Source organism: Sphingomonas sp., from assembly GCF_036388435.1.
GTDB lineage: Bacteria > Pseudomonadota > Alphaproteobacteria > Sphingomonadales > Sphingomonadaceae > Sphingomonas.
In genome coordinates, this window is the sequence record NZ_DASVRV010000043.1 from 1 (window position 1) to 47,770 (window position 47,770).

Sequence of the window (47,770 nt, forward strand, 5' to 3'; positions counted from 1 at the left end):
ATTTACTCCCGTGTCGGCCCTCCGGCGCCGAGAAGAAGGACAGAAGGAACAAGAAACGCGGGAGTAAATCCCGTGTCGTCGGCCGCGGCCGGGGGCCGCGCCGGCCGGATGGGCGGCGCGGGGCATTTGTGTGATTTTCGGCTAGCTCTCCACGCTCACCAGCAGCTTGTCGATCCGCCGCCCATCTAGGTCCACCACTTCGAACCGCCACCCCTGCTCGACGAAACTCTCCCCCTCGCCCGGCAGGTGCTTGAACACCGCCAGCGCCAGCCCCGCTACCGTGGCGTAGTCGCGGTCCTCGGGCAGGTCGATCCCCAGCCGGTCCGCCAGCGAATCGGCCGCCGCCGTTCCCGCCACCAGCAGCGACCCGTCGTCGCGCTCGACGATGGCGGGCGCCTCGTCGGGGTCGGTGTCCGACGCGAACTCGCCCGCGATCGCGGCGAGCAGGTCGGCGGGGGTCACGATCCCCTCGAAATGCCCATATTCGTCATGGATCATCGCCATGGGCACCTCCGCCTCGCGCAGCGCGACCAATGCGTCCATCGCGTCGATCTGGTCGATGACGACGGGCGCCTTGCGGAGCAGGCGGTGAAGGTCGAGCGTCTCGCCCCGGAACAGCGCGCCCGCGATGTCGCGCGCCTGGACCACGCCCACCACCGTGTCGATCGATCCCGACACCACGGGCAGGCGGGTGTGCGGCGTGGCGAGCAGGATCTCGCGGATCCGGTCGGGGGTGGCGTCGACATCGACCCAGTCGACCTCGGTGCGCGGCGTCATCACCTCGCGCACCGGCCGGTCGGCGAGCCTGACCACGCCCGAGATGATCGAGCGTTCATGCTCCTCGATCACCCCCGACTTCGACGCCTCCGCGACGACCAGGTGCAATTCCTCGGCGGTCACCTGGTCCTCGGTCTCGCGCTCCAGCCGCATCAGGCGGAACAGCAGCGCGCTGGTCTTGTCGAGCAGCCATACCAAAGGCGCGGTCGCCACCGCCAGCCAGCGCATCGGCAGCGCCATGATCGCGGCGATCGCCTCGGGCCGGCGCAGCGCGAACTGCTTGGGCACCAGCTCGCCGATAATCAGCGACGCATAGGTGGTCAGCGCGATCACCAGCGCATAGCCGACCGTCTCCGCCGTTTCCGCCGCCATGCCCAGCAGCTCCAGCCGCGCCGCCGTCGGCCCGCCCAGGCTGGCACCCGAATAGGCACCGGCGACGATACCGATCAGCGTGATGCCGATCTGCACGGTGGACAGGAATTTGGACGGATCGGACGCCAGCTCGATCGCCGCGCGGGGCCCGCGCCTGCCGGTGCGCGCCATTGCCTCCAGCCGGGCCTTGCGCGCGGAAACGATCGCCAGCTCGCTCATCGCGAACACGCCGTTCAACGCGACCAGCGCCGCGATGATCAGAACGTCGATCCAGGGGAAAGGAGGAAGCGGTGCCATTGGCGGGGTCCGCTCCATTTGACGGCATCCGCGCCCCCGCGCAACCGTCCTCGACGATGCGCACCCGGAACGATCGCCGGTGCGCGTGTGTTGTGGACGGATCAGTATTCAAGGAGCGTATCCGATGACCCTGTTCGCCAAATCGCTTGCCGGCCTGTCCGCGCTCGCGCTGCTCGCCACCACCGCGTGCACCACCGACCCGGAAACGGGTCAGCGCGGCATCTCCAAGGCGGCGATCGGCGGCATCGGCGGCGCGCTGGGCGGTTATCTGTTGGGCGATCTCGTGGGCGGGCGGCGCGACCGGACGGAGAAGATCCTGGGCGCCGGGATCGGCGGTCTCGCCGGGGCCGGGATCGGCGCCTATATGGACCGTCAGGAGCGCGACCTGCGCGCGCGCACCGCGGGCACCGACGTTCAGGTCATCCGCCAGGGCGACGACCTGATCCTCAACATCCCGTCGGGCATCAACTTCGCCTATAATTCGGCGGAGGTGCAGCCGCAGTTCCAGCGCACGCTCGATCAGGTGGCGGGCACGCTGGCCGAATATAACCAGACCTATCTGGACGTGTACGGCCATACCGACGCGACCGGCTCGGACGCGTACAACCAGTCGCTTTCGGAACGACGCGCCACCTCGGTCGCCGACTATCTCGCGTCGCGCGGCGTCCAGCCCGTGCGGCTGGGCACACGCGGCTTCGGCGAGAGGCAGCACATCGCGTCCAACGACACGGAGGAAGGCCGCGCCGCCAATCGCCGGGTCGAGATCAAGATCGTACCGATCAGCCAGAACGACGCGCGCGGCTGATCGACCGTCCCGGCCCTCTCCCGCCGCGGCGGGAGAGGCGCTATCGCCGTTCCGCAAAGAAGTCCCGCAACAGGTTTCCAGCCGCGCCCGCGCCCAGTCCCGCATAAACCTCCGGGCGATGGTGGCAGGTCGGATGCGCGAACACGCGCGCGCCATGGTCCACGCCACCGCCCTTGGGGTCGCTCGCGCCGTAATAAAGCCGTCCGATCCGCGCATGGGCGATCGCCCCCGCGCACATCGCGCAGGGCTCCAGCGTCACCCACAGATCGCAGCCGTCCAGTCGCTCAATGCCCAGCAGCGCCGCGCCCTCGCGGATCACGCGTATCTCGGCATGGGCGGTGGGATCGCGCAGGCGGCGCGGCGCGTTGCCCGCCGCCGCGATCACCGCATCGCCGCGCATCAGCACCGCCCCGACCGGCACCTCGCCCAGCCCGGCGGCGGCGCGCGCTTCGGCCAGGGCGCGACGCATCGGTTCGGGAAGTGGGAACATCGGGGCTGGGTGGGCCGGAGCGGGCCGACACGTCAAGCGCGGTCGCCTCCCTGTTGACCTTGCCGTCGGCCGCCGCTATCCGCCCACCCTTTCCGAACGCCCGTATTTCCAGGACCAACGACATGTCGCGCATCTGCGAACTGACCGGCAAGGGCCGGATGGTGGGAAACAATGTTTCCCACGCCAACAACAAGACCAAGCGCACCTTCCTGCCCAATCTGCAGAACGTGACCTTGCTGTCCGATTCGCTCGATCGCCCGGTCCGCCTGCGCGTTTCGGCGCACGGCCTGCGCTCGGTCGAGCATAATGGTGGCCTCGACAATTGGCTGGTCAAGACCTCCAACGAGAAGCTGTCGCTGCGCGCGCGTCGCCTGAAGCGCGACATCGTGAAGAAATTGGGCCAAGCCCAAGCCGCGTAAGCCCGCTTACGCGGCGGTGCGCGCCAAGGCGCGCATGGGCCGGGCCGGCGAGCGAGCGAGCGGCCAAGCCGCTTCGCTCGTCCGACGTGAAGCGGTTCCGTCGTCGCTCCCTCACCCCAGCCGGAATTTCAGCAGCAGCGTCCGCTGAAGCCGAAACTGGTTGTCGTCCGACACCAGCCAGACGATCGTCGCGTCCCCCTCGCGCGTGACCGCCAGCCCCTCGAAATTGTCGCGCGGCAGAGGCACCCGCAACCGCGCCACCGTCCGCCCCCCGACCACGGCGCCGGGCCGCACCGCGCCGCGCTCGACCAGCGCCAGCCTCGTGCTCCACCGGAATGGCAGGTCGAACCCGCGCTCCAGCACCAGCAGCCGGCCGTCGGGCAGCTCGGCCACGTCCACGGGGTCATGCCCGCGCTCGGGCCGATAGGCGAACCGCGCGATTCGCGTTTTCGGGTCGGTCGGGTCGCGGGCGAAGATCAGTCCCACGCGCGCCTCGGCACGCCGACCGTCCGCGCCCCTTGGCGGGCGACGGGCTTCGGCGATCACCAGAAAGCGTCCGTCGCGCAGCCGCGTCATGCTTTCGGACCCGCCCCCGCCAGGCCAGCGCGCCATGGCCCGCGGCGCGCGCCATCGCTCGCCCCGTGCAAAGCCGGGTGCGTAACGCCAGATCGCATTGGCGTTCTCGAACGCCACCCAGATCCGGCCATCGCGGGGGTCGGTCGTCATCGCCTCCGCGTCCCGCTCGGCCTTGGTCCATCCGGTCCCGGGTCCGGCCGGCAGCGGATCGAGACGGTGGCCGTGGACCTGCCAGTTCCCATCCATCCGGAACCGAAGAAGGACACCCCCGTCGCTTAGCAAGGTGAACCGATCGCCCGCGACCGCGAGCGCCGAATAGCCGCCGAATGCCGGGTCGGCGCTTGCCAGCGCCACCCCGCCCAGAAAGGTGAGCGCCCCCACGCGCCGCTCGACCGGACCGGTCACCCGCTCGACGCTCAGGCGCGGCGCGGCGCCGGGCAGCTCCAGCCGCTTCTCCCCCGCCCAGCCGGGAACGATCAGCAGAACAAGCAACAGGGTCGGCAGGACGCGCACCCAGCGGGTCATAGCCGCCGCATGGAGCCAGCATAGCCTGAACCGCGGATAACGAGCGCATTCAGGATCGGCTCAACGCGACTCGCTTAGAAAGCTGACATCGACGGAGGGGACCTCCCCAGCCGCCAGGATCAAGCCAAGGAGTATCGGCCATGTTCAAGAAGCTGTCGCTCGCCGCTGCCGCGCTCACCATGACCGCCGGCGCGCTCGTCCCCGCCACCGCCGCCGATGCGCAGGGCCGCAGCCGATACGAGCGCGGATACGGCAACTACGACCGGGGTTATGACGATCGCTATGAGCGTCGCCAGTATCGCGACCGCCGCGGCTACAACAATGCGCGTCGGTGCCGCTCGGGCGACACCGGTACGCTGGTCGGCGCGATCGCGGGCGGGCTTCTGGGCCGCACGATCGATACGCGGGGCGACCGGCTGCTCGGAACCGTGCTGGGCGCCGGTGGCGGCGCGCTCGCAGGGCGGGCGATCGAGCGGAGTTCGGATTGCGGTCGGCGGTACCGCTGACCGCGATCCGAACCGGACGGCGGGTCGTCGGCTAAGCCGATGAACCCGTCCGACGGCGGCTTTGCCGTCGTCCCCTTCTTAACTTCTTCACAAGTTACCGCCCGTAGGCGGTGCGTAGAGCTCCCGCGTAGCGTATCGGGAGCGAGGGGCCGGCTCGGCGTATTGAGCCGGCCCCTTTGTTTTGCGCAGCGTAGGCGCGGCTACGCCCGCGCCGCTGCAAGCCGCGAAGCGGCGAGCAACGCAAGCACGGCCGGCGGGCGCGAAGCGACCGGTTCGACGTCGAGCACGCGGCTTCGCCGCGGGCGGGGGTGAAGTTTTGAGGTTGGTTGTCCGCTGTGGGTGGAAAGCCGACATTCGTCAGAACATCACGTGCCCCGTTTCCGCCGTGACGATTGCGCCGCTCTCATACCCGTTCAGGTCGGATAAAATCGCAAGTGACGACCCATCTTCGAACGTGAATGTAAGCCTGAGGTCCTCCCGCTCGACGCTGTGGATATTTCGACCGAGCAGACGGTGCAGGATCACTGGCGGACGGTGTTCGGCTTGGCAATCATACGACCAAGCTGTGCCATCCGGCTCTATGTGAATGATCGCATTCTCTACATTGATAAGTCGCTCGCTTTCGAAGCTGAACTGCAATCCGAAAGGATCGAACCGCACTTGGGCGAGTGCGTCGCCGACGAACATCTGAAGTGTCTTGGCGGGCGGAAATGGTCGCATTGCCGATGCGTACCATCGTCACCGGCGAGCGTCACGGCATGTCAGCTAAGGGTCGGAAGCAGATTGTCTGCTTTGACAGGTGACTCAGGGGCGTGACAGGACGGCCGCGCCAGCGTGGCAGAATTAGACGCACCGGGCGAAACCAGGAGGTTGCAGGTGAAAACCCTGTTGCTGGTAAATTCGCGAGCTATTCGGGCAAGCCGCCACGTCTGCTATTGGGCGGTAGCGGTCGTTCGCCGATGGGCGCTGAACGTCCGCCATGGGTCGAAACGCGACGTCCACGCACCCCGCCACCCACGCCCATGATGAAATGGAGCAAGAAGCGACGGCGAAGCCGCCGCCGTGACGTCGAACGGGCTTGCCCGCTTGCGCGGCCAACCCGTCGGCCGTGTCGGGCGCCGCGCTCGGCTCCCGCCTCGCGCATCGGCGCGGGCGTGGCCGCGCCTGCGCCCGTCAGTACATATGCTGCCCGCCATTGATGCTCAGCGTCGACCCCGTCACGAACCCCGCATCCTCGCCGCACAGAAACACCACGCCCCGCGCGATCTCCGCCGCCGCGCCCAGCCGGCCGACGGGTATGCGCGCCACGATCTTCTCCAGCACGTCGCCCGGCACCGCCGCCACCATGTCCGTGTCGATGTAACCCGGCGCGATCGCGTTCACCGTCACCCCGAATTTCGCGCCCTCCTGCGCCAGCGCCTTGGTGAAGCCGTGGATACCCGATTTCGCGGCGGCGTAATTGACCTGGCCGTACTGACCGGCCTGCCCGTTGATCGAGCCGATATTGACGATCCGTCCCCATTTGCGTGTCCGCATTCCCGGAAACACCGCCTTCGCCATGTTGAAGCAGCCGCCCAGATTCGTGTCGATCACCTCGCGCCACGCCTGATAATCCATCTTCAGGATGGTGCCGTCGCGCGTGATGCCGGCATTGTTGACGACCACGTCGACCGGCCCCAGTTCCTCGGCCACCCTGGCGCACCCTGCCTGGCAGGCATCGTAATCGGCGACGTCCCACCTGTACGCCTTGATCCCGGTCCGCTTGCTGAACTCGGCCGCGCGCGCCTCGTTGCCCGCAAAGGTCGCCGCGACCGTCATGCCGCTCTCCTGGAGCGCGAGGCTGATCGCCTCGCCGATCCCGCGCGTTCCGCCCGTGACGATCGCTATCCGTGCCATCCGCTCTCTCCTGCTATTATCTCGTTCAGGCTATTCAACGGCCACCCAGCCCGCAAGCTCCCGCGTCAGGATGCTGCGCAGCATTTCCATGCCCGGCGGGCTGTCGTTGAGGCAGGGCAGATAGGCGAAGCGCTCGCCGCCCGCGCCCTCGAAGCTCTCGCGCCCGCGGATCGCCAGCTCCTCCAGCGTCTCGATACAGTCGGCCGAGAACCCCGGCGCGAAGATCGCGACCTTCTTCACGCCCTTCGTGCCCAGCTCCTCCAGCACCGTGTCGGTCGCGGGCGTCAGCCATTTGGCGGGGCCGAAGCGCGACTGGAAGGCGACCACCAGTTCCCGGTTCATTGCCTCGGACAGCAGCCGCGCCGTCTTGCGGCAATGGCAGTGATAGGGATCGCCCAGCTCCAACGTCCGCTGCGGCATCCCGTGAAAGCTCGCTATCACCGCCTCGGGCTCGAAATCGAGCGCCGCGAGTTCCGCCTCGACCAGCGTCTTGAGCGCGCCGATATAGGCCGGATCGTCATGATAGGGCGGCAGGGTCCGGATCGCCGGCTGCCAGCGCTTGGCCGCGAAATGCGCGAACGCGCGGTCGTTCGCGGTCGCGGTCGTCGCCGCGCAATATTGCGGATAAAGCGGCGCCAGCAGGATACGCTCGCACCCCGCCTCCTTCATCGCGTCGATCCGCTCGGGGATGGACGGATTGCCGTAGCGCATCGCGTAATCGACGATCACACCCGGCCCGAACGCGCCCTGGAGCGCGGCGCACTGCGCACGCGTGATCGCCGCCAGCGGCGATCCGTCGTCGGTCCACACCAGCCCGTACGCATGGGCCGATTTCTTGGGCCGCGTCTGCAGGATGATCCCGCGCAGGATCGGCTGCCAGGCGAGCTTGGGGATCTCCACCACCCGCTTGTCCGACAGGAATTCGAGCAGATAGCGTTTGACCGCGCGGGGGGTCGGCTCGTCGGGGGTGCCCAGATTGGTGAGCAGCACGCCCACCTTGCGGGGTGGGATGGCGGGATGATCGGGCGGCGGGTTCATCCGCCCGATCTAAGGGGCATCGACCGGATGCGGTAGCCCGTCGCGGCCTGCAACGCATTGGCGATGGCGGGAGCGACCGGCGGCACCGCGAGTTCGCTCACCCCGCCGGGCTGCTCGGCGCTCGCGATCAGCTCGACGGTGATGTCGGGCGTGTCGGCCAGCCTGGGCAGCCACAGCGTGTCGAACCCCCGCGCGGTCGCCCGCCCGCCGGCATAGCCGGTCGTCGCGCCCAGCGCCTGACCCAGCCCGAAGATCAGCCCGCCCTCGATCTGCTGACGCACCAGGTCGGGGTTGATCACCGTTCCGCAATCCACCGCCGCCACCAGCCGCCGGACCTCCGGTCGGCCGTCGGCCCCCAACAGCGCTTCGGCGAGCACCGCGATCCGGCTGCCGCGAAAGCCGTGGCACGCGATTCCCTGCCCCGATCCCGCCACGCCGCCCTCCCAGCCGCCGAGCGAAGCCACCGTCGACAGGCATCGCGCCAGGCGGACATCGCCGGCCAGCATCCCGATCCGGAACGACACCGGCTCCGACGCGCCCGCATGGGCCAGCTCGTCGAGGAAACATTCGGTGAAGAAACAGCCATGGCCATGCGCTCCGCCGCGGACATGGCCGGTCGCCACCCCAATCTCGGCGGGATGATGATCGATCGCATAGGCCGGCAGGCGATAGGGCGGCACCGCTCCGGCCGTCGCGTACGGATCGCCCGGCCCCGCCGCGAACGCCGTGCCGGGCAGCAGCCGCTCCGCCAGTGCGCGGCCGGTCGAGGGAGCGGCGATCTTCGCGCTCCACCCTGATATCCCCCCGCCGGGCGCGAGCCGCGCCGCCATGCGCGCCATGGCGGGCGGACGGTGCCGCGCCCGCGCCAGCTCCTCGCCACGCGACCAGACCAGGTTGACCGGCCGCCTGAGCACGACGGCCAGCCGCGCCGCCTGCTCCACCACGTCCGCGTCGATCCGCGCGCCGAACCCGCCGCCGATCAGCATGGGATGGATGACCACCGCATCCTCGCCGACCCCCGCCCCGCGCGCCGCCATTGCGCGCGCGTGCACCGGCGCCTCGGTCTGGCACCAGATCTCCAGCCGTCCGTCGCGATAGGCGGCGACCGCGCTCGCCGTCTCGATCGCGGCGGCGACGCCGAAGCCGGTGCGGTAGGTCGCGGTGACCAAAGTCGCGCCCCGGAACACCGGCGCCAGATCCCCGCCGGCCGCGATCCGCGTTCCCGGCCCATCGAGCGCGGCGGTCAGCGCCGCCTCGATCGACGCGTCGTCCACCCCGGGCGCGCGCGATTCGAAGCGGGGCGCGAGCGCGTCGAGCCCCTGTCGCGCCGCCCAGCCCGTGGTGGCCACCGCCGCGACCCAATCGGGCGTCTCCACCACCTGGACCATGCCGCGCACCCGGTCCGCCGCCGCGCGGTCCACGCGCACCAGTCGCCCGCCCCTGGCCGGCGCGGCGCGGACCGCCGCATGGACCATGTCCGCCAGCCGGATGTCGCCCGCGAAATTGGCCGATCCGTCGGCCTTGGACGGCGCGTCGAGCCGGGGCAGCGATTCGCCCGTCAGCTTGCCCGCGCCCGCCTGGCCGATCGGCGCCGCGTCGGGCAGCGATTCTCCCGCCGCTTCGGCCGCGAGCTCGGCGAAGCGCGCCCGCCTGCCCTCATGCACCACGAAGCCCCGATCGACGGTGCACGCCTCCCACGCCACGCCCCAGCGCCGCGCGGCGGCGCGGCACAACAGCATCCGCGCCGCCGCGCCGGCCGTGCGCGCCGGCTCCTCGAACCGGCGCACCGAACTCGATCCGGCGGTCAGCATCAGCGGCAGCGCGGTCAGATAGCGCGCGCGCATCCCGGCCGGCACCCGCCCGAACAGGCCCGCGAACAGCTCCTGCGCCCCGATCGCATTGGCGTAAAGCGGGTTCACCGGTGCCGCCTCGACGCCCACCGTGCGCCAATCCGCGCCCAGCTCGTCCGCGACGATCTGGGGCAGCGCGGTATAGACGCCCTGCCCGCCCTCGGCCTGCGGCACCGCGACGATCACCCGCCCGTCCTCGCCGACCTTCAACCACGCCCCGAACCCATGCTCGCCGGGCCCCAGCGCCAGATTGGCCGGATAATCACGCGGCCAGAGCGCCCAGGCGACGAGCAATCCCACGCCCGCACCCCCGCTCACGAGCAGCCCCCGCCTGCTGATCCCCTCCGCCATCCCTGGGGCCCTAACGAAGCCTGTGCCCCGCCGAAAGGGCGACGGTCGGGCGACAATACGGTCCGGACCGGATCAGGCTCTTCGTACCGGCGTCGCGAACCTCGTCGCAACCCATGGCTTATAAGAGGCAGGAGGCCGAAATGCCGGCCTGTGAAGAGCATCTTCAGTCAATGCGGAAAACCGCCTGATGTACAAGGACAGCTCCGACATACTCTGGCCTGTCGCCTTCGCAGGACGGGCGAGCGGTCGTCGAGCGGTTCACGCTCCTGACTTGCCCGATCCCGCCCATCTCGGTCGAAACCGTCTAGGCCTGGACGGTCGGGCAGCGGGAACACCCGACCGAGCTTCGCCTTTAGACAAGGCCGTTCAGAACAACCCGGGCACCTCGCGCTGGGGAGCCGTCGGCGCGTTAGGGGTCAGCAATTCGCGCCGGCTCGCGGCGACAGGAGTCGGCGTCACGCTGGCCTGTCGCGTCACCGACGAGATGGTGGAACAGCTCCGCCCGGCCAGGAAGTCGAGCGCCGAGCGCACCGACGCCTCGCGCGGGTCGCCCAGCTGGAACGCCAGATCGTCCGGGGCGCTGCAGCTCGCCTGCACCACCGTTCGCAGCCCGTCGAAATAGTCGCCGCGCCGGTCGCGATTCTGCGTCGCGAACGCGACCACGCGCAGCCGGTCGTCGCACGCCTCGCGGTCGAGCGCGATCTGCCCCACCGGCTTGCCGAAGGTGTTGGTCCCGATCAGCGCGGCACGATTGCCCAGATACGGCACGAACGCATTGACCACGAGTTCGCTCGCCGACGCGGTCGCGCCCGTGCCGATAAACGCGATGCGCGTCGGCGCGATCGACTCGGCCTTGGGCGAGAAGGAACGCGTCTCGTTCTCCGCCGACTTTTCGGGGCGAAAGGTCGTGAAGCTGAACACGTCCGCGCCCGTCCGGTCACGGCCCAGCAGGTCGCCCATCAGTTCCGCGGTCGAGACCAGACCGCCGCCATTATAGCGGAAATCGATCACTATTTCGGTCACTCCCGCCGATCGGAAGGACGCAAAGGCCTGGCGCAGCGCAGGATCGGCGGTGGAGATGAAGGTACGCAGGTTGAGATAGCCCACCTGCCGCCCGCCATCGTTGATGATCCGCGCGCCATAGCGCGAGGACACGGGGGTTAGTTCGAAATCGGCCTTGATGACGCTCACCTCGCGGGTCCCGCCCGCCGGGTCCGACACGCGCAGCACCCGACCGGTTCCCGCCGTGTTCGGCCCGAGCGCGTTGTTCAGCCCCGTGCCGCCCTCACTCGCCAGGATCTCGCTTACCAGCCGCAAATTGCCGGCACTCGTGCCGATCGCCAGGATCTCGGTTCCCCGGTCGATCCCCGCCGCGAGCGCCGGGGCGCCCTCGAACGCCTCGGTCACCAGCAGCCGCCGGTTGGACGAGTCGAGCGCCAGCCGGACGCCGAACCCCGCGCTCGACCCGGAGCTGAAGAACGCGTTCTCCTCGCGGATCGAGGTCAGATAAGTGAAGAACCGGTCGCGCCGTTGCGCGCGGGCGGTCGCGGTCAGCCCGTCGATATAGTCGTCCACCGTCGTGAAGGCGGCAGGGTCGAGCGCGGGCGGCAATGTTTCGGGAAACAGATACCATTCGCGCAACTGCGCCGCGGCCCAGTCCTGCCGGCTCCGCAGCGAACAGGTGCCCGTCGCGGGGGGCGTAGGCGTGGGCGTCGGCGCGACGGCGACCGGCGTCGACGACTGCGAACCACCCCCGCCGCCACAAGACGACATCGTGGCGAGCAGCGCCCCCAACGCTCCGATACGCGACCGCTTCATGCCGAACTCCTAGCTTTTCCGATGCTTAGCGTGTGGAATTGACCATGTCAGGCCTTTATCGTTCGCTGCATGTACGCGCGCTCGCGCAACTCGGATGCAGGCGCTTGGAGCGGCCACGCACCCGACGGCCGAGCACGACCTGTCGCGCGATAGCGGAGCGGCTTTCCGGGCGACGTAGCGATCAGGAGGGAAATGGATGCCCCGTGAGGATTCGAACCTCAATTAACGGAGTCAGAGTCCGCAGTCTTACCATTAGACGACAGGGCAGCGCGGTCGGGCGTTTACGGCGCCGGCTCGGGGCTGTCAACGACGCCGGGCGGCCGTACGTCGCGTGGCGGGAGCGCTTGTGATCGCGGGTCCGACCCGCTAGCTATGGCTCAGGTACCGAGCGGCCGCGAATGGCGGCCGCGGCGGCAGAACATAAGAATGGAATGAACGGCATGGGGGATCGACCCGACCTGCCGTACCGGCAGGCCCCGCCCGGATCCGATGGGCCCGCCCGTCCGGCCCCTGCGCGGCCCGCCCCGTCCGGCGACGTCGCGGCACCCGGTCGCGGCCAGCCGCGCCACTTCGCGGCGCTCGACCTTGGCACCAACAATTGCCGGCTGCTGATCGCCCGCCCGCAAGGATCGGGGTTCACGGTGGTGGACGCCTTTTCGCGCATCGTGCGGTTGGGCGAGGGGCTCGCCGCGACCGGTCGGCTCAGCGACCACGCGGTCGAGCGCACCATCGCGGCGCTGCGCGTCTGCGCCGACAAGCTGCGCCGCCGCAACGTCCTGCTCGCCCGCTCGGTCGCGACGGAGGCGTGCCGGCGGGCGGTCAACGGCGCCGCCTTCATCGAGCGCGCCTATGCCGAAACCGGCATCCATCTCGACATCATCTCCGCCGAGGAGGAGGCGCGGCTGGCCGTGCTCGGCTGCCACGCGCTGCTCGAGCCCGGCGACGGACCCGCGCTCGTCTTCGACATCGGCGGCGGCTCGACCGAGCTGGTGCTGATCGACACGCGCCACTCCCCGCCGCGCATCGTCGACTGGCATTCGGCCCCCTGGGGCGTGGTGTCGCTGACCGAACATGCGGGCGGCGGCGAGGGAGCGGACGGGCGTGCGGCCGCCTATGCGCGGATGCGCGCGCTGGTCGCCGACAGCATGGCGGCCTTTGCGGCCCGGCTTCCCGTCGGTCCGGTGCGCCCGCGGCTGCTGGGCACCAGCGGCACGGTGACGACCTTGGCCTCGGTCCATCTCGGCCTCGACCGCTACGACCGGGCGGCGGTGGACGGCCTGATCGTCCCGGCCGAGGCGATGCGCGACATCAGCCTGCGCCTGTCCGACATGGCGATCGAGGACCGCGCCAAATTCCCGTGCATCGGCACCGAGCGCGCCGATCTGGTCGTTGCGGGCTGCGCCATCCTGGAGACGATCATGGACCTGTGGCCCGCCGAGCGGCTCGGCATCGCCGATCGCGGCATCCGCGAGGGCATATTGCGCCGCCTGATGGGGAACCCCCACCCGTGAGTTCCAACTCGTGAGCAGGGGTGGGTCGGGCGGGCGCACCCGCGTCAAGACGGCGCGCAGCCGCACCGCGCAGTCGACCCGCTGGCTCGAACGCCATCTGAACGATCCCTATGTCCGCCGCGCCAAGGCGGAGGGGTATCGCAGCCGCGCGGCCTACAAGCTGATCGAGCTCGACGAACGCTTCGCCTTTCTGAAGGGCACCCGCCGCGTCGTCGATCTGGGCATCGCACCCGGCGGATGGAGTCAGGTGGTGCGCAAGCTCGTGCCCCAGGCGACGCTGGTCGGCATCGACCTGCTGCCCGTCGATCCGATCGACGGGGTGACGATCCTCCATATGGACTTCATGGACGACGCGGCGCCGCGCCTGCTGACCGAGGCGCTGGGCGGCCAGGCCGACCTCGTCCTGTCCGACATGGCGGCCAACACCGTCGGCCACCCGCAGACCGACCACCTTCGCACCATGGCGCTGGTCGAGACGGGCATGGCCTTCGCCGCGGACATCCTGCGGCCCGGCGGCGCCTATGTCGCCAAGGTGCTGGCGGGGGGCGCGGACCATGATCTGGTCGCGGAGCTGAAGCGGCTGTTCACGACGGTCAAGCACGCCAAGCCGCCGGCGAGCCGGAAGGAGTCATCGGAATGGTACGTGGTCGCGCAGGGGTTCAAGGCCGAGGCGTAGGGAGGGCGCAGCGACGTCCGCACCGGTGCGCTGGCAAAGCCTGCGCAGCCCGAGCCCGGCCGACGGGCGCATAGCGACCCGTTCGATGTCGCAACGGCGGCTTTGCCGTCGTCGGATCAGAGGGAAAAAGCCTACAGATCAGGCTCCGCCGCGGCAAAGCCGCGCCGTCGGTCGCCGCCGCGCGACGCCGGCCGGACTTCGGCCGATCCTCGCCTGACGGCCTTGCCGTCAGGCTCGGGGCTCAGCCGTCATAATCCCCGCCCAGATTCTGATTCCGCGGCGGTGCCGCCGCCGTCAGCCGCAAGGCCTCCGCCGATGCCGACAGCGAGCCGACCGCGTCCGCCTCGTCGTCATCGTCGACCTGCACGCGCTGTAGCCCGTTGATCACGGCTTCCTGCAGATGATCCGGCCGCACCAGTTCCTCGGCGATCTCGCGGAGTGCCACGACCGGGTTCTTGTCGCGATCGCGGTCGATCAACAGCTCGGCCCCGCCGGATATCTGCCGCGCGCGCTGCGCCGCGAACAGCACCAGGTCGAACCGGTTGGGGATCTTGTCGACGCAATCCTCGACGGTGACGCGCGCCATGGACGATGTCCTTGCATGATAACGATGGAAGTGAACGCGGCGACCTAGCGGCCCTGGTCTCCGAAGTCAACGAAACGGCCCCGTCCCGTGCCGGACCACCAGCGCGACAACATGGGCGACCCCGCCGCGTTCTGCTAGGCGATGCAGGTGACCACCCCTTCGCCCCAGCCCGGCGCCGACGAAGAACCGCCCGCCCAGCCCCGCTTCACGGTCGGGGACGACCGGCTGACATTGCTCGACACGGGGCCGCGCCGGTTCGCGGCGATGCTCGACCTGATCGCCGGGGCGACGGCATCGCTGCGGCTGCTTTATTATATCTATGCCGACGACCTATCCGGCCGCCGGATCAACCAAGCGCTGATCGCCGCCGCCGGGCGCGGCGTCGCGGTCAACGTCATCGTGGACGGCTTCGGCTGCGACGTGCCGCCCGACTTCTTCAAACCGCTGCGCGCGGCGGGCGCGTCGGTATGCCGGTTCGAGCCGCGCTGGGGCCGACGCTTCCTGCTCCGCAACCACCAGAAGCTCGCGCTCGCCGACGCCGAGGGCGACGCGCGGATCATCATTGGCGGCTTCAACATCGAGGACGATTATTTCGGCACCGCGGCCGACGGGTCCTGGCGCGACCTGGGCCTGCTTGTCGAGGGACCGACGGCGGCGCGGCTGGCGGGCTATTTCGACGCGCTCGACCAATGGGTGCGGCGCCCCAAGCCGCTGCTCCGCCACCTCAACCGCGCGCTCCGCCGCTGGAGCGAGAAGGAGGGACAGACCCGTTGGCTGATCGGCGGCCCGACGCGGCGCCTGAGCCCCTGGGCGCGGGCGGTACGCGACGACATGCGGGGCGCCCGGCGGATCGACATGGTCGCGGGCTATTTCACGCCCAGCCCGACGATGCTCCGCCAGCTGGACCGCGCGGGGCGGCGGGGACGGGACGTGCGCATCGTCACCGCCGCCAAGTCCGACAACACCGCCACCGTCTCGGCGGCGCGCTTCACCTATGCCGGGCTGCTGCGCAAGGGCGTGCGCATCTTCGAGTATCAGCCCGCCAAGCTCCACACCAAACTCTACGCGATCGACGACATCGTCCATATCGGCTCGGCCAATTTCGACATGCGCAGCCTGTTCATCAACCTGGAACTCATGCTCCGCATCGACGATTCCGCCTTCGCCCGGCACGTCCACGCCTATGTCGACGGCGAGATCGCACGGTCGGAGGCGGTCACGATCGAGGCCTATCGCGCGCGCACGGGCCCCGTCACGCGGGTGCGGCAGTTCCTGGCCTATATGCTGGTGGGCGTCGTGGACCCGGGCGTGTCGCGGGGGGTAAATCTGGGGGTGGGTAGCTAAAGACCCCTCCCCGGCAGGCGATAGCGAAGCCGCCGCTTCAACGTCGAACGGCTCGCTTCGCGCGCGTCGGCCGTGGCGAACCGTACGCGTCGCGCACCGGCGCGGGCGTCGCCGCGCCTAGTCCCGCCAGCCCCAGTAAAGCTGCGCCGGCGGCACGTTCCACCATTCGATGTCATGGTCCAGCCGATCGAAATGCGGCGCCAGGAAATCGCGGACCTTGGGGCTGAACTGATACACCAGGAATGCGCCGCCGACCCGCAGCACGCGGTGCGTGGCCGCCGCGATCTCCGGCCCCACACCGGCGGGCAGGGTCGAGAAGGGCAGCCCCGACAGGACGTAATCGGCATGGTCGAAGCCGTGGTCGCGGACGATCTGCTCGACATCGGCGGCCGATCCATGAACCGCTGAGAAGCGGCTGTCGGGGATGGTGTGCCGCAGATAGCTGACGAAATCCTCGTTGGTGTCGATCGTCACCAGCATCGCATCGGGCGCCATCCGTTCCAGGATGGGGCGGCAGAAAGTGCCGACGCCCGGACCATATTCGACGAACAGCTTGCATGTCGCCCAGTCGACGGGCGCCAGCATCCGCGCGATCGTCCGGTCGGACGAGGGGATGATCGATCCCACCATGACGGGGTGCTTCAGGAACCCCTGAAAGAACATCTGCCAGGGCGAGGGCACACCGGCGGCCTTGCGCGCGCGGCGCGCGGTGGCGGTCGAACTGGGCATTGGGTTCCTATTCCCCTGAAGATCGGGCGATCCGCCCCGTCGCATGGAAAGTCACGACCGCGCAAGTTGCACGACCAACGCCGCGACCGCCCCACGGGTTGCGCGCCCGCCCCCAGGGCTTATGCGGCTCCCCATGCACGACGACCGGTGCGGCGCGATAGCCGTGATCTTCCTGTCGACCCGGAGCGGCGACGATCCGGGCGGCTATGCCGATGCCGCCGCGGCGATGGAGACGCTCGCGCGCCGCCAGCCCGGCTTCATCGGCGTCGACAGCGCGCGCGGAAGCGACGGCGTCGGCATCACGGTGAGCTACTGGACCGACGAGGCCGCGGCGGTCGCCTGGCGCGCGCATCCCGAACACGCCGCGATCCGCGATCGTGGCCGCGCCGCCTGGTACACCGACTACCGCGTCGAGGTCGCCCAGGTCACGCGCAGCTATGGCTGGACGCGCCCATGAGCGCGCGCGTCGACCGGCAGTTCCTGATCCTCTTTACGGTGATGCTCACCATCGCGGCCGGCAACACCGCGCTGCAATCGGTCCTTCCCGCGCTCGGCCGATCGCTGGGGGTTGCCGACGCCGCGGTCGCCGCGGCCTTTTCGGTGTCCGCCCTCCTATGGGTGATCGCCGCGCCCTTCTGGGCCAACCGTTCGGACCGGAGCGGGCGGCGCGCGATGATCCTGCTGGGCATGGCCGGGTTCACCATTTCGCTGCTGTTGTGCGGGGTGTTCCTGGCGGCGGGGATCAATGGCTGGATCGGCGGGACGATGGCGTTCGCGCTCTTCATCGCGGGGCGGCTGATCTACGGCGCGCTCGGCGCCGCCGCGCCCCCGGCCGTCCAGGCGCTGGTCGCCGGTTCCACCACGCCGGCGGAGCGGACCAAGGCGCTCACCCTGCTCGCCTCCGCCTTCGGACTGGGGACGATCATGGGCCCGGCGATCGCGCCCTATCTGATCCTGGGCCATGTCGGCACGGTCGAGATCGGGCTTGCGGGCCCCGCCTTTGCCGGGGCGATCTTCGGGATGTTCATGCTCGTCGCGGTCTGGCGCATCCTCCCCGACGACCGCCTCCCCGCCGCACGGGGCCACGGCACGATGAGCGCCTATCCCTCGATCGGCGGCGGGCCGACCGGCGCGACCGTCGCCGCCTCGATCGGCCGTGACGCGCTTGCCTCGGAGCCGGTCGGCTATCTCGACCCGCGCATCCGGGGCTGGATGATCGTCGGGCTGGTGATGGGCCATGCCCAGGCGATGACGGGCCAGGCGATCGGATTCCTGGTGATCGATCGGCTGGGCCTTCCCCCGGCGGAAGCGTTGCAGCCGACCGGGCTGGTGCTCATCATGGGGTCGGGCGCCGCGCTGCTGGCGCAGTGGGGGATCATCCCGCTCCTCGACCTCAAGCCGCGCCAGCTCGTGCTCAGCGGGCTCGCGCTGGCCGCGGTCGGCACGGTGCTGACGGGGTTCGCGACCTCGCTCTACGGCATCGCCACCGCCTTTGCGTTGGCCTGCCTGGGCTTCGGCTTCGTCCGCCCCGGCTTCACCGCGGGGGCCAGCCTGGCGGTCGGCCCGGAGGCGCAAGGACCGGTCGCGGGCAAGGTCACGAGCGTCAACGGCGCCAGCTTCGTGCTCGGCCCCTCGATCGGGGTCGGGCTCTACGCCGCGAACCATGCTTTGCCCTATGCCATCGCCGGCGCCGGCTGCGCGCTGCTGATCGCCTATGCGTGGCGGGTGCTGCGATAGCCCGGCCGGCGGGCGTCGCGGCAGAGCCGCGCCGTCGGTCGTAGTTGCACTACGCCGGCCGAGCTTGCGCGCGTCAGTCGGACTTGCTCGACTGCCGCGCTGCGCTGGGAAACGCGAATCCGATCGGTTGCACCGACGCCGCATCCTGCTTCAACCGGCTCGCCATCTGCTCGTAATCGCGTTCCATCTCGGGCGTCACGCTCGCACGCGACTCCAGCAAGGCCGCCTCGAAGTCCGCCATCGTCACCTGCTCCGACTGGAGCGACCGCCGCAGCGCCACCAGCCCCGCGCGGCGCACCACGTCCTCCAGGTCGGCGCCGGTGAAGCGGTCGGTCCGCCGCGCCACCTCGTTCAGGTCGACATTGTCCGCCAGCGGCATCTTGCCCGTCTGGATCGCCAGGATGCGTGCCCGCCCCTCCTCGGTCGGCACGCCCACATAGACGAGCTCGTCGAATCGCCCCGGCCGGAGCAGCGCCGGGTCGATGAGGTTGGGCCGGTTGGTCGCGCCGATGACGACCACCGCCTGCAGTTCCTCCAGCCCGTCCATCTCGGCCAGGATGGTGTTGACCACGCGCTCCGTCACCTGCGGCTCGCCCATGCCGCCGCCGCGCGCGGGGACCAGGCTGTCGAGCTCGTCGATGAAGATCACCGTCGGGGCGACCTGGCGCGCGCGCTGGAACAGCCGGGCGATCTGCTGCTCGCTTTCGCCATACCATTTCGACAACAGGTCGCTCGACTTGGTGGCGATGAAGTTCGCCTCCGCCTCGCGCGCGACCGCCTTGGCCAGCAGCGTCTTGCCGGTGCCGGGCGGGCCATAGAGCAGGAACCCCTTGGCCGGGCGGATGCCCAGCCGCCGGAACGCGTCGGGGTCCTTGAGCGGGAGCTCGACGCCTTCCTTCAGGCGCATCTGCGCGGCGTCGAGCCCGCCGACATCCTCCCAGCGGACGCGCGGCGCCTCCACCATCACCTCGCGCATCGCCGATGGCTGGACGCGCTTCAATGCCCCCAGGAAATCGTCGCGCGTGACCGACAGCTGATCGAGCACCTCGGGCGGGATCGTCCGATCCTCCAGGTTCAGTTTCGGCATGATCCGCCGCACCGCCTCGATCGCCGCCTCGCGGGTCAGCGCCGACAGGTCCGCGCCGACGAAGCCATAGGTGGTGCGCGACAATTCGGCCAAGTCGACATCGTCGGTCAGCGGCATGCCGCGCGTGTGGATGCCCAATATCTCGCGCCGGCCGCGCTCGTCGGGCACCCCGACCACGATCTCGCGGTCGAACCGGCCGGGCCGCCGCAACGCCTCGTCGATCGCCTCGGGCCGGTTGGTCGCCGCGATCACGACGAGGTTGGCGCGCGCCTCCAGCCCGTCCATCAGCGTCAGCAGCTGCGCGACGAGCCGTTTCTCCGCCTCGCCCGACACCTGGCCGCGCTTGGGCGCGATCGAGTCGATCTCGTCGATGAAGACGATCGACGGGGCGTTCTTGCTGGCGTTCTCGAACACTTCGCGCAAGCGCGCCTCGGACTCGCCGTACGCCGAGCCCATGATCTCCGGGCCGTTGATCAGGAAGAATTGCGCGTCCGACTCGTTCGCCACCGCCCGCGCCAGCCGGGTCTTGCCGGTGCCGGGCGGCCCGTGGAGCAGCACCCCCTTGGGCGGATCGACACCCAGCCGCTGGAACAATTCGGGATAGCGCAGCGGCAGCTCGACCATCTCGCGCAGCTGATCGATCGTCGGCCCCATGCCGCCGATATCGTCATAGGTGACATCGGCCCGCCGCGCGGCCTGCGGCTCCTCATATTCGGTGCGCAGCTCGACCTCGGTATGCTCGTCGATATGCACCACGCCCTTGGGGACGGCGGACACGACCAGCAGCCTGATCTCCTGCAACGCATAGGCGGGCGCGTTGACGAAGCGGCGGACGCTCGGGTCCATCTGGTCGACGCGCTGGTGCCCCGCGGTCGCGACGATGTCGCCGCCCACCAGCGGCCGGCCCAGAAAAGTGCGCTTCAAGGCGACGCTCGACCCCTGGAGCCGCAGATTCTGCTGGGCGGGGGCGAAGACGACGCGGGTGGCGGGTTTCGACTCGACCTTGCGGATCTCGACGAAATCGCCCGATCCGACCCCGGCATTGGCGCGCTGGAGCCCGTCGATGCGCAGCAGGTCGAGCCCCTCGTCCTCGGGATAGGGGTAGACGGCGCGCGCGGGCGTCAATTTCTTGCCGGCGATCTCGATCGTGTCGCCCTCCGCCAGCTGGAGCGCCGCCATCAGCGCGCGGGGCACATGGGCGAGGCCGCGCCCCGAGTCTTCCGGTCGCGCATTGGCGACCTGGATGCGCCGGGGTTCCTGATCCGCCATGATGTTCTCGCGCCTGTTTTCGGGTGGGTCAACGAAGCGCGCGAGATAGGAAGGCGGTTCCCCGACCGCGAGGCCTGCGCGCGAACGAAAAAAAGGCCGGTCCCCGAAGGAGCCGGCCTGGAAAGTTATTAGGAGAGGATGCCTGAAAGGCCTGAACTGAATGCCGCGCTGCGGAATATGTTGCAAGTGCGAAATGGCGTGAATACGATTGCAGCCGCTGCATTCGTCATATCATTGCGATAGGCACGATCAGAGGGAGAGGATCAGGATGCGCAGGCTGCCGCCGCTCGGCGCGATCGAGGCGTTCGTCGCGGTCGCGCGCTCGGGATCGGTCAAGGCGGCCGCGACCGAGCTCGCCCTCTCGCCCCCCGCGCTCAGCCGCCGTATCCAGACGCTGGAACGCTTCGTCGGCCGCCCTCTGTTCGACCGGCGGCACCAAGCGACGATCCCCAATGGCGACGGCGAGCGCCTGCTCGCCCAGATCGCGCCCGTGCTGGACCAATTGTCCGACGCGGTCGAGGCGATGACGACGGGCACCGAGGTGCTGCGCGTCCGCCTGGGCGTGCTGCCGCTCTTCGCATCGCAGCGGCTCTTTCCCCGGCTGGGCGAACTGCGCCGCGAGCATCCCGAGCTCCACCTCGACATCGACACCGCCGGCCATCCGATGGCGCGGCTGGGCGAAGGCCTGGACGCCGCCATCGCCCTGGCGCGCGAGATCGACCCCACCCTCTATGCCCGCCGGCTCGACCGCAACCGCGTGTTCGTGATCGGCGGCCGCGCGCTGGTCGACGGGACGGATCCGATCACCGATCCGTCGCAGCTGTCGAAACTGACGGCGCTCATCCACCGCGACATGCCCGATACCTTCGCCGCGTGGCGCCACGCCGCCGCGATCGACGATCTCGAACCGCTGGCGGTGGACCAATTCGATTCGGGCGCATTGATGCTGGAGGCGGCGGCGCAGGGGCTGGGCGTCGCCTTCATGCACGAAAGCCATTATCAGGACGCGCACGATCCGCGCCTCGTTCAGCTGTTCGGGATCGAGGTGGAAAGCCCCTACAGCTATTGGTTCGTGTGCCGCCCCCGCGCGCTCCGCACCCAGCCGGTCAAGCTGTTCCACGACTGGCTGATCCGCACGCTCGGCGAGCAATGAGGCGAGCCCGCCGCCGCGAGCGGGCGTGGGTGGAATAGTAATCCATGCTTATTATATGCGTCGCATGAAGGACAATATCGGCTTCCTGCTCAGCGACGTGTCGCGCCTGCTCCGCCGCCGTTTCGACGAACGCGCGCGGCTGATCGGGATCACCCGCCCGCAATGGCGCGCGCTCGCCGCGCTCACCCGCCAGGAGGGCGTCCAGCAGGGCGCGCTCGCCGAACTGCTCGAGGTCGAGCCGATCACGCTCTGCCGCATGATCGACCGGCTGGAAGAGGCGGGGCTCGTCGAGCGCCGCCGTGATCCCGCCGACCGGCGGGCGTGGAACCTGTACCTCACCCCCAAGGCGCGGCCGCTCGTCGAACAGCTGCGCGCGATCGGCGAGGAAGTCCACGCCGCCGCGCTCGCCGACCTGGCGCCGGCCGCCGTCGCCGACTTCACCGCCGGGCTGGAACGCGTCCGCGCCAACCTGTTGACCCCGATCGGTGCGGAGCAGGCCCATGGCTGATGCCGATCCCGGGCGCGACCTGCGCCCCGATGCCGCAGAGACGGAGCGCCCGCGCCGCCGCTGGCTGCGACCCGTCCTGCTCGCGGTCGTGCCGCTGATCCTCGTCGCGGTCGGCGCCTGGATGTGGCTGACCTCGGGGCGCTACGTCTCGACCGACAACGCCTATGTCCAGCAAGACAAGGTGTCGGTCGGCGCCGATGTTGCGGGGCGCATCGTCCAGGTCGCGGTGACCGAGAACCAGATCGTCAAACCGGGCGACCTGCTGTTCCGCATCGATCCCGAACCCTATCGTATCGCTGTCGCCCAGGCGGATGCCGCCATCGCGGGCGCGCAGGTCCAGGTCGCGACCCTGGAGTCCGGGCTGGGCGACAGCGCCGCCGACATTCGCGCCGCGCGCGACCGCATCGCGTCCGCGACCGAGGACTATCAGCGGCAAAGCCAGTTGATGACGCGCGGCTTCACCACCCGCGCCCGGCTGGAACAGGCGCAGCACGCGCTGGAGCAGGCGCGCGCCGAACTCGCCGGGGCGCAGGCGGCGGCGGGCGAGGCGCGCGCCCGGCTGTCGACGGGCGCGGCCGTGCCCGGCGCCAATCCCGCCATCGCCGCCGCCCGCGTCCAACGCGCCAAGGCCGCGCTCGACCTGTCCCGCACCACCGTGCGCGCGCCGCTGGGCGGCATCGTCAGCCAGTCCGACCGGCTTCAGGTCGGGCAGATGATGGTGACGGGCCTCCCCGCGCTCAGCATCGTCGCGAGCGGGCGGACCTGGATCGAGGCGAATTTCAAAGAAACCGATCTGGATCACATGCGCGTCGGCCAGCCCGCCGAAGTCACGTTCGACGCCTATTCGGGGCTGACGCTCAAGGGCCATGTCGCGTCGATCGGCGCGGGCACGGGCTCGGAATTCTCCGTCCTTCCCGCCCAGAACGCCAACGCCAATTGGGTCAAGGTGACGCAGCGCGTACCCGTCAGGATCGCGCTCGACCAGCCCAGCCCGCGCCCGCTGATCGCCGGGCTGTCCGCCGATATCCGGGTGGACGTGCGTGGCGACCGCTAGCTCCGCGCGCGCCGCACCCCCTGCGGACGGCGCGGCGCTGCCCGTCCGCAACCGCGCGCTGCTGACGCTGGGCGTGATGGCGGCGACGATCATGCAGATCCTCGACTCGACCATCGCCAATGTCGCGCTTCCCCACATGCAGACCGCGCTGGGCGCGACGCCCGACACGATCACCTGGGTGCTGACCAGCTATATCGTCGCCTCGGCCATCGCCATCCCGCTGACGGGCTGGCTGTCGGACCGGATCGGCAGCCGCACCCTGTTCCTGTGGTCGGTGGTCGGCTTCGTCATCGCGTCCATGCTGTGCGGGCTGGCGACGAGCCTGACCGACATGGTTTTCTACCGCATCCTCCAGGGCATCGCGGCGGCGTTCATGAACCCACTCAGCCAGACGGTGATGCTCGACATCAACCCGCCCGAGAAACAGGCCAAGGCCATGTCGGTCTGGGGCATGGGGATCATGGTCGGGCCGATCCTGGGGCCGGTGCTGGGCGGCTGGCTGACCGAGAATTACGACTGGCGCTGGGTGTTCTTCGTTAACCTGCCGGTCGGCATCGCCTGTTTCGCGATCCTGTGGGCGCTGCTGCCCTCGCGGCCGATCCGGCGGCGGCCCTTCGACCTGTTCGGCTTCGCGCTGCTCGCGGTCGCGGTGTCCGCGCTCCAGCTGATGCTCGACCGCGGCCAGTCGGAGGACTGGTTCCGATCGGGCGAGGTGTGGGTGGAGGCCATGGTCGCGCTCGCCGCCGCCTGGATGTTCGGGGTGCACCTGTTCACCGGCCGCCGCCCGATGTTCGAACGCGCGCTGCTCGCCAACCGCAATCTGATGACCGGGCTGTTCTTCATGCTCGTCGTGGGCGTGCTGATGATGGCGACGATGGCGCTGCTCCCGCCCATGCTCCAGTCGCTTTACGGCTATCCGGTGCTCGACACCGGGCTGCTGCTGGTGCCGCGCGGGATCGGGATCGTGGCCAGCATGTGGGTCGCCGGGCGGCTGATCGGGCGCGGGGTCGATCCGCGCCTGCTGGTCGGGGTGGGGCTGACGATCGCCGCCGCGTCGTTATGGGAGATGACGGGCTGGACGCTGGTGATGGGGCGCGAGCGCTTCGTGGTCACCGGGCTGATCCAGGGCGCGGGGCTGGGGCTGGTGTTCATCCCGCTCAACCTCATCGCCTTCGCGACGCTCGGCCCCGAGCACCGGACCGAGGGGTCGAGCCTCTTGAACCTCGCGCGCAACATCGGCGCGTCGGTCGGCATCTCGGTGGTCACCGCCTTTCTGGCGATCAACACCCAGACCGGACACCAGGAACTGGCGGGTCACGTCACCGCCTATTCGACCAGCCCGGTCGACCCTTCGTTAACGGCGGTGCTCGGCGCGAACGGCGAGGCGGTCACCGCGATGCTGAACGCGGAGGTCACCCGCCAGGCGGCGATGATCGCCTATCTGGACGATTTCCAGCTGATGATGGTGCTGACCCTCCTCGCCATCCCGCTGGTTCTCCTGCTCCGCCGCCCGCCTCGCGCCGGCGCGATCAAGGTCGACGCCGACGCCATGGGGCATTGAAGCGGCCGGGCGCTACCGCTCATAGGCTTTGGGAAGCGCGCCTTCGGTGGGTTGCAGATAGCGGTCGCGCAGGCGGCGCTGGCGCGAATTGGTCGGCTGGGGCCGCCCGTCGATCCAGATCGCCTCGGGCGTCGACGACAATTCCAGCGGATCGCCGCTCCAGATCACCACATCGGCGCGGCGGCCTGGGCGCAGGGAGCCGATCTCGCCGTCTATCCCCAGCGCCTCGGCGGGACGCGAGGTGATCGTCGCGAAGGCCTGGCCCCAGCTCAACCCGGTCGCCCCCGGCACCTTGCCGATCGCGACCAGATTGCCCGCATATTGGTGCAGGATATGCTCGCCCGGCGCCGTGTTGGCGCCCACCGTCGAGATGGCGACGACGACGCCGGCCGCCTGGAGCCGGCCGACATTCGACTCGGTCGCCGCCAGTTGCTCGAACGACGCGGGCAGGTCGGCGAGCGCGGCGGCGATGACGGGCACTCGCGCCGCCGCGATCTCGCGCGCGAGCATCCACCCCTCGGTCGCTCCCAGCAGTATCAGCTTCAGCTTGGGATAGGTGCGGGGCAGCGCCAGCACCGCGCGGATGTCGCTCGCCCGTTCGGCATGGACCATCAACCGCGTGCGCCCGTCCAGCACGTCGAGCAGCGCCTGCGCGTCCGCCCGCTTGAGCAGCGCGTCGGTGCCGCGCCCGTCGAAACCGCGCCGGTCGCGCCGGAAATCCTCCGCCTGCGCCAGCGCGTCGGTCAGGGCCGCGAAGGCGGCCGGACGCGATCCGCCCGCGATCTCCGCCCCGCGCTCGCCCATCTCGACCAGCTGGAAGGCGCGCGCGCGGGTCACCGGATCGGGATCGGCGCCCAGGTCGATCACCGCGCCCTGCCCGCCGAAGATCGACGCATTGGCGCCCGGCGCGACGACCGCGCGCGTGACCCCGCCCAGCCGTTCGTTGCCGATCGCGACGGCGGCGGGGTTGATCGACGTCGACACGTCGATCGCCGCGCCGAACGCCGCGGTGCGCGCGGCCACGTCGTTGCTTTCCTGGACGCCGTAACCCGCATCGGCGAGCCCCAGATCGGTCCAGCCGGCGACGGTGCCCGCGACCACCCATTTGCCCGCCGCGTTCACCACCGTCGCGCCCGCCGGGGTCGGCACGTTCGCCCCCGCCGCGACGACGCGCCCGTCGCGGAACACCACGGTGCCGTTGGGAATGGGCTGCGACCCGTCCCCAATGGCGACGGTGCCGCCGACCACCGCGACGGTCTGGGCGGTCGCGGGCATCGCGGCGCTCGCGGCGAGGAGGACAGCCAGGCGCTTCACTTGATGTCTCCCTGGCCCGGCTGGCCCAATTCGAAATCGCTCACCGGCCGGCGCCGCGGGTCGAGCGCGTCGTAGAGCAGCGCGCCGTCGATCCACACCTTCTCCGGCCGGGTATAGACGCTCAACGGATCGCCGTTCCACAGCACCACATCCGCCATCTTGCCCGGTTTCAGGCTCCCCGTCCGGTCGGCGATGCCCAAGGCGGTGGCGGGGCCGAAGGACAGCCAGCGCCACGCCTCCGCGTCGCTGACCTGCACGCCCGCGCGCCGTCCGGCGGCCAGCGCCTTGGCGACCTCCTGGTTCAGCCGCTGGATGCCGTTCTCGTCGTCGGAATGGATGATCCCGCACGCGCCCGATTTCTGCAGGATCGCCAGGTTCTCCCCGATCCCGTCATAGGATTCCATCTTGAACCCGTACCAGTCGGCCCAGACGGCGGCGCAGGTGCCGTTGGCCTTCAACAGGTCGGCGATCTTGTACGCCTCGACCGCGTGATGGAAGGCGGTGACTTTGTACCCGAACTCCTTGGCCATATCCATGACGACCGCCATCTCGTCGGCGCGGTAGCAATGGTTCTGGACGCGGATCTCGCCCGCCAGCACGCCGCGCAGCGTGTCGAGCGCGATGTCGCGTTCGGGCCGGTCGCCGCCGTCATCCTCATATTTGTCCCATTTGCGCTTATATGCCGCCGCGCGCGCCCAGGTGGCACGGTCGACCGCGACATTGCCCATCCGGGTCGACGGCTTGCGGTTGCGCCCGCCATAAACGCGCTTGGGATTCTCGCCGCACGCCATCTTCAGGCCGTAAGGGGCGCCGGGGAATTTCATTCCCTGCACGGTGCGCGCGTACACATTTTTCAGCACCACGCTGCGCCCGCCGAACAGGTTCGCGGAGCCCGGCAGGATCTGGAGCGTCGTCACCCCGCCATTGACCAGCGCGCGCCCGAACCCCGGGTCCTGCGGCCAGACGCCGTGTTCCGCCCAGACATCGGCGGTGACGGGGTCGGTGCCTTCGTTGACGTCGGAGGTCGCGTCGACCGAGGGCGAGGGACCGTTCCCCAGATGGCTGTGAATGTCGATCACGCCCGGCGTGACCCATTTGCCCGTGCCGTCGATGACGGTGGCGCCCGCCGGTGCCGCGACCGTCTGTCCGACCGACAAGATCCTGCCGTCCGCGAACAGCGCCGATCCCCGGTCGATCCGACCGCCCTCGCCGTCATAGATGGTGACGTTGGTGACGAGCGTCGCCGCGCCCGGATAGGCGCGGTAGGTCGACGGGAAGGGATCGTGCGAATAGCCCTTGTTACGTCCCGGCGCCGGGTCCTTGCCCTTGGCCGGCGTCTCGGCGGACGCGCTCTTCGTCCCCGTGCCGCCATTGGCGCAGGCCGCCAGGGCCAGCGCGCTCGCGATCACCGCGACCGCCCGCATCCGCTTGTTCACCCGCGCCATCATGCCCCCGCCCTCATCTCGTCGCAGGGGTGCTAACGCGGTCGGGGGTGGCCTGTCCACCGCCCCCGACCGGCAAAGCGCATTCAGGCGGCGCGCATCGTCACGATCTTGCCCGGATCGCGCGGCGGCTCGCCCACGGGCAGCGCGTCGACGAGTTCCATGCCCGCCGTCACCTCGCCCCAGACGGTGTACTGGTTGTCCAGGAAGCGCGCATCGTCGAAGCAGATGAAGAATTGCGAATTGGCCGTGTCGGGCTGGTTGGTCCGCGCCATCGAACAGGTGCCGCGCTTGTGCGCCTCCTTGGAGAATTCGGCCTTCAGATTGGGCTTGTCCGACCCGGACATGCCCGTGCCGGTCGGATCGCCGCCCTGCGCCATGAAGCCGGGGATCACGCGGTGGAACACGACGCCGTCGTAGAAGCCGCTATTCGCCAGCTCGACGATGCGCGCGACATGGCCGGGCGCCAGATCGGGTCGCAGGCGGATGGTCACGTCGCCGCCGTCTAGGGTCATGGTCAGGGTGCTGGGCTGGTCGGCCATCGGGTAAACTCCTTGGAAAGAACGGGGCGGCAGATAGGGAACGCGTACGCCGCTGGCAAATCCGCCGGGCCGTCGCTAGAGGCGGCGCCAGGCACATCTGCGCGGGAGGGCGGCCGTGAGCGACATCGAAACGCCCGCCGTCGCAGGCGACGACCGGACCCAGCTCGACGAGGACGATCGGCTCAAGCCCGGCTTCGTCAGCGAGGTGCTTGACCGCGTCGAGGAGGGCGATGCCGAGGGCGCGCGTCGCCTGGTGGAGCCGCTCCACCCCGCCGACATCGCCGACCTGTTCGAACTGACCCCGGCCGACCGCCGCGCCGCGCTGGCCCATGCCGTCTCCGACCTGCTCGACGGCGACGTGTTCGCGGAGATGAACGACTGGGTCCGCGACGCCCTGCTGGGCGTGCTCACCCCGACCGAGGTGGCGGACATCGCCTCCGAACTCGACACCGACGACGCGGTGGCGATCATCGAGGATCTCGACGCCGACGACCGCGCGCAGGTGCTCCGCGCGATGGAGCCCGACGACCGCGCCGCGATCGAGGAGGCGCTCTCCTACCCCGAGGAATCCGCCGGCCGCCTGATGCAGCGCGAGCTGATCGCGGTGCCCGAGCATTGGACCGTGGGCCACGTCATCGACTATCTGCGCGGTCACGAGGAACTGACCACCGATTTCTGGGAGGTGTTCGTCGTCGACCCGGCGCATCGCCCCGTCGGCACCTGCCAGCTGAGCTGGTTCCTCCGCACCCCGCGCGGCATCGCGGTCGCCGACGTGATGAAGCGCGAACAGACGCTGATCCCCGTCGACATGGACCAGGAGGAGGTCGCGCTCCGCTTCCAGAAATACGCGCTCATCTCCGCCGCCGTCGTCGACGGGTCGGGGCGGCTGGTCGGCATGATCACCGTCGACGACGTGGTCCACATCATCCAGGAGGAAGCGGGCGAGGACGCGCTGCTGCTCTCGGGCGCGGGCGAGGGCGACATCAACGAACCCGTCCTCGACAGCTATCGCGCGCGCGTCCGCTGGCTGATCTCCAACCTGTTCACCGCCCTGCTCGCCTCGTCGATCATCGCCGCGTTCGAGGGCACCATCGCGCGCATGGTCGCGCTCGCCACGCTGATGCCGATCGTCGCCGGCGTCGGCGGCAATGCCGGTACGCAGACCATGGCGGTCACCGTCCGCGCGCTCGCGACCAACCAGCTCACCCGCTCCAACACCGCCCGCGCGGTGCTGCGCGAGTTCCGCGTCGCCCTGCTCAACGGCGGCACGGTCGCCTTGGTGATCGGGATCGGCGTCGGGCTGGTCTTCTCCCCCCCGCTCGGCGCGGTGATCGCCGCGGCGATGCTGACCAACATCGTCATCGCCGGACTGGCTGGGGTGCTCGTGCCCTTGACGCTGGAGCGCATGGGCGCCGACCCCGCGGTCGCGTCGTCGGTGTTCGTGACGATGGTGACCGACTCGATGGGGTTCCTGGTGTTCCTCGGCCTCGCGACCGCGTCGGGGATCGCGGGATAGCGGTCGGTTCGCGCGAAGACGCGAAGACGCCAAGAAGGTGGGTTCACGCGGAGGCGCGGAGAAGTCGTGACCATCCTTTCGGTCACGCTCGCCGCGCTAGCGGCAACCATGAAACGCCCGATCGACCGGGCATCGCCGTTGACGCGGCGGAAGTGCGTCCCACCTCGCGCGCACCCTCTCCGCGCCTCCGCGCCTCCGCGTGAACAACCCTTCCCCCTTCGCGCCTTCGCGTCTTCGCGCGAACCAACCCAATCTTGCCCCCACCCGGACCAACACCCAAATAGCGGAAATGCCCCTACATCTGACGAAGGTAGCCTTCGGCGTGACCAGCGTCGACCAGCTCGCCGCGCGCTGGCAGGCACGCGCGCAGAGCGGCGAGGCCTATCTGACCACCCGCTACCTTCCCAAACGCCATGAGGAAGTGACCGGCACCGGTTCGCTCTACTGGATCGTCAAGCACCAGCTCGTCGCCCGCTCCGCCATCCTGCGCTTCGGCGAGGCGGAGGGCGGCCGCGTCGCCATCCATCTCGACCCCGAAGTGATCCTCATCCACGCCCGCCCCAAACGCGCACATCAGGGCTGGCGCTATCTGGAACACACCGACGCCCCCGCCGACCTGGCCGGCGACGAGACCGGTATCGCGATGCTTCCGCCGGCGCTGGTCGGCAAGCTGTCGGGGCTGGCGCTGCTGTAGGCGCAGGTCACCCTCGTCACAGGCTGGGGTTAGCCGGTCGGTTGATGAACCGAACGGACCGCTTTCGCCCAAACCCGGCCAGTCCCCGCCTCCGGAGGAGTAACGCAAGCCGCCGGTCCGCTGTCCACCCATTCCGCCCCTGCGACGGTTTTCTCATTCCGCCCGCCGGAACGGGTTACGCTCGGGTCACCGCCCGCACGTCACCGGCCCGCCCGCCCGCGCCCGGACGGTGCATCTGGGAGCGCCGGCGATGCTCACCGCGCCCAGCCCGCTGTTCGTGACCGCCGCGTTGTAGCGCGCGGCCGCCTTGATTTCGCCCGGACCGTCGAGCAGCACCGTCAGGTCGCCCGCCTCCAGCTTGCCGGCATCGATCCCGCCGGACCCGTTGACCGCCAAGCGCGCCCGCACCGCGCGGCCCGCAAGCGTCAGGGTGCCCGCCCCGATCACGACCGCGTTGAGCTGGTCCGCCGCCATGTCGGCGACCGCGATCGTTCCCGCGCCGCTGATCGACAAGTCCACGCGCGAGCCCTTCATTCGCGCCGCGGTCAGCCGCCCGCCCGCGAGTACCGACGCCGCGACGAGCGCGGGCGAGGAAAGCGTGACCCGGACGGGCCCGGTCGGCGCGATGCGCCCCTGCTCGCCCCAGCCCTGGCCGTTATAGCGGATAGTGAGCGTGGCTCCATCGACGCGTATCTCGACCCGCTCGATCACGCGCGGATCGCCCGACACGCGCGCGCCGGGCGACCCAGGCGCATGGGTCACCTCGAACGCGCCATTAACCCGCACCCGGTCGAAACTGCCGACCGACACCCCCTTCTCGGCAGCGGCCACGGGGACGGCGAACAGGGCGAGCGACAGGATGGCGGGACGGATCATCCCCCCTGCTCGCACCCCGCTCGCCGCCGAGTCAATCGGCCGCCCGGATCACTCGCAACGGACCTCGCCCGACCCGACCTTGGACGTGGTGCAGCGGGGCGACCCGCCCAGATCGACATCGCCCGATCCGGCCAGGTCGATCCTGGCCGGGCCGTTCACGGTCGCGCGCGCATTGCCCGATCCCGCGATCGAGATCCGCGCCTCCGACGCGGTGACCTGGCGCGCGTCGATGTCGCCCGATCCGGCGATGTCCATCCGCAGCACCCGCGCCATGCCCGCGCCGACCACGTCGCCCGATCCCGCGACCGACAGCGTCACCTCGCCCGCGCGCATCGCGCCCACCGCCAGACTGCCCGATCCCGCGACCCCGCCGGCGAAGCGTTCGCCCTCGACCCGGTCGACGGTCAGGTCGCCCGACCCCGACACCGCCGCCCCGGTCAGCCGCGGCAGCGTCACGAACACCTTCACGCCCTCGCCATCGCTCCAGTTCATACCGACGGTCTTCTTGCGGCCGATGCGCAGCGTGTCGCCGCTCCGCGTGATCTCCAGCTTATCGAGCTCGGCGGCCGGCCCCTGGGCGCGCACGGAGAAAGCCGGCCCGACGCGGACATCGACATCGTCCGATCCGCGCAGGTCGACTTCGCTGAACCCCGTCATCGCGTAATCGCGGGACGGCCCCGACCCGCGCGCCTCGGCCGTTTCGTCGGTTTCCGCCGCGTTCGCCGAACAGGCGAGCAGTGGCAGCATGAGCAACAGGCTATATGGACGCATGGTGACCTCCCTTTAGTGTGCTATTTGTATAGCACACTGTCGGGGCTGTGCAAAGGGGTGGCCAAACGACGAAGGGCGGCGCCTCTCGGCACCGCCCTCCCTTTCCGACGAAAGCGCGACCGGTCAGGCCGGCGCCTTGTCCTTGTTGTAGATGGCCGCGGAGGCGCGGAGGATGTCGAGGATGCGCTCCTGCGCCGCCTTTTCGTCGGTCTCCTCCATCGCGGCGAGCTCGCGCGCCAGGCGGCTGGTCGCGGCCTCGAAGATCTGGCGCTCCGAATAGCTCTGCTCGGGCTGGTCCTCGGCGCGGAACAGGTCGCGGACCACCTCGGCGATCGACACCAGGTCGCCCGAATTGATCTTGGCCTCATATTCCTGCGCGCGGCGCGACCACATGGTGCGTTTGACCTTGGGCTTGCCGTTCAGCGTTTCCAGCGCCTCGCGCAGCGTCTTGTCGGAGGACAGCTTGCGCATCCCCACCGACTCGGCCTTGTTGGTCGGCACACGGAGCGTCATGCGCTCCTTTTCGAACCGCAGCACATAGAGTTCGAGCTGGATGCCCGCGATTTCCGAGCGTTGCAGCTCGATCACACGGCCCACGCCGTGCTTGGGATAGACCACATAATCACCGACATCGAACAACAGGGCCTTGGCAGCCATTCAGGGGCCTTTCCGGATCGAACCCGTGGGCGCGCGGCGGTGGAAGCGGGCTGGCCGCTCGAATTGCCGGCGATCGGGGAAGAGGAACATCATACTCCAGCGGAACGCGCGACATCGCGTCCGCCACAGCCCCTTATACCGATGTTCTCGCCAAAAATCCAGCCGAACCCGTCAACGACCCTGTCCCATAGCGGGGGCGGGGTCGCGGGTCAGTCGCCCTGGCCGGCCTCGGGCGAGAAATACAGGTCGTATTTGCCCTGTTCGCCCTTGTGCTCGTCGGCGTCGGCGGGGGTCTGGTCCGCCTTGCGGGTGACGTTGGGCCAGCTCGCGGAGAAGGTCGCGTTCAGCTCCAGCCAGCGCTCCAGCCCGTTTTCCGTGTCGGGCAGGATGGCCTCGGCGGGGCATTCGGGCTCGCACACGCCGCAATCGATGCATTCCGACGGATTGATGACCAGCATCGTCTCGCCCTCGTAGAAACAATCCACCGGGCAGACCTCGACGCAGTCCATGTACTTGCAGCGGATGCAGGCGTCGGTGACGACGTAGGTCATTGGGTTCCCAAGCTCCTGGGCCGGCGGGACCGGCGAACAGCGGCCCTGCTATGCCCGCCGCCGGGGAGCGTCAATCGTCCGCCCCCTGTTGCGAGACGTTCTCACTCGCCGCGTCCGGTGCCAGCAGGTCGCGGTAGCACCCTTGCGCCTCGGGGGCGGGGCCGCGCCGCGCCGGCAGCGCCTCGACACGCACCACCCGCACCTGGCCATAGGAGGGATAGGTCAGGACGTTGCCGACGCGCACCGGGCAATGCGCCCGCTCGATCACCCGACCGTCGATCCTGAGCCGCCCCGCCTCCGCGATCGCCTGCGCGGCCGAGCGCGTCTTCGCCAGCCGCGCCCACCACAGGAATCGGTCGATCCGCATTGCCCCGTCAGCCACGGCGTTCGCGGGTCCCGGTCCACCCCGCCAAGGCGGCGAAGGCGTTGTCCGGCGTAGGCATCACCGCGACGGCGCGCGCGGGCGGACGTCCCCGCCACACCCAGCGCGGCACGGCGGGCGGGGCGTCGGCGCCGTCCTGATCCCGCGAGGCCGCGCGAAAGCCGAGTTCCGCCATCAGCCGCGCCAGCGTCTCCGGCTCCAGCCCGATCGACACCGACAGCGCCGGGTCGGGCATGAAGGGTGCCCGTCCGTGGCGCGCGTCATGCGCCGCGCGCGCGATCCGCTCGACCAGGTCGACCCGCACCGCCTGGGCGCCGAGCGGCCGGAACCCCGACGCCAGCACCGCCCCCGCCACCCCGCGCGCCAGCACCGTCGCGCCAGCCGGCGCCGGTGTCACCGCCTCGCCGCGCACGCTCATCAGCACCGCGCGCAACCGTGCCGCCTCGGGCTTGAGCAGTCGCGGATCGAACAGGTCGAGCGCGCCGATCGTCACCCCGATGCCGCGCAGCCGCTTGCGCTCGGCGGGCTCCAGCGCTTCCACCGCCGCGCGCATGCCCAAGCGCGCGGCGATCCCGCCCGCCGCCTCCAGGACCCCCGCCACGACCCGGAGTTCGGGCGACGCCACCGCGTCGCGCGCCACGTCGGCGAGCAAAGGCAGCGTGGGTGCCCTGACCTTGAGCCGGTCGCCGACCCACCGCTCCAACCGCCCCCGCACGCGTTCCCGCAGCGCCTTGTCGAGGCAGTCGAGATCGCGGTCGAGCAGCAGCCGGGGCCGCGCCAGCGACGGTCCCGGCGCCAGCGTCGCCACCCGGTACCCGCCCCAATGCAGTTCGCCCGCGTCGCCCAGCGTCACGCCCGCATCTTCGGCCTCGGCCAGCGCGGCGCCGCGCCGGTCGCGTTCGCCCTTCAGCCGTTTCTCGGCAGCGGCGAGCAGCAGGCGCTTGTCGGTCGCGCGCGCGTCGGGAGCGACGGTGAAGCGGAACCCGTCGAGCCGTCCCAGATGATGGTCCTCGACCGACACCTCGCCCCCCGGCCCGACCGTAACCGGCAGCGCCCCGACATCGGCGCCGATCTGGCGCATCAGCGCGGTCGTGCGCTTGTCGACGAAACGCTGGGTCAGCCCCTGGTGGAGCGCATCCGACAGCCGTTCCTCCAGCCCGCGCGTCCGCTCCGCCCAATGCGCGGGGTCTGCCAGCCAGTCGGCGCGGTGGGCGATATAGGCCCAGCTCCGCGCCGCCGCGATCCGCCCCGCGATCGTCTCCACATCCCCCGCCACCGTGTCCAGCCGCGCGATCTCGTCGGCGAACCATTGGTGCGGCAGATGCCCCTTGCCCTCGCTTAAGTGCCCGAACAGCCGCGACACGAAGCGCGCATGGGGGTCGAGCCCGACTTTCCGGAAATCGGGCACCCCGCACGCCGCCCATAGCCGCTTGACCATCGCCACCCCGCGCGCCCGGTCGCGCACCCAGCTTTCGTCCGCCAGCCGTTTCAGCACCGACAGGTCGATCGCCTCGGGCGCCGCGCGCAGCACGCCCGGCTCGGGCTTGCGCTCCAAGGAGGCGATCAGCGCGTCGACGCTCGCGAAATCGGGCGCCCCCTCGCGCCAATACAGGTTGTCCAGCTTGGGAAAGCGATGCTCCTCAATGGCCAGCACCTCCTCGGGCCCGAACGCGCCGGGGCCTTCGTCGACCAGCGCGCCGAAGGTGCCGTCGCGCTGGTGCCGGCCCGCCCGCCCGGCGATCTGCGCCATCTCGGCGACCGTCAGCCGCCGGTTCCGCCGCCCGTCGAACTTGTGGAGCGACGCGAAGGCGACATGCGCCACGTCCATGTTCAGCCCCATGCCGATCGCATCGGTGGCGACGAGATAATCGACCTCGCCCGCCTGGAACATCTGCACCTGGGCGTTGCGGGTGCGTGGGCTCAACGCCCCCATCACCACCGCCGCCCCACCGCGCAGCCGCCGGAGCATCTCGGCGACCGCGTACACCTCCTCCGCCGAGAACGCGACGATCGCCGAGCGCTTGGGCAGCCGGCTGATCTTGCGCGCGCCGGCATAGGTCAGCGTCGAGAAGCGCGGCCGCTCGACGATCTCCGCCTCCGGAACCAGCGCGCGGACCAGCGGGCGGATCGCCGCGCTGCCCAGGATCATCGTCTCCTCGCGCCCCCGCGCGCGCAGCAGCCGGTCGGTGAACACATGCCCGCGCTCGGGATCGGCGCCCAGTTGCGCCTCGTCCAGCGCCAGGAACGACACCTCGCGGTCGAGCGGCATCGATTCGGCGGTGCACAGAAACCAGCGCGCATCGGAGGGCAGGATCTTCTCCTCCCCCGTGATCAGCGCGACCTGGCCCGGCCCCTTGATCGCGACCACCCGATCATAGACTTCGCGCGCTAGCAGCCTGAGCGGAAAGCCGATGATCCCCGACGAATGGCCGCACAGCCGCTCGACGGCCAGATGCGTCTTGCCGGTGTTGGTCGGCCCCAGGACGGCGGTCACCCGCCCATCGCCGGCCGTTGCGCGCGCACTCATCGGGCGAACATCGGCGGTCGCGGGCGGGGATGCAATGGGGATGTGCCGCTCGGCCCCTCTCCGCTCGGCCCCTCTCCGCACAGCCCGTCTCCGCACGGCCCGTTTCCGCACGGCCCGGCCTCCGCACAGCCCGGCGCCCCCGGCCCCCGGTTAATTTGACTTTAGCATCTGCCTCCCACAACCACCCGACCCACGCCGGGGGGATCGGCGACCGATCGGAGTCCGTCGCCCGCGTGTTCCTGCGCAACGATCACCAACTGGAGTTCGCCGGCGGCGCGTCGGGAGCATCCTTCGCGCCGCGCGCGTTCGGCCGCGCCGCGGCGCCCGAGCCCGGCGCGATCGACCGCGCGCGCCACCGCGCCGCCGCGATCGATTGGGTGCCCGATCTGGGCAGCGACATCGGCTCGCGCGACTGGTGGCGCGGGCTGCTCACCTGCACCACGCTCTGCGCCGCGACCTGGATGCTCGCCCCGAGCTTTCGCCCCCTGATCGGCGTCGTTCCCGCCCCCCTCGCCGGGTCCGAATGGGACGAGGCGCGCGCGCAGGGCATCGCGCCCCTGGGCCTGGGCGCCGGCACCGGCCGTCGCATGGCGGCGGGCGACCTGGTCCGCCCGCTCGCCGAGGCGCCCGAGCGCCCCAGCGTCGACCTGTCCGCCACGCTCGGCGACGGCGACGCCTTCGACCGCGTGCTGGAGCGCGCGGGCGTCGGCCGCACCGACGCCGCCGTCGCCGCCGCCCTGCTGTCGGGCGCGGTGCCGCTGTCCGCCATCCAGCCGGGCACCCGCATCCAGCTCACCCTCGGCCGCCGCCCCAGCCGCACCATGCCGCGCCCGCTCGACCGGCTCGCGCTGCGCGCCCGATTCGACCTGAACGTGTCGATCGACCGGTCGGCGGGCGGCTTGGCGATGACCCGCGCCCCGATCGCGATCGACCGCACGCCGCTCCGCGTCCAGGGGCTGGTCGGCGGCGGCCTCTACCGCGCCGCCCGCGCGGCGGGCGCTCCGGCCAAGGCGGTCGAGGCGTATCTGCGCGCGATCGCCACGCGCTTTTCGATCGGCCGCGACATCGGCGCCGACGACCGGTTCGACCTGATCGTCGAACAGGACCGCGCCGCCACGGGCGAGGTGCGCCTGGGCCGCCTGCTCTTCGCCGGGCTCGACCAGGGGAGCCGCCGCACGCAATTGGTGCGCTTCGCCCCCGAAGGCGCGACCGTCGGCGACAGCACCGGCGGCGGCGCGGGCAACGACCAATGGTTCGACGCGAACGGCCGTTTCGAGCGCCGCGGCTTCATGGGCCTGCCGGTCGCGGGCCGCATCTCGTCGGGCTTCGGCTTCCGCGCCCACCCGATCCTGGGCTTTCTCCGGATGCACAAGGGCCTCGACATCGCCGCCCCGCACGGCGCCCCGATCCACGCCGCGGAGGCGGGCGTCGTCCGCTTCGCCGGGCGCAACGCCGGCTATGGCAATTTCATCAAGCTGGCGCACCCGAGCGCGCTGGAGTCCGGCTACGGCCATCTCAGCCGCATCGCCGTGTCGCCGGGCGATCGCGTCGCGCGCGGCCAGGTGATCGGCTATGTCGGCTCCACCGGCATGTCGACCGGCCCCCATCTCCACTGGGAAGTCTGGCGCGGCGGCCGCCCCGTCAACCCGCGTTCCATCTCGTTCGACCAGGTCACCGCCCTGTCCGGCGACAAACTCCGCGCGTTCAAGGCGCGGGTGGCCGCGCTGCTGAACGTGAAGGCTGGCGGGCGTTAGGCACCCCCCCTGAAGGCACCACCCCCCCCTAACTTTTTCAACGCTCTCGGTCGGTTTCGACATAGCGGGAGAGGCGACGCTTTTCCGAGCGCCGCAGAGTGTCGGAAACCCCGGTCGGAATGGATTGTTTCGGCAGATGCCCGATCGAGCGGGATCGTCCAGCTTGGGATCGATAGCGAATGCCTCGAAAACCGCTGTCCTACAACGCGCCATTCGTGCCAGCCTTCGGGCGACTCGGGTCCTCCCCGGCGTCCGCTCTTTCACTGGTCTACTTCCCGATGCGCGTCCGCCCTCGGTGGCGTCGATGATGTCGTGCGCGACCGATGCCCGATCGCGTCGACCCCTATATTTTCCTAAACTGTTTCAGGTCGGAGCCTCGCCCGCCCGCCAGCGACGGGAGGAGCGAACCGACGATTCCGTGTAAAGGTCGCCAAGCAAGGTCGGTGGCGCGACGTGCGGCTTTCGACGTTTACGCCTGAACTTCCAGTGAACTTCCGCGCCGCCGCGGGCCTCCGATCGCCGTTCACTTACCCTGCGCGCGCCATTTCTGGATGGTGCGGCCGATGATCTGCTCCTCGCCGCCGACATCGCGCCACAGCTCGGAGAAGAGCGGGTCGCTCGACGCGGGGCGGCGTACCTCCTCCAGACCGTCGAAGGACACGCGGATCGGGATGGCGACGCCCTCGCCGCAGATGATGCATTCGCGGTTGCGCAGCGCCGGGATCGAATCGAGGAACCCCCGCGCGCCCTCGGGCATGGCCGCGCGCACGAAGGCCTGGTCGCGCTCGTTGTTGAGCCGCATCGCGATGATGGTGCCGCATTGCGACAGCACGCCCTCCGCCAGGTCCGACGGGCGCTGGGTGATCAGGCCCAGCGAGACGCCGTATTTACGGCCCTCCTTGGCGATCCGGCCCAGGATCCGCCCGACCGACGACTTGCCCGGATCGCGGTCCGAGGGGATGTAGCGGTGCGCTTCCTCGCAGACGAGCAGGATCGGGCGCTGCGGCTCGTTACGGCTCCAGATCGCGAAGTCGAAGGTCATCCGGCTCAGCACCGCGACCACGGTCGACGTGATATCGGACGGCACGCCCGACACGTCGATGATCGAGATCGGCTTGCCGTCGCCGGGCAGGCGGAAGATGCGCTGGAGGAACCCCGCCATCGTGTCCGCGACCAGCATCCCCGAGAACATGAAGCCGTACCGCGGATCGGCCTTGATCTCCTCGATCTTGCTCTTGACCCGCATATAGGGCGCGGTGTCGCCCGCGCGGTCCATCTTGCCCATCTCCAGCCCGATGATGTTGGTCAGGTCGCTGAGCAGATAAGGGATGGGAGCGTCGACCGTCAGCTTGGCGATCTCCTGCCCGATGCGGTTCTTGGCGCGCGCCATCAGCAGGCATTTGGCGAGAATGTCGGCGTCGACCTGCCGCTCGGAGCCAGTGGTGGTCAGGAAGACCTCGCAATGCTCCTCGAAGTTCATCAGCCAATAGGGCATTTGCAGGTTGTTGACGTCGTAGATCGCGCCGTTGGTGCGGAACGCCGCCGAATATTCGCCATGCGGGTCGATCATGATGATATGGCCCTGTGGCGCCAGATCGCAGATGCGGTGCAGGATCAGGGCGGCGCTGGTCGACTTGCCGGTGCCGGTCGACCCCACCAGCGCGAAATGCTTGCCCAGCATCGCGTCGATATAAAGCGCGGCGCGGATGTCCTTGGTCGGATAGACCGATCCGATCTCGATATGGGCGCGGTCGTCGGCGGCGTAGATCTGCTTCAGGTCGCCCGTCGAGATCGGATGCACCTCGCACCCCGGCGTCGGATAGCGCGTCACGCCGCGGCGGAAATTATAAAGCTTGCCCGTCAGCCGCTCCTCGTCGCCCTCGCCCAGGAAATCGATATCGGCCATGATGCGGCCGTCGTGACCGGGGTCCAGCGCCAGGCTGCGGACATTGGCGACCAGCCAGGTCGAACCGACCCGCATCTTGATCTGCGTCCCCACCTGCCCGGTCGACGCGACCACGGGATCGGGATGGCCGCTCAGCCCCTGAAGCGCGGCCACGTCGACGACCGCGCGGCTGCTCGATCCGGCGATGGCGAGCACAAAGCCGATCGCGCCGACCGGCTGGCGGGGGGCCGGTTCCGCGGGGACGGGGGCCGGGGCGGGCGAGCGATGCGCGAACTCGTCGGCACCGGGCATGAAGGTCATGTTGTCGGATCCCATATCCTGTGGAAATCCTGATGCCCCGGAATAGGTAAAGATCGGGTAGCTCCTGGACTCAACGCCGCCCGGCCACCCAGCCCGCGAACCAGCCCAGGCTGATCGACAAGGCCACCGCCGCCAGCCCGTACAGGAGCGGCGCGTTCGCGGCCGCGTTCGCGACGAACCGCTCGAACCCCGATTTGCGGATGTCGATGTCGCGCACCGCCGCCGCCAGCACGCGCCCGTCGCGGATCAGGAAGGTCTCGGCGGTGAACCGCCCGACCGGCACCCGCGCCGGCACCCCGATCCGCGCGCGGTAGAGCACGCCGCCGGTGATCTCGACGGCGTCGGGCGCCTCGTAATACAGCCCGGTGCGCCGCCGCAGTTCGACCAGCCCGCCCGCGAACCGGTCCTGCATCGCCGGCGCGGCGCTCGACGCGGGCGAGAGCTGAAGGCCGCCCAGCCCCAGCTCGAAGATGGCGCGGGTGCGTTCGTCGACGATCCGCTCCAGCGGGCGCGACGACGCCACCGCATAGAAGGAGGGCGCCGATCGGTAGCGCAGGTCGGCGGCATTGACCCAGATGCCCGCCACGCGCTGCTTTTCGCGGATCAGGATCGACTCGGTCGGCCCCTTGACCACCACGACGATGTCGGTGGGGGCGCTGCCGCGCGGCAGCCGCCCGCCGGGATAAAGGATCGCGCCGAACAGGAGCAGCTCGGCACCGGTGAAGCTGTAGGCGATCTCGATCGAACGCTGCGACACGTCGGGCACCAGCACGGGCGCCGGCGCCTGGCCCAGCAGCAGCGGTGCGGCGACGAGAAGCAGCGCGCGCCTCACGCCAGTTCGACGGAGAAGATCGCCTCCGGTCGCCAGACCAGCCCCAGCAGGATGCGCGCGCCTACCGCGAGCACGACCAGCGCGAGGGCGAGGCGCAGATATTCGGGCTTCACCCGCGACGCGAACCGCGCGCCCAGCTGCGCCCCCGTCACCGATCCGATCAGCAGCAAACCCGCCAGCACGATGTCGACCGCTTGGGTGGTCAGCGCATGGACCAGCGTGGCGAGCGCGGTGACGAACAGCGTCTGGAACAGGCTGGTCCCCACCACCACGCTCGTCGCCATGCCCAGCAGATAGATCATCGCCGGCACCAGGATGAACCCGCCGCCCACTCCCAGCAGGATGGTCAGGATCCCTACCCCGAAGCCGAGCAGCAGCGGCGCCAGCGGCGAGATGTACAGCCCCGACGCATAGAAGCGCGTGCGCAGCGGCAGTGCCGCGACCAACGGATGGTGGCGGCGCTTGCGCGGGCGCGGCGCGATCCGGCCCTTGGCCGTGCCGATGGCGAGCAGCGACTCGCGCAGCATCAACAGGCCGATAAAGCCGAGCAGCAGCACATAGGTGATCGCGATCACCGTGTCGGTCTGCCCCGTCTCCTGAAGCAGGCGGAACAGCCACGCCCCGAACACCGCGCCCATGCCCCCGCCCGCGACCAGCACGCCCCCCATCTTCAGGTCGACCCCGCCGCGCCTGAGATGCGCGAATACCCCCGACACGCTGGCACCCGTCACCTGGCTCGCCGACGACGCCGCGGCGACGGTGGGCGGGATGCCGTAGACGATCAGCAGCGGCGTGGTCAGGAACCCGCCGCCCACCCCGAACATCCCCGACAACAACCCGACGGCGCCGCCCAGCGCGATGATCACCAACGCGTTCACCGACAGATTGGCGATGGGAAGATAGACGTTCATGGGCATGGGCGTCCTAGCGCGTCGGCGGAGCGGGCGGAAGCGAGCGCGCGCCTTCAGAAATCCGTGCCCAGCGACAGCGCGGGTCCGGAACCCGGCCGGGCCTCGCCCAGCACCCGCGCGCGCCAGTCCAGCGTCAGCCGCAGCCTGCGCCCGCCGACCGGCGCCACGATACCCAAGGTCGGCCCGACATCCACCCGCTCGGCGCTGCGCTGCGCCCCGCCCCAGACGCCGACGCCCATATCGAGCGTCGCGCCGCCCACGGCGACTAGGCGCCGCGTCACCCGCGCCGCGCCGTCGGCGAATCCCTCCACCCGCTCTCGTCCGATCGCGCCGGCCTGGCCATAGGCTTCCAGCCGGACGCCGCGCCCGATCGGGCGATCGACTCCGGCGATCAGACCCGCGCTCGGACCGCCCCGGCCGCCGTCGAGCGCGAACCGCTGCTCGGCGAAGACGCGCACCGGCAACCCCGCGGGTCGCCACTCCACCCCCAACGCCGCCTCACGCCCCCGACCTTCGAACGGGGTCGCGACCCGTCCGACCAGCGCGATCCGGCGCCGGGCGTCCATGGAATAGGAAAGGCGCGCACCGATTTGCGATCCGCCCAACTGGGTCGATCCCAGCCCGCCGCCCGTTCCCGATGGCCGCGCGATGGCGAACAGGCCGCCGCCCCATCGGCTCGCGGAAACGGAATCGGACAAGCCGAGCGGCGTCGGCAACGCGCCCTCCAATCGGACGGTCGCCCCCGGCATTGCCGGGGCCTGCGCCGCCATCGCGATCGTCGGCGCAGGCGGGACGGGCGAGGTGGGGACGGGCACGATGGCGGGGGACGGGTTCGCCAGAACCGGCCGAGCCCACACGCCTCCACGAATCTTTCCCGCGGTTACCGGGATCATCGTCATGGGCGCCAGGGCCGCCACGGCGATCACGGGGGAGACACTTGCCGCGGCCGTGACCGGGGCGGCCTGCCCGGGCGCGGACGCCGGTTCGCGTTCGGGCCAGAGCAGTACGGCACGCAGCCCCGCCCAGCCCATTAGGACGCCGACCAGGAAGCGGAGCGGCCGACCCGCCGTCATCCGCCGTCCGCCAACGGAAAGCGGTGCGCGGTCTTGTCCCAGACGGGATCGGACCCGCGTAACATCGCCCAGTAGCGCCATGCGGCCCGCCGCACCGCCAACAGCGCGATGACGTTGCCGACCACCATGCGCGGCGCCGATCGCACCCCCTCGCGCCACCCGTACATCCGCGTCGTGAAGGCGACCCGCCAGGCGAGCCGCCACCCCAGCAGGACCATGTTGGCGGCCAGCACCCGCGACAGGACCGGCCCGACGGGCGGCACCGTCACGCCGACCAGCCAATAGGCCGCTGCCGACATGCTCCAGAGCAGCAGTGCCAGATAGGCGGCGGCGAGCACGACGACCGCCAGCGGCGCCCGCCGGTCGCGCGCCCGCATCCAATGATCGAAGATCGCGAGCGGGCGTCCCCAGCCCGTCCGGTCCCAGCCGGCGAGCGCGATCCCCGTCATCCAGCGCGCCTTTTGCCGGACCGCCGCTTCCAGATCGTCGGGAAAATAGGCGCGCGTCGCGACCAGCGCGCCGCCCGGCCGTTCGGCAACTCGCGCGAACACGCCGGTGAAGCCGAGCTGGGCGAGGTACAGGCCCGTTTCGTAATCCTCGACCAGACTTCCAGGGTCGAACGGGGCACCGCCGCGCGCGCTCGCCAAGGCGCCGAGCGCATCGCTCCGGATCGCGCATCCCACCCCCGCCAGCGGCAGTCCCGCGCCGAGCGCCCCGCGCACGACGAGCAATTTGGCATGAGCCTCGGAGAACTCGTCCGCATAGGTGCCGCTGACCCAATGACTGTCCCGCCGGATCAGCGGGTGCACCGGCAGCTGGACCACGGCATGACGGCCCAGCATCGCATCGAAGACGCGCAGTTCGGCCGGATGGATCACATCCTCCGCGTCGTGAAGCACCACCGCGCGTGTCGTCACTCCGGTCCGCGCGTCATCCTCGCCCAGCGCGCGCCATAGCGCGTTGAGATTGTCGCCCTTGGTCGTCGGTCCGGGACGTGGGCCGATCACGACCCGCACGCGGTCGTCGCGCGCGGCCACCGACGCGACTGCCGCGACCGTCGCCGGGTCGTTCGGGTAGGTGCCGACATAGATGCGGTAATTCGGGTGATCGATCGACCGGAGCGCCGCGTCGAGCATCTGCGCGATCACGGCGACCTCGTCCCATGCAGGAACGAAGATCGCCAGGCGCTCGACCCGCTCCGTCGCGACGAGCCGGTCGAGCGACAGCCTGCCGCCGCGTCCGCTCAGGCGACCGCATAGATAGAGGAGGTCGACCAGCAGATCGTCGATCCCGCCCACCAGAAAGCCGAACGCCGCGAACAGCATCGCCTCGCGCGCGACCGCGGCCAACCCCCACAAAGCCCAGTCCACCCGTGCCCCCGCCCGACCTTCGCCAAGGCAGCTTCGACCGACTCGCTTAGGCGATCAAGGGTACGGGCAAAGAAAAATCGGGCGGCCCGGAATTAGGGCCGCCCGATCATCGCGGTCCTAGAGGTAGAAGCTGCGGAGCACGTCCACCACGTAACCCCGACGCGTGTCGATCAGCAGCACGTCGTTATAGTGACGCACCCAGCGCTGATAGCCGGTCGGGCGCGGCAGACGGTAGCGATAGGGATCGCTGATCACGAAGCGCTGCTGGTAATAGGGCGCCCCGATGCGGACGCCGGGCCGGAAGCTGTTATACCGGAACGGCGCGTTCCAATTGCCCCGTGCGTAGAGCGCGCGGTTCTGCTGGCGATAGCCGCGCCAGTCGTCGCGACCGGCCTGGCGATAGTCGCGGCGGTCCTCGCGATATTCCTGCCGCGCGTCACGGACATCGCGGCGCTGCTCGCGCACATCGCCGCGATCGCCGTAGCGGCGGGCCTGGCGCAGTTCGCGCTGCTCCTCGCGGATTTCGCGCTGGTCGCGGCGCAGCTCGCCGGCTGACTGGGCGCTGGCGGCCGCCGGAAAGGCAGTGGCGGCGAGCAGGACGGCGGTGATCAACTTACGCATGATCGTTCTCCTTGGTTTCCGGACGAGGCCACCGGGCCCCACCTTGGACAGGAGAAATAGACGAGCCGGACTGAACGCCCGTCGAATGCGATCGTCAGCATCGCGACAGCATCGGCGGCCCCGTTCAGGGTTGGGTGCGGCCCCCGCCGCCTGCGCCGCCGGCTCCGCCCGCGCCGGGGGCACCGACGGTGCCGATATTGCCGAACAGCTCCTGGAAGAAGCTGCGCTTCTTGCCCAAGGTCGGCGTCGTCTTGCGCGCCGGATCGACCTGGGCGACCTGCTCCAGCCCCGAGCGGCGCACGGCGGCGACATTGCCCGCCTGGTCGAAGCTGATCCGGAGCGTGATCTGGTCCGACGGGCGCGGGTTGCGGAACGCGTAGTTGCGGCTGTCGCGCGCGATATAATACCAGTCGCCGCCCTCGAACTGCGCGGTGAAGCTTGGCCGCCCCAGGGTCTGGAGCACCGACTGACGATTGTCGACGCCCGGCTGGACCGAGTTCACCAGGTCGGCGTCGACGATATAACCCTGGTGCGACTTGAGCTGGGTGCACCCGCCCATGGCGAGCGACGCCGCCGAAAGCGCGATGGCGGGACGAAGAAAGGACAGCATCAGGGGACTCCAGCGGATACGCGCGGACAGGCAACCGATTGAACGGCGGACGCATCGGATCGATATGCCATGCGACGCGGGCACACAAGCATCGCGCCCATCGAGGAACCGTTGATTTGGGTCTGCTGGAAAGACTGTTCGGGCGAAGCGAGGCGGAGCCGACGCTCGACCTGTACAATGCGGTGGTGGCGCGCGCGCGCGCACCGCATTGGTATGTGGAGGGCGGGCTACCCGACACGGTGGACGGCCGCTTCGACGCGGTCGCCGCCGTGCTCGCGGTCGTCATGCTGCGGCTGGAGCAGGAGGGCGCGTCCGGGGCCGAGCCCTCGGCCCGGCTCGCGGAGCGTTTCGTCGACGACATGGACGGCCAGCTCCGCCAGATCGGCATCGGCGACATGACCGTGGGCAAGCATATCGGCCGGATGATGAGCATGCTCGGCGGGCGGCTCGGCGCCTTTCGCGAGGGGCTGGCCGGAGGCGACCTGGACGGCGCGATCACCCGCAACCTGTTCCGCGGCCAAGCCCCGACGCCCCAGGCACTTGCCCATGTCCGCGGCGCGCTGATCGCGCTGCGAGACGATCTGCGCGCGGCGCCCGTCGAGCAGATACTCGAGGGGTGGGTGCCATGACGCCCGAGTTCAGCCGGCCCGAGCGCGTCGATTCGATCTCCGCCCGCGAGCGTGTCGTCGAGGTGGAAGCGACCGCCGCGGAGCGCGAAGCGCTCGCCCGCCGGTTCGAGCTCGTCGCCGTGGACGCGCTGCGCGCCGGCTTCGCCGTCCGCCGCGAACATGCGGGGCTGACGGCGCGTGGGCGCGTCGTCGCGGACGTGATCCAGGCCTGCTCGGTCACCGGCGAGCCGATCGCGGTTCATGTCGACGAGCAGGCCGACCTGCTGTTCGTTCCCGCGGGTCCGGAGGCGGCGGAAGAGGTCGAGCTCAGCGCCGACGCGCTCGACACCATCATCTACGAAGGGCGCAACATCGACCTGGGCGAGGCCGCCGCCGAGACCATGGCGCTCGCGCTCGACCCCTTTCTCCGGGCGCCGAACGCCGACGCGACGCTCCGCGCGGCGGGCGTCCTCAGCGAGGAGGAGGCACGGCCGCCGGGCAAGCTGGCGGGCTTGCGCGACAAGCTGGCGGGGCGCTGAAGGCCAGGCGCGAACCCGAACGAGTTCGGGAGAATGCGGGCGCGGGCTCGCGTTCGGCAGCGGCGGGGCGCGGAAGTTCACTGGAAGTTCACGCCAAAACGCGTCGCGCGCGGTTTGCGCGGCGGGCGAACGAGGAACCTGCGACGGGGCGTGAGCCGAGCCAGCCCTGGCGCGGTTCGTGCGCGAGGGGCGGCGGGAATACCGGGACTGCCAAGGGCGGATCGGAGCGTCACGCACCAGCTTGGAGCAGATGAAGTCCAACATTGGAAGGGGAAGTCGCAGGCCCACCATGCGCTGACGGCGGTTCTTGCGGAGCCTTACCGAGCGACCCAGAATCCGACATTATGACCCACGGTTCCGCCTCCTCGAAAAGGGCGACAAACCGAATGTCACGGCAGCGTGTCGAAACCGACCGGTTGTGACACCAAGCAACGAGTTGTGTGCAAGAATCGACATAAAGCGGTGCCGTCTAGAGTTAGACATTACAAAATACCGGAAATAATGTCGCTAAATGGGAGTTGGCATCGAAGTCGGTAGCATCATCGACGAAATCGGCACGGGAGATATTTTCCATGCCTTATTCTCAACGGTCTCAGCGAATCTTGAAACGAGTTGGGGGGATCGATTTCCAGTGCTTCTCGGCAATCTGTACCAAAGCCGACTCTAGAAGGCCAAATCAGAGGCTGCTAAAACAGAGCTGTTAACTATTCGCCGAGAGTTGGCACGCTTTCAGCCCGAACGGGTTGTGTGGAATTTTGCTGACCGATCAAAGCAACCTCCTTGGGGAACGGACATCGCGGCAGAGATCAATGACCTCTCCATATACTTCGGGGAGAGACCTGATTACGACGTTGGTGGAGGCAGTCGATGCCTTAAAGGTCGAAGGCAGTTACGCGGAACTAGGGTCAAAACCCAATCAGCGGGTTGAGGCGGGCGCGGTTTTCTGATTCACCACGGACGCGGGGGCGACGGAGGTGAGCATGGCGCTGTTCTGGTTGTCGGACGAGGCCTGGGCGGCGATCGAGCCGCATCTGCCCAA

44 protein-coding genes, 1 tRNA gene and 1 pseudogene are annotated in these 47,770 nt (G+C 69.9%); 18 read left to right on the forward strand and 28 right to left on the reverse strand.

The window, feature by feature from the left end:
- Positions 1 to 141: 141 nt before the first annotated feature.
- The gene (locus tag VF592_RS08950) at positions 142 to 1,446 is read right to left on the reverse strand and encodes a hemolysin family protein (RefSeq protein WP_331005277.1); all 1,305 of its coding nucleotides are present in this window, start codon (positions 1,444 to 1,446) and stop codon (positions 142 to 144) included.
- A 124-nt stretch (positions 1,447 to 1,570) separates the two neighbouring features.
- Between VF592_RS08950 and VF592_RS08955 the strand changes: the two genes are divergently transcribed.
- Positions 1,571 to 2,251: an OmpA family protein gene (locus tag VF592_RS08955; RefSeq protein ID WP_331005278.1), complete on the forward strand. Its 681-nt coding sequence runs from the start codon at positions 1,571 to 1,573 to the stop codon at positions 2,249 to 2,251.
- A 40-nt stretch (positions 2,252 to 2,291) separates the two neighbouring features.
- Here the strand turns inward: VF592_RS08955 and VF592_RS08960 are convergent, their stop codons facing one another.
- The gene (locus VF592_RS08960) at positions 2,292 to 2,720 is read right to left on the reverse strand and encodes a nucleoside deaminase (protein ID WP_331005279.1); all 429 of its coding nucleotides are present in this window, start codon (positions 2,718 to 2,720) and stop codon (positions 2,292 to 2,294) included.
- A 143-nt stretch (positions 2,721 to 2,863) separates the two neighbouring features.
- On the opposite strand from VF592_RS08960, the gene rpmB reads away from it, so the two are divergent.
- Positions 2,864 to 3,160: a 50S ribosomal protein L28 gene (rpmB, locus tag VF592_RS08965; RefSeq protein WP_331005280.1), complete on the forward strand. Its 297-nt coding sequence runs from the start codon at positions 2,864 to 2,866 to the stop codon at positions 3,158 to 3,160.
- A 111-nt stretch (positions 3,161 to 3,271) separates the two neighbouring features.
- Here rpmB and VF592_RS08970 read toward each other — a convergent pair whose 3' ends face one another.
- Entirely contained in the window at positions 3,272 to 4,261 is a 990-nt protein-coding gene (locus tag VF592_RS08970) for an esterase-like activity of phytase family protein (protein WP_331005281.1), read from the reverse strand.
- Positions 4,262 to 4,401: 140 nt separating this feature from the next.
- Between VF592_RS08970 and VF592_RS08975 the strand changes: the two genes are divergently transcribed.
- Positions 4,402 to 4,767: a glycine zipper 2TM domain-containing protein gene (locus VF592_RS08975; protein ID WP_331005282.1), complete on the forward strand. Its 366-nt coding sequence runs from the start codon at positions 4,402 to 4,404 to the stop codon at positions 4,765 to 4,767.
- Positions 4,768 to 5,124: 357 nt separating this feature from the next.
- Here the strand turns inward: VF592_RS08975 and VF592_RS08980 are convergent, their stop codons facing one another.
- From VF592_RS08980 to VF592_RS09005, 6 genes are all read right to left on the reverse strand, one after another.
- Positions 5,125 to 5,454 carry a hypothetical protein gene (locus VF592_RS08980; RefSeq protein WP_331005283.1) on the reverse strand — a complete coding sequence of 110 codons (330 nt, stop codon included), beginning with the start codon at positions 5,452 to 5,454 and terminating at the stop codon, positions 5,125 to 5,127.
- Between the two features lie 486 nt (positions 5,455 to 5,940).
- On the reverse strand, positions 5,941 to 6,663 hold the full coding sequence (gene phbB / locus VF592_RS08985; protein WP_331005284.1) for an acetoacetyl-CoA reductase: 723 nt from the start codon (positions 6,661 to 6,663) through the stop codon (positions 5,941 to 5,943).
- A 30-nt stretch (positions 6,664 to 6,693) separates the two neighbouring features.
- Entirely contained in the window at positions 6,694 to 7,701 is a 1,008-nt protein-coding gene (hemH, locus tag VF592_RS08990; protein WP_331005285.1) for a ferrochelatase, read from the reverse strand.
- Positions 7,698 to 9,902 (reverse strand): xanthine dehydrogenase family protein molybdopterin-binding subunit, encoded by a 2,205-nt coding sequence (locus VF592_RS08995; RefSeq protein ID WP_331005286.1) that lies wholly within the window; start codon positions 9,900 to 9,902, stop codon positions 7,698 to 7,700. The genes hemH and VF592_RS08995 overlap by 4 nt, the downstream gene beginning before the upstream one ends.
- 366 nt (positions 9,903 to 10,268) lie before the next feature.
- Entirely contained in the window at positions 10,269 to 11,720 is a 1,452-nt protein-coding gene (locus VF592_RS09000) for a S41 family peptidase (RefSeq protein ID WP_331005287.1), read from the reverse strand.
- Between the two features lie 193 nt (positions 11,721 to 11,913).
- Positions 11,914 to 11,987, reverse strand: a tRNA-Gln gene (locus tag VF592_RS09005).
- A 173-nt stretch (positions 11,988 to 12,160) separates the two neighbouring features.
- On the opposite strand from VF592_RS09005, the gene VF592_RS09010 reads away from it, so the two are divergent.
- Both VF592_RS09010 and VF592_RS09015 read left to right on the forward strand, forming a co-directional pair.
- Positions 12,161 to 13,231 carry a Ppx/GppA phosphatase family protein gene (locus tag VF592_RS09010; protein ID WP_331005288.1) on the forward strand — a complete coding sequence of 357 codons (1,071 nt, stop codon included), beginning with the start codon at positions 12,161 to 12,163 and terminating at the stop codon, positions 13,229 to 13,231.
- A 10-nt stretch (positions 13,232 to 13,241) separates the two neighbouring features.
- Positions 13,242 to 13,907 (forward strand): RlmE family RNA methyltransferase, encoded by a 666-nt coding sequence (locus VF592_RS09015; RefSeq protein ID WP_331005289.1) that lies wholly within the window; start codon positions 13,242 to 13,244, stop codon positions 13,905 to 13,907.
- A 241-nt stretch (positions 13,908 to 14,148) separates the two neighbouring features.
- On the opposite strand, the gene rpoZ is transcribed toward VF592_RS09015, so the two are convergent.
- Complete coding sequence (gene rpoZ, locus VF592_RS09020) at positions 14,149 to 14,493, reverse strand: DNA-directed RNA polymerase subunit omega (RefSeq protein WP_331005290.1); 345 nt, start codon at positions 14,491 to 14,493, stop codon at positions 14,149 to 14,151.
- Positions 14,494 to 14,640: 147 nt separating this feature from the next.
- On the opposite strand from rpoZ, the gene VF592_RS09025 reads away from it, so the two are divergent.
- Positions 14,641 to 15,837: a phosphatidylserine/phosphatidylglycerophosphate/cardiolipin synthase family protein gene (locus tag VF592_RS09025; RefSeq protein ID WP_331005291.1), complete on the forward strand. Its 1,197-nt coding sequence runs from the start codon at positions 14,641 to 14,643 to the stop codon at positions 15,835 to 15,837.
- Between the two features lie 117 nt (positions 15,838 to 15,954).
- Here the strand turns inward: VF592_RS09025 and VF592_RS09030 are convergent, their stop codons facing one another.
- Positions 15,955 to 16,566 (reverse strand): methyltransferase, encoded by a 612-nt coding sequence (locus VF592_RS09030; RefSeq protein ID WP_331005292.1) that lies wholly within the window; start codon positions 16,564 to 16,566, stop codon positions 15,955 to 15,957.
- A 133-nt stretch (positions 16,567 to 16,699) separates the two neighbouring features.
- Here VF592_RS09030 and VF592_RS09035 point away from each other — a divergent pair, with 133 nt between their 5' ends.
- Together VF592_RS09035 and VF592_RS09040 are read left to right on the forward strand one after the other, a co-directional pair.
- The gene (locus VF592_RS09035) at positions 16,700 to 17,023 is read left to right on the forward strand and encodes an antibiotic biosynthesis monooxygenase (protein ID WP_331005293.1); all 324 of its coding nucleotides are present in this window, start codon (positions 16,700 to 16,702) and stop codon (positions 17,021 to 17,023) included.
- The gene (locus VF592_RS09040) at positions 17,020 to 18,303 is read left to right on the forward strand and encodes an MFS transporter (RefSeq protein WP_331005294.1); all 1,284 of its coding nucleotides are present in this window, start codon (positions 17,020 to 17,022) and stop codon (positions 18,301 to 18,303) included. Before VF592_RS09035 ends, VF592_RS09040 begins: the two co-directional genes overlap by 4 nt.
- 73 nt (positions 18,304 to 18,376) lie before the next feature.
- On the opposite strand, the gene VF592_RS09045 is transcribed toward VF592_RS09040, so the two are convergent.
- A complete protein-coding gene (locus tag VF592_RS09045) occupies positions 18,377 to 20,659 on the reverse strand; it encodes a CDC48 family AAA ATPase (protein ID WP_331005295.1) in 2,283 nt (760 codons plus the stop codon).
- Positions 20,660 to 20,927: 268 nt separating this feature from the next.
- Between VF592_RS09045 and VF592_RS09050 the strand changes: the two genes are divergently transcribed.
- From VF592_RS09050 to VF592_RS09065, 4 genes are all read left to right on the forward strand, one after another.
- Positions 20,928 to 21,812: a LysR substrate-binding domain-containing protein gene (locus VF592_RS09050; protein WP_331005296.1), complete on the forward strand. Its 885-nt coding sequence runs from the start codon at positions 20,928 to 20,930 to the stop codon at positions 21,810 to 21,812.
- Between the two features lie 64 nt (positions 21,813 to 21,876).
- Complete coding sequence (locus VF592_RS09055) at positions 21,877 to 22,320, forward strand: MarR family winged helix-turn-helix transcriptional regulator (RefSeq protein ID WP_331005297.1); 444 nt, start codon at positions 21,877 to 21,879, stop codon at positions 22,318 to 22,320.
- Complete coding sequence (locus tag VF592_RS09060) at positions 22,313 to 23,374, forward strand: HlyD family secretion protein (RefSeq protein WP_331005298.1); 1,062 nt, start codon at positions 22,313 to 22,315, stop codon at positions 23,372 to 23,374. Before VF592_RS09055 ends, VF592_RS09060 begins: the two co-directional genes overlap by 8 nt.
- 76 nt (positions 23,375 to 23,450) lie before the next feature.
- The gene (locus tag VF592_RS09065) at positions 23,451 to 24,935 is read left to right on the forward strand and encodes a DHA2 family efflux MFS transporter permease subunit (protein WP_414714192.1); all 1,485 of its coding nucleotides are present in this window, start codon (positions 23,451 to 23,453) and stop codon (positions 24,933 to 24,935) included.
- Positions 24,936 to 24,947: 12 nt separating this feature from the next.
- Here VF592_RS09065 and VF592_RS09070 read toward each other — a convergent pair whose 3' ends face one another.
- The 3 genes from VF592_RS09070 to VF592_RS09080 all read right to left on the reverse strand — a co-directional run bounded on the left by VF592_RS09070 (position 24,948) and on the right by VF592_RS09080 (position 28,233).
- A complete protein-coding gene (locus tag VF592_RS09070; protein WP_331005300.1) occupies positions 24,948 to 26,249 on the reverse strand; it encodes an amidohydrolase family protein in 1,302 nt (433 codons plus the stop codon).
- The gene (locus VF592_RS09075) at positions 26,246 to 27,697 is read right to left on the reverse strand and encodes an amidohydrolase (protein WP_331005301.1); all 1,452 of its coding nucleotides are present in this window, start codon (positions 27,695 to 27,697) and stop codon (positions 26,246 to 26,248) included. The genes VF592_RS09070 and VF592_RS09075 overlap by 4 nt, the downstream gene beginning before the upstream one ends.
- Before the next feature lie 80 nt (positions 27,698 to 27,777).
- Positions 27,778 to 28,233, reverse strand: coding sequence for a peptidylprolyl isomerase (locus tag VF592_RS09080; RefSeq protein ID WP_331005302.1), 456 nt, complete (start codon positions 28,231 to 28,233; stop codon positions 27,778 to 27,780).
- A 115-nt stretch (positions 28,234 to 28,348) separates the two neighbouring features.
- Between VF592_RS09080 and mgtE the strand changes: the two genes are divergently transcribed.
- Both mgtE and VF592_RS09090 read left to right on the forward strand, forming a co-directional pair.
- The gene (mgtE, locus tag VF592_RS09085) at positions 28,349 to 29,749 is read left to right on the forward strand and encodes a magnesium transporter (RefSeq protein WP_331005303.1); all 1,401 of its coding nucleotides are present in this window, start codon (positions 28,349 to 28,351) and stop codon (positions 29,747 to 29,749) included.
- 289 nt (positions 29,750 to 30,038) lie between these two features.
- A complete protein-coding gene (locus tag VF592_RS09090) occupies positions 30,039 to 30,443 on the forward strand; it encodes a DUF1489 domain-containing protein (protein ID WP_331005304.1) in 405 nt (134 codons plus the stop codon).
- A gap of 186 nt (positions 30,444 to 30,629) precedes the next feature.
- On the opposite strand, the gene VF592_RS09095 is transcribed toward VF592_RS09090, so the two are convergent.
- The 6 genes from VF592_RS09095 to VF592_RS09120 form a co-directional block, all read right to left on the reverse strand.
- Positions 30,630 to 31,319, reverse strand: coding sequence for a GIN domain-containing protein (locus VF592_RS09095; protein WP_331005305.1), 690 nt, complete (start codon positions 31,317 to 31,319; stop codon positions 30,630 to 30,632).
- 48 nt (positions 31,320 to 31,367) lie between these two features.
- Positions 31,368 to 32,090, reverse strand: coding sequence for a head GIN domain-containing protein (locus tag VF592_RS09100; RefSeq protein ID WP_331005306.1), 723 nt, complete (start codon positions 32,088 to 32,090; stop codon positions 31,368 to 31,370).
- A gap of 123 nt (positions 32,091 to 32,213) precedes the next feature.
- The gene (locus VF592_RS09105) at positions 32,214 to 32,747 is read right to left on the reverse strand and encodes a CarD family transcriptional regulator (RefSeq protein WP_331005307.1); all 534 of its coding nucleotides are present in this window, start codon (positions 32,745 to 32,747) and stop codon (positions 32,214 to 32,216) included.
- 209 nt (positions 32,748 to 32,956) lie between these two features.
- Positions 32,957 to 33,298 (reverse strand): ferredoxin FdxA, encoded by a 342-nt coding sequence (fdxA, locus tag VF592_RS09110; RefSeq protein WP_331005308.1) that lies wholly within the window; start codon positions 33,296 to 33,298, stop codon positions 32,957 to 32,959.
- 70 nt (positions 33,299 to 33,368) lie between these two features.
- Positions 33,369 to 33,665 carry an RNA-binding S4 domain-containing protein gene (locus VF592_RS09115; protein ID WP_331005319.1) on the reverse strand — a complete coding sequence of 99 codons (297 nt, stop codon included), beginning with the start codon at positions 33,663 to 33,665 and terminating at the stop codon, positions 33,369 to 33,371.
- A 7-nt stretch (positions 33,666 to 33,672) separates the two neighbouring features.
- Positions 33,673 to 36,207 (reverse strand): helicase-related protein, encoded by a 2,535-nt coding sequence (locus VF592_RS09120; RefSeq protein WP_331005309.1) that lies wholly within the window; start codon positions 36,205 to 36,207, stop codon positions 33,673 to 33,675.
- 233 nt (positions 36,208 to 36,440) lie between these two features.
- Between VF592_RS09120 and VF592_RS09125 the strand changes: the two genes are divergently transcribed.
- Entirely contained in the window at positions 36,441 to 37,961 is a 1,521-nt protein-coding gene (locus VF592_RS09125; protein ID WP_331005310.1) for a M23 family metallopeptidase, read from the forward strand.
- Between the two features lie 523 nt (positions 37,962 to 38,484).
- Here the strand turns inward: VF592_RS09125 and VF592_RS09130 are convergent.
- From VF592_RS09130 to VF592_RS09160, 7 genes are all read right to left on the reverse strand, one after another.
- Positions 38,485 to 40,167 carry an ATP-binding protein gene (locus tag VF592_RS09130; RefSeq protein ID WP_331005320.1) on the reverse strand — a complete coding sequence of 561 codons (1,683 nt, stop codon included), beginning with the start codon at positions 40,165 to 40,167 and terminating at the stop codon, positions 38,485 to 38,487.
- A gap of 70 nt (positions 40,168 to 40,237) precedes the next feature.
- The gene (locus tag VF592_RS09135; RefSeq protein ID WP_331005311.1) at positions 40,238 to 40,999 is read right to left on the reverse strand and encodes a TIGR02186 family protein; all 762 of its coding nucleotides are present in this window, start codon (positions 40,997 to 40,999) and stop codon (positions 40,238 to 40,240) included.
- The gene (locus VF592_RS09140; RefSeq protein ID WP_331005312.1) at positions 40,996 to 41,910 is read right to left on the reverse strand and encodes a sulfite exporter TauE/SafE family protein; all 915 of its coding nucleotides are present in this window, start codon (positions 41,908 to 41,910) and stop codon (positions 40,996 to 40,998) included. Before VF592_RS09140 ends, VF592_RS09135 begins: the two co-directional genes overlap by 4 nt.
- 53 nt (positions 41,911 to 41,963) lie before the next feature.
- Positions 41,964 to 42,983 carry a hypothetical protein gene (locus VF592_RS09145; protein WP_331005313.1) on the reverse strand — a complete coding sequence of 340 codons (1,020 nt, stop codon included), beginning with the start codon at positions 42,981 to 42,983 and terminating at the stop codon, positions 41,964 to 41,966.
- Positions 42,980 to 44,353, reverse strand: coding sequence for a glycosyl transferase family protein (locus VF592_RS09150; RefSeq protein WP_331005314.1), 1,374 nt, complete (start codon positions 44,351 to 44,353; stop codon positions 42,980 to 42,982). Before VF592_RS09150 ends, VF592_RS09145 begins: the two co-directional genes overlap by 4 nt.
- A gap of 117 nt (positions 44,354 to 44,470) precedes the next feature.
- Positions 44,471 to 44,974, reverse strand: a complete 504-nt coding sequence (locus VF592_RS09155; RefSeq protein WP_331005315.1) for an RcnB family protein — start codon at positions 44,972 to 44,974, stop codon at positions 44,471 to 44,473.
- A 124-nt stretch (positions 44,975 to 45,098) separates the two neighbouring features.
- Entirely contained in the window at positions 45,099 to 45,584 is a 486-nt protein-coding gene (locus VF592_RS09160) for an outer membrane protein assembly factor BamE (protein WP_331005316.1), read from the reverse strand.
- Between the two features lie 116 nt (positions 45,585 to 45,700).
- Here VF592_RS09160 and VF592_RS09165 point away from each other — a divergent pair, with 116 nt between their 5' ends.
- The 3 genes and pseudogenes from VF592_RS09165 (at position 45,701) to VF592_RS14305 (ending at position 47,659) form a co-directional block, all read left to right on the forward strand.
- The gene (locus tag VF592_RS09165; protein WP_331005317.1) at positions 45,701 to 46,213 is read left to right on the forward strand and encodes a ubiquinol-cytochrome C chaperone family protein; all 513 of its coding nucleotides are present in this window, start codon (positions 45,701 to 45,703) and stop codon (positions 46,211 to 46,213) included.
- The gene (locus tag VF592_RS09170) at positions 46,210 to 46,731 is read left to right on the forward strand and encodes a DUF177 domain-containing protein (protein WP_331005318.1); all 522 of its coding nucleotides are present in this window, start codon (positions 46,210 to 46,212) and stop codon (positions 46,729 to 46,731) included. Before VF592_RS09165 ends, VF592_RS09170 begins: the two co-directional genes overlap by 4 nt.
- 511 nt (positions 46,732 to 47,242) lie before the next feature.
- Positions 47,243 to 47,659, forward strand: a pseudogene (locus tag VF592_RS14305) (Imm70 family immunity protein).
- Positions 47,660 to 47,770 lie beyond the last annotated feature (111 nt).

Bases quoted from the DNA above. Each gene is read 5' to 3' on its own strand.
- VF592_RS08950 (WP_331005277.1), bottom strand. From the start codon at position 1,446: ATGGCACCGCTTCCTCCTTTCCCCTGGATCGACGTTCTGATCATCGCG.
- VF592_RS08955 (WP_331005278.1), top strand. From the start codon at position 1,571: ATGACCCTGTTCGCCAAATCGCTTGCCGGCCTGTCCGCGCTCGCGCTG.
- VF592_RS08960 (WP_331005279.1), bottom strand. From the start codon at position 2,720: ATGCGTCGCGCCCTGGCCGAAGCGCGCGCCGCCGCCGGGCTGGGCGAG.
- rpmB (WP_331005280.1), top strand. From the start codon at position 2,864: ATGTCGCGCATCTGCGAACTGACCGGCAAGGGCCGGATGGTGGGAAAC.
- VF592_RS08970 (WP_331005281.1), bottom strand. From the start codon at position 4,261: ATGACCCGCTGGGTGCGCGTCCTGCCGACCCTGTTGCTTGTTCTGCTG.
- VF592_RS08975 (WP_331005282.1), top strand. From the start codon at position 4,402: ATGTTCAAGAAGCTGTCGCTCGCCGCTGCCGCGCTCACCATGACCGCC.
- VF592_RS08980 (WP_331005283.1), bottom strand. From the start codon at position 5,454: ATGTTCGTCGGCGACGCACTCGCCCAAGTGCGGTTCGATCCTTTCGGA.
- phbB (WP_331005284.1), bottom strand. From the start codon at position 6,663: ATGGCACGGATAGCGATCGTCACGGGCGGAACGCGCGGGATCGGCGAG.
- hemH (WP_331005285.1), bottom strand. From the start codon at position 7,701: ATGAACCCGCCGCCCGATCATCCCGCCATCCCACCCCGCAAGGTGGGC.
- VF592_RS08995 (WP_331005286.1), bottom strand. From the start codon at position 9,902: ATGGCGGAGGGGATCAGCAGGCGGGGGCTGCTCGTGAGCGGGGGTGCG.
- VF592_RS09000 (WP_331005287.1), bottom strand. From the start codon at position 11,720: ATGAAGCGGTCGCGTATCGGAGCGTTGGGGGCGCTGCTCGCCACGATG.
- VF592_RS09010 (WP_331005288.1), top strand. From the start codon at position 12,161: ATGGGGGATCGACCCGACCTGCCGTACCGGCAGGCCCCGCCCGGATCC.
- rpoZ (WP_331005290.1), bottom strand. From the start codon at position 14,493: ATGGCGCGCGTCACCGTCGAGGATTGCGTCGACAAGATCCCCAACCGG.
- VF592_RS09030 (WP_331005292.1), bottom strand. From the start codon at position 16,566: ATGCCCAGTTCGACCGCCACCGCGCGCCGCGCGCGCAAGGCCGCCGGT.
- VF592_RS09035 (WP_331005293.1), top strand. From the start codon at position 16,700: ATGCACGACGACCGGTGCGGCGCGATAGCCGTGATCTTCCTGTCGACC.
- VF592_RS09040 (WP_331005294.1), top strand. From the start codon at position 17,020: ATGAGCGCGCGCGTCGACCGGCAGTTCCTGATCCTCTTTACGGTGATG.
- VF592_RS09045 (WP_331005295.1), bottom strand. From the start codon at position 20,659: ATGGCGGATCAGGAACCCCGGCGCATCCAGGTCGCCAATGCGCGACCG.
- VF592_RS09050 (WP_331005296.1), top strand. From the start codon at position 20,928: ATGCGCAGGCTGCCGCCGCTCGGCGCGATCGAGGCGTTCGTCGCGGTC.
- VF592_RS09055 (WP_331005297.1), top strand. From the start codon at position 21,877: ATGAAGGACAATATCGGCTTCCTGCTCAGCGACGTGTCGCGCCTGCTC.
- VF592_RS09060 (WP_331005298.1), top strand. From the start codon at position 22,313: ATGGCTGATGCCGATCCCGGGCGCGACCTGCGCCCCGATGCCGCAGAG.
- VF592_RS09065 (WP_414714192.1), top strand. From the start codon at position 23,451: ATGGCGGCGACGATCATGCAGATCCTCGACTCGACCATCGCCAATGTC.
- VF592_RS09075 (WP_331005301.1), bottom strand. From the start codon at position 27,697: ATGATGGCGCGGGTGAACAAGCGGATGCGGGCGGTCGCGGTGATCGCG.
- VF592_RS09080 (WP_331005302.1), bottom strand. From the start codon at position 28,233: ATGGCCGACCAGCCCAGCACCCTGACCATGACCCTAGACGGCGGCGAC.
- VF592_RS09090 (WP_331005304.1), top strand. From the start codon at position 30,039: ATGCCCCTACATCTGACGAAGGTAGCCTTCGGCGTGACCAGCGTCGAC.
- VF592_RS09095 (WP_331005305.1), bottom strand. From the start codon at position 31,319: ATGATCCGTCCCGCCATCCTGTCGCTCGCCCTGTTCGCCGTCCCCGTG.
- VF592_RS09100 (WP_331005306.1), bottom strand. From the start codon at position 32,090: ATGCGTCCATATAGCCTGTTGCTCATGCTGCCACTGCTCGCCTGTTCG.
- VF592_RS09105 (WP_331005307.1), bottom strand. From the start codon at position 32,747: ATGGCTGCCAAGGCCCTGTTGTTCGATGTCGGTGATTATGTGGTCTAT.
- fdxA (WP_331005308.1), bottom strand. From the start codon at position 33,298: ATGACCTACGTCGTCACCGACGCCTGCATCCGCTGCAAGTACATGGAC.
- VF592_RS09115 (WP_331005319.1), bottom strand. From the start codon at position 33,665: ATGCGGATCGACCGATTCCTGTGGTGGGCGCGGCTGGCGAAGACGCGC.
- VF592_RS09120 (WP_331005309.1), bottom strand. From the start codon at position 36,207: ATGAGTGCGCGCGCAACGGCCGGCGATGGGCGGGTGACCGCCGTCCTG.
- VF592_RS09130 (WP_331005320.1), bottom strand. From the start codon at position 40,167: ATGACCTTCATGCCCGGTGCCGACGAGTTCGCGCATCGCTCGCCCGCC.
- VF592_RS09140 (WP_331005312.1), bottom strand. From the start codon at position 41,910: ATGAACGTCTATCTTCCCATCGCCAATCTGTCGGTGAACGCGTTGGTG.
- VF592_RS09145 (WP_331005313.1), bottom strand. From the start codon at position 42,983: ATGACGGCGGGTCGGCCGCTCCGCTTCCTGGTCGGCGTCCTAATGGGC.
- VF592_RS09155 (WP_331005315.1), bottom strand. From the start codon at position 44,974: ATGCGTAAGTTGATCACCGCCGTCCTGCTCGCCGCCACTGCCTTTCCG.
- VF592_RS09160 (WP_331005316.1), bottom strand. From the start codon at position 45,584: ATGCTGTCCTTTCTTCGTCCCGCCATCGCGCTTTCGGCGGCGTCGCTC.
- VF592_RS09170 (WP_331005318.1), top strand. From the start codon at position 46,210: ATGACGCCCGAGTTCAGCCGGCCCGAGCGCGTCGATTCGATCTCCGCC.